This is a genomic window from Streptomyces sp. bgisy159, from assembly GCF_965341775.1.
Lineage (GTDB): Bacteria > Actinomycetota > Actinomycetes > Streptomycetales > Streptomycetaceae > Streptomyces.
In genome coordinates this window covers 1-55,407 of the sequence record NZ_CBDQZH010000037.1, presented here as the reverse complement: position 1 = coordinate 55,407, position 55,407 = coordinate 1, and the positions used below count along the sequence as shown (strand labels likewise).

Genomic DNA, 55,407 nt, shown 5'->3' with positions numbered 1-55,407 from the left:
TGTCCGATGTGCCGGATTCCCCGCGGCCGGTGTACCGGATCACCTCGCACGCCTCGAGGGTCACCAGACCTTCGGTGACGAGTTCGTCGAGCTGGGGCAGGAAGGCGCGGACCCGGTCCTCGGTGTCCACGACGACGACGGCCACCGGCAGGTCCTCGCTGAGGGAGAGCAGCCGGGAGGTGTGCACCCGCGAGGAGGCGCCGAACCCCTCGATGCCGCGGAAGACACTGGCTCCGGCCAGGCCGGCCGCGTGGGCGCGGTGCACGATCTCGGCGTACAGCGGTCTGTGGTGGACGGTGTCGTTCTCGCCGACGAACACGGTCAGGCGCAGGGCACGTCCGGTCAGTCGCGTCATCGCCGCCTCCGGATCAGGGCGCGGCGGGTCGCGGTGGCCGCCAGCCAGACCGCCGCGAGGGCCGCGAGCAGGGTCGCCGCGAGGTAGGCCGGCGCGGTGAGCGGGTGGCCCGTGTCGAACAGGTGGCGCGCGTCGACGGCGTAGGTGGAGAAGGTGGTGAACCCGCCGAGCACCCCGGTGCCGAAGAACGGCCGCAGCAGGCGGTGGGCGGAGAGCACCTCCGTGAGCAGCACCAGGAAGACGCCGATCATCGCGCACCCGGCGACGTTCACCCAGAGCGTGGTCCACGGGAAACCGCCGGCGGTGGTGGGCCACCACTGGGCCGCCGCGTATCGCGCCGTGGCACCGAGACCGCCGCCGAGGGCGACGGCGGCGACGACGGGCAGCTGCTCCCGGCGGGCGGGCCGCCGCGGGGCGGCCGTCGGCGGGCTCCCGGTTTCCTGCGCTGTCATCGGTCGTACGTCTCCTGCCCGGCCGCCCCGCCCCGCCCGTCGGCGGGTGATCACGGCCGGGCACCAGCGTAACGCCGTCTCACCGGGCTGCCGGGGTCGACGGCCGGCAGTCCGCCGTGGCCGTCGCGGACCAGGAATTCCCCGTCGGGGCACAGGTCCGGGCCGAGCGGACGCCCGCCGATCTCGGCGACGCACTCGACGCGGGCCGAGGGCGGAGCGTCCGGACCGTCGACGCGCGGGATCCGTCCGTCGGCCACCCCGGTCAGCACACGCCCTCTGGGCTCCACGACGGCGTCCTCGGGGCGGTGCCGGGGAGGGTGACGTAGCGGAGCGGCGCCGGGGGCGCGGGACGGTCCATCGGCGGGCCTTCCTGTCCGAGGCGGTCGTCGTCGCAGCCGGATGTGTCCGGTGCGGCGGTCTGCCACGACTTCGCAGGGTTTTCCGGACATGGTTCGGCACGGGTTCCCGTCCGCATCGACGGGCGGCCGGGTGGCGCTACCACCCCTCCTGGAACAGCCGGGACACCTCGGCGATGCGCGGCTCGTCGCGTCGGTAGAAGGTGCGGTGGCGGATGCGCTTGGTGCGCAGCAGGCCCAGGTCGGCGAGGAGGGCGAGATGGGAGCGCGCCACGCGGCGGTGGACACCGAGCCGGGCGGCGACGGCCCCGGCCGTGACGCCGTCGGTCGCCGGGTCGCCGTGGCGCTGCGCCGGGAAGTGCCGGTCCGGTTCCTTCAGCCATTCCAGGATGTCCAGGCGCCGCCCGCCGGCGGGAGTCCTCGCCATCGCCGCCCCCTTCGGTTCCCTCCGCCGGGGTCCTTCTTGTTCCGCGTTCTTCCCACTTTTCCGGATCCGAGGCCGGGCTGTCGCGCGCTGGGCGCACCTTCGGCCGGGAACCGAACGCCGTTGCCGGGTCCGCGGGCGCGGCGGGCCGGCCGAACGCCGTCTGGAGACGCGGCGAGGGCCCGGCCGCCCGGTGTGGTCCTGGTGTGGCGCGGCCGGGCCCCCGCGGGTCGGGTCAGCGGTGGCGGAACCACGACGTGGAGGGCAGCGCCTTGTCATCGAAGCCGAACAGGGCCTGGTTCTCCCAGCCGTTGCCGGAGGAGGCGTCGGCGGGGTCCCAGCCGTTGCCGGTGACCGCGGTCCAGGTGGCCTCCCAGTAGAAGACGCCGAGGCCGCGGCCGTTGGGGACGGCCTCCACGATGCTCGCGACGTCGTTCATCCACCTGGTCTGACCGGCGACCGTGGCCGGGTAGCCGGGGACCAGTTCACCGGTGGTGTCGATCTGGTTGACCAGCGGGTCGTCGCTGTCGAGGCGGAAGGGGTAGGCCGTCTCGGCGACGAACACGGGCTTGCCGTAGCGGGCGGCCGCGTCGTCCAGGGTGGTCTGGAAGTCGTACAGCGAGCCGTGCCAGTAGCCGTAGTACGACAGGCCGATCGCGTCGAACCGCACGCCGCTCGCGACCGCGTTGTCGAACCACCGGCGGGTGCCGGCCGGATCGCCGCCCTCGGCGAGGTGCAGGGCGACCGTGGTGGACGCGTCGACCGCCTTGACGGCGTCGTATCCGCTGTTGAGGAGTCCGGCGAGCTGGGACCAGTTGGCGGTGGAGCCCTCGTTCCACAGCATGCCGCCGTTGATCTCGTTGCCGACCTGGACCATGTCGGCGGTGGTGCCCTGCGCCTTGAGGGCGTTCAGCACGTCGTACGTGTGGGTGTACACGTCCGTCCTGAGCCGGCTGTAGGTGTGCCCGGCCCACGCGGCGGGCTTGGTCTGCTTGCCGGGGTCCGCCCAGGCGTCCGAGTAGTGGAAGTCGACCAGCAGTCTCATGCCGGCCGCCTTGACGCGTCTGGCGACGGCGAGGACGTGCGCCTTGTCGTTGTAGCCGTCGGCCGGGTCGACCCAGACCTTCAGCCGTGCGTAGTTCATGCCGGCGTTCCTCAGGATGGTGACCGCGTCGCCGCTGGTGCCGCCGGCGGTGCGGTACACGCCGCCCTCGGCCTCGCTCTTGGCGAGGGAGGAGATGTCGGCGCCGTGGATCGACGTACCCGATGTGCCGGCCGTGAAGGCCAGGTCGTCGACATTGATCCAGTTCCCCGCGCCGGCGTCACTGTTGATGCTGATGGTGCATTGGTTGTTGGTCACCCTGACCGGCACGACGACATGTATCCACCCGCTCGCCGAGACGGGCAGGTCGGTGCGCCGCTCGGTGCCCCCGCAGTTCTTCAGCGCTATGTAGGCGGCCTTCTGACCGCCGCCGGAGCGGACCCATGCGGTGAGCCGGTAGTCGCCGTTGGCCAGTCCGGACAGGTACTGCCAGGTCTCCACCTTGTAGGCGGAGGACGACCAGTGGCTGAGGCGGTAGCCGCCGCTGTGGCCGCCGGCCTCGGTGAAGGAGGCGGAGTTCTGCCCGGCCGCCGAGTACGTGGACCAGCCGGCCGGTGCGGCGGTGCCGGTGCCGTCGGACTCGAACCCGCCGTTGGTGAGGGTGGTCGCGGCCCGGGCGGTCTGCGCGGGCAGGGCGGTGAGGGCGAGCCCGGCGGTGAGGGGTACCAGCAGGGCCTTCAGGGTGCGTCTGGGATGGAACATCGTCGTCCGTCGTCCCTTCGACGTGGTGGGGATGGGATGCCCGGTGCCCCCGGGATGGCGCTGGGTGGGAGCGGGGCCCCCTCCGCCCGCGGCTCGCGGCTCCACGGGCGGAGGGGAGTCGGGTTCAGCCGTCGAGCCGGACGACCCGGACGGCGCCGGCCGGGACCGCGAGGCGGCCGGCGGCGGGCTCGCCCGTCAGCAGCTCGGTGCCGGGCGTGTCGAGCGGCACCTTGGCGTCGGCGCCGGTGTGGTTGACGGCGAAGAGGAAACGGCCGCTCTCGCCGCTGCGGACGACGACCTCGACGTCGTGCGGCAGGTCGGCGCGCGGGGCGAGGCGCGCGTCCTCGGCGGCCCGCCCGAGCAGCACGTCCAGGCCCTCGCGGCCCAGGCGGGTGGAGACGTACCAGGCGATGCCCTCGCCCAGGCGGTGGCGGGTGATCGCGGGGTGCCCGGCGGTCGGGCCGTCGGCGTACCTCCAGACCGACTCGGCGCCGCGCGGGACGACGAACTCGGTCCACACGTCGCCGCCCAGCTCGGCGCCATCGGGACCGGTGACGCGCACGTTCCGTCCCGGCAGCAGCGGGGAGAACTCCTCGACGCTCAGGCCCAGTACCTCGCGCAGCGGGCCGGGGTAGGCGCCCTCGTGGACGGCGTCGTGCTCGTCGACGATGCCGGAGAAGTACGACACGACGAGGGTGCCGCCGTTCTCGACGTACGCCCTGAGGTTGTCGCCGGCCGCCTTGGTCATCAGGTACAGGGCGGGCACCACGACCAGCGGGTACGCGCAGAGGTCCGCCTCGGGGTGGGCGAAGTCGACCGTGAGGTGGCGGTCGTAGAGCGCCTCGTGGAAGGCGTCGGCGCGCTCTCGCGGGTCGGCGTCCTCGCTGGGGCGCCAGGCGAGGTTCTGCGCCCACCAGGACTGCCAGTCCCAGAGCACCGCCACGTCGGCCTCGGTGCGCGTGCCGCGGACGGCGGACAGCGAGTCCAGGCCGGCGCCCAGCTCGACCACCTCGCGCCAGACGCGGGTGTCGGTGCCGCCGTGCGGGACCATCGCCGAGTGGAACTTCTCGGCGCCGCGCCGGGACTGGCGCCACTGGAAGAACATCGCGCCCTCGGAGCCGCGGGCGACGTGCGCCAGGGAGTTGCGGGCCATCTGGCCCGGCGCCTTGGCCGGGTTGTGCGGCTGCCAGTTGACGCCCGAGGTGGAGTGCTCCAGCAGGATCCAGGGGGCTCCCCCGGCCACCGAGCGCGTCAGGTCGGCTGCCATCGCCAGGTTGACGTGGGTGCGGCGGCCGTCGGTGATCAGGTAGTGGTCGTTGGTGACGATGTCCACCTCGCGGCCCCAGGCCCAGTAGTCGACCGAGTCGCACTGGCTGAGGGCGGTCATGAAGTTGGTGGTGACCGGCACGCCGGGTGCCAGCCGGTGCAGGATGTCCCGCTCCGCCACGAAGTTCTCGCGCATGGTCGCGTCGGCGAACCGCCGGTAGTCCAGCGCCTGGCCCGGGTTGCCGACGGTCGGCGTCAGGCGCGGCGGGTTGATCTGCCCGAAGTCGGCGTAGCGCTGGCCCCAGAAGGCGGTGCCCCAGGCGTCGTTGACGGCGTCGACCGTGCCGTACGTGGTGGCCAGCCAGCGGCGGAAGTGGGCGGCGCAGGAGTCGCAGTAGCAGGCGGAGACGGGGACTCCGTACTCGTTGTGCACGTGCCACATGGCCAGCGCCGGGTGGTCGCCGTAGCGCTCGGCGAGCTCGGTGGTGATGTTCGCCGCCGCCGCGCGGTAGTCGGCGTTGCTGTGGCAGATCGCGGCGCGGGAGCCGAACTCGTAGCGCACGCCGTCGGCGGTGACGGGCAGCGCCCCGGGGTGCTCGCGGTAGAACCAGGCGGGCGGGGCCACGGTGGGGGTCGCGAGGTCGACGCGGACGCCGTTGTCGTGCAGCAGCCCGATGATCCGGTCCAGCCAGCCGAAGTCGTACTCCCCCGGCGCGGGTTCCAGCAGCGCCCAGGAGAAGATCCCGACGCTCACCATGGTGACGCCGGCCTCCCGCATCAGCCGGACGTCCTCCTGCCAGACGCTTTCCGGCCACTGTTCGGGGTTGTAGTCCCCGCCGAAGGCGAGCCTGGTCAGGCCCCTGGGCGTGGTCTCCGGCATGGATCTCTCCCGTTGTGTTCGATCATTTGGGAACGTGCACACACATCGATGGCGGCGTAAGCCCAACATAACCGCACAGCAACAACCATTGACAAGTGTCCGGGATGTTTCTCTACTGTGAACGCTCACAGAAGCATGGCAGGTCCACGCAGCAGGCGGGGGCCCAGGTCAGGGGAGATTTCCATGCCCAACACCCAGCGCCGGAGACTCTTCGAGGTCACGGCCGCCGCCGTCGCCGTCGCACTCGGCGCCACCACCCTCGCCGCGTGCGGCTCGTCGGACGACGACGGCTCGGCGCGGTCCGGTCCCGTCTCGCTCACGTACTGGACGTGGACGCCGGGCATGGACAAGGTCGTCGACCTGTGGAACAAGGGCCCCGGCAAGGACCGGCAGATCACCGTCACGGTGAAGAAGCAGGCGTCCGGCGACACCCTGGTCACCAAGATCCTCACCGCGCACAAGGCGGGCAAGGGACCCGACCTGGTCCAGGCCGAGTACCAGGCGCTGCCGACGCTGGTCAGCAACGACGCGCTGGCGGACATCTCCGGGGAGGCGGGCGACGCCCGGAGCAAGTTCGCCGACGGCGTCTGGCAGCAGACGACGCTGGGCACGGACGCGGTGTACGCGATCCCGCAGGACATCGGACCGATGATGTTCTACTACCGCAAGGACCTGTTCCAGCAGTACGGCCTGACGGTGCCGACGACCTGGGACGCGTTCGCCGAGACCGCCCGCGCGCTGAAGAAGAAGGCGCCCGACGTCGACCTGACCACCTTCTCCGCCAACGACTCCGGGCTGTTCGCGGGGCTCGCACAGCAGGCCGGCGCCAAGTGGTGGACCACCGAGGGCGACAAGTGGAAGGTCGGCATCAACGACGCGGCGACGAAGAAGGTCGCCGACTTCTGGGGCGGCCTGGTCGAGGAGGGCGCCATCGACAACCAGCCGATGTACACCCCGGCCTGGAACAAGGCGCTGGACACCGGCAAGCAGATCGCCTGGGTCTCCGCGGTGTGGGCGCCCGGCACGCTGACCACGGCCGCGCCGTCCACCAAGGGCAAGTGGGCCATGGCCCCGCTCCCCCAGTGGTCCACGAGCGACAACGTCACCGGCAGCTGGGGCGGCTCCTCGACGGCCGTGACGACGGACTCCGGGCACAAGGCCGCCGCCGCCGAGTTCGCCGCCTGGCTGAACACCGACGGCGACGCCCTCAACGCGCTCGCCAAGGAGGGCGGCATCTACCCGGCCTCCACCTCCGCGCAGCTCAGCGGCGCCTTCACCACGCCGCCGGACTTCTTCGCCGACCAGGCGGACTTCTACACCACCGCCGCGAAGATCGCGAAGACCACGGCGCCCTCCGCCTGGGGCCCGAACGTGAACGTCGCCTACACCTCCTTCAAGGACGCGTTCGGCGCCGCCGCCAAGAACAAGTCGGACTTCGGTGCCGCCCTGGACAAGATGCAGGCGGACACGGTCGCCGACATGAAGAAGCAGGGCTTCGGGGTCTCCGAGTGAGAAGCGCACGCAGGAGGTCGTACGGGGCCGAGGGGGCCCCGTACGCCCACCCGTCTCCCGCCACCGTCCTCGAACGAGGGCGAAGCGCCCCCTACTTCTTCCTCCTCCCCGGCACGGTCCTGTTCGCCCTGTTCTTCGCGCTGCCCATCGGGTACGCGCTCTGGCTCAGCCTCCACACGGTGCGGGTCTCCGGCCTCGGCCTGGGCGCCGGCGCCCGCGAGGAGGTCTGGGCCGGCGCGGAGAACTACGCCGACGCCCTCACCGACGGCGAGCTGCTGGACGGCGCGCTGCGCGTGCTGGGCTACGGCTGCATCGTCGTCCCGGTGATGCTGGGTCTCGCCCTGGTGCTCGCGCTGATGCTGGACTCCGACAAGGTGCGGCTCACCCCCTTCACCCGGCTGGCGATCTTCCTGCCGTACGCGGTCCCCGGCGTGGTCGCCGCCCTGCTGTGGGGCTTCCTGTACCTGCCGGACGTGAGTCCCTTCTACTTCGTCCTCGACAAGCTGGGGATGCCGCAGCCGGACCTGCTGGACGGCGGCCCGCTCTACCTGGCGCTGTCGAACATCGCCGTCTGGGGCGGCACCGGCTTCAACATGATCGTCATCTACACCTCGCTGCGGGCGATCCCGGCCGAGGTGTACGAGGCGGCGAAGCTGGACGGCGCCACGCCGCTGCAGATCGCACTGCGGATCAAGGTCCCGATGGTGGCGCCCTCGCTGGTGCTGACCTTCTTCTTCTCGATCATCGCGACGCTCCAGGTGTTCAGCGAGCCGACCACGCTGAAGCCGCTCACCAACTCCGTGTCCACGACCTGGAGTCCGCTGATGAAGGTGTACCGGGACGCGTTCGGCGCCGGTGACATCCACGCGGCGGCCGCCGAGGCCGTGATCATCGCCGTCGTCACGCTGGTGCTGTCCTTCGGGTTCCTGCGGGCCGCGAACCACCGCAACAAGCAGGAGGCATCCCGGTGAGCTCCCTCGCCGTACCCCAGGCGCCCTCCACGACCGGCACCGCCGGTACCACGCGGGGCCGCCCGCCGCTGCGCCGCCGCGTCGCCCTGGTCCCGACGGTGACACTGCTGCTCGGCGCGGTCTACTGTCTGCTGCCGGTGGCGTGGGTGGTGATCGCGTCCACGAAGTCGGGCCGGGAGCTGTTCTCGACGTTCACCTTCCTCCCGGGGTCGGGCTTCGCCGACAACGTCCAGGACCTCAGCTCCTACCGAGACGGCGTCTACTGGAAGTGGATGGGCAACTCGGCGCTCTACGCCGGGCTCGGCGCCCTGCTGTCGACGTGCGTCTCCGCCTTCAGCGGCTACGCGCTCGCGACGTACCGCTTCCGGGGCCGCGAGACGATGTTCAACGTCCTGCTCGCGGGCGTGCTGATGCCGCCGATCATCCTCGCGATCCCGCAGTACCTGCTGATGGCCGAGGCGGAGCTCACCGACTCCTACTGGTCGGTGCTGCTGCCGCAGATCCTCTCCCCGTACGGCGTGTACCTGTCGCGGATCTACGCGGCCGCCGCGGTGCCGGCCGACGTGGTCGAGGCCGGCCGGATGGACGGGGCGGGCGAGTGGCGGATCTTCAGCCGGATCGCCCTGCCGATGATGGTGCCCGGGCTGGTGACCGTGTTCCTGTTCCAGTTCGTGGCGGTCTGGAACAACTTCCTGCTGCCGTTCATCATGCTCAGCGACGACGAGAAGTTCCCGATCACGCTCGGGCTGTACACGCTGCTGGAGCAGGGCTCCAGCACCCCGGCGCTGTACACCCTGGTGATCACCGGGGCGTTCCTCGCGGTGCTTCCGCTGGTCGCGCTCTTCCTGGTCATCCAGCGGTTCTGGAGCCTGGATCTGCTGTCCGGGGCCGTAAAGTCATGACCATGAGCACCTCGGGGGGTCGGCGCAGGGCGCCGACGATTCACGACGTGGCGCGGGAGGCGGGGGTCTCCCGCGGCACCGTCTCGCGCGTGCTGAACGGCGGCCACTACGTCAGCCCCGCCGCCCAGGAGGCGGTCAACGCCGCGATCCGCAGGACGGGGTACGTCGTCAACCGGCACGCCCGGTCACTGATCACCGGGCGGTCCGACTCGGTCGGCTTCCTGCTGACGGAGCCTCAGGAACGGTTCTTCGAGGACCCCAACTTCAACGTGCTGCTGCGCGGCTGCACCCAGGCGCTGGCCGCGCACGACGTGCCGCTGCTGCTGATGCTGGCGGGCACGAAGGACGAACGGCGGCGGATAACGCGGTACATCACCGCCGGGCACGTCGACGGCGTGCTGCTGGTCTCCAGCCACTCCGGGGACCCGATCGCGCAGGAGCTGCGTGAGGCGGGCGTACCGCTGGTGGCGTGCGGCAAGCCGATCGGGCTCGGCTCGAAGGTGAGCTATGTGGCCGCCGACGACCGGGACGGCGCGCGGGACATGGTGCGCCACCTGCTGTCCCTCGGGCGGCGCCGGGTGGGCGTGGTGACCGGCCCGCTGGACACGCCGGGCGGTGTGGAGCGGCTCGCCGGGTACCGGGAGGTCCTCGCCGAGGCCGGCATCGACCACGACGAGCGGCTCGTCGTCTCCGGCGACTACAGCCGGGCGAGCGGTGAGGCGGGCGGCGAGCTACTGCTGGAGCGGGCGCCGGACCTGGACGCGGTGTTCGTCGCGTCCGACCTGATGGCCCAGGGCGTCCTGGCCGCGCTGGGGCGCGCGGGCCGGCGGGTGCCGGAGGACGTCGCGGTCGGTGGCTTCGACGACTCGCCCGCGGCCACGGCGGCCACCCCGGCCCTCACCACCATCCGCCAGCCCTGGGACCGCATCAGCGCCGAGATGGTCCGGGTCCTCCTCGCCCAGATCGGCGGCGAGGAGCCGGCCGCGGTGATCCTCCCGACGGAGCTGATCGAACGCGACTCGACGTGAGCGAGCGCCGCGCACCGGCGGGCGCTGTCCCGGACCCGGGGCCCGGGCCCCGGGGCCGGCACTCGAGGCGGTGGTGGAGCAAGCGGTCAGGATCGGAGAAGCCGGCCGCGGCCGGTCCGTCCTAGCGTGGAGGGACCGCTTCGGCGTTCGGCGTCAGGCCGCGCCGGGCGGTGCGTTCCGCCGATTCCACTCGCGTGACCTCACCGGTCCGCCCCGCACAGGAGTACGTCATGGCCAACGGACTGCAGACGATCATCTACCCCGTGAAGGACCTGGACCGCGCGAAGGCCGTCTTCCGCACACTGCTGGACGTCGAGCCGTACGCGGACGAGCCCTACTACGTCGGCTTCAAGGCGGCGGGCCAGGATGTCGGCCTCGACCCCAACGGGCACGGCAAGGGCATGACCGGACCGGTCCCCTACTGGCACGTCACCGATCTGCGGGCGCGGCTCGCCGCCCTGCTGGAGGCGGGCGCGGAGCTGCTGCAGGACGCGCAGGACGTGGGTGGCGGCCGGCTGATCGCGTCGGTGAAGGACGCGGACGGCAATCTGGTGGGCCTCCTGCAGGACCCGGCCGCCTGAGGCTGCCGCGGCCGCTCCGCCCCGCCGGCCGGGTCTCCGCAGCCGGGGCCGGGGCCACGGAGCCGGAGCGGAGCCGGAGGCCCGCCGCGGAGTTCCATGCATCCGCACTAGTTGCACACTCAATGAATGGCCGGAACGGTGCTACCTTCGGAGTATGGGAGCGAAGACGGCCGGGGCGGGCCTGGAGCAGCGGTGGCGGGACATCCTGTCGGTCCACGCGCGCACGATGTGCGAGATAGACCGGGTGCTGCACCCGCACGGGCTCGGCGCCAGCGACTTCGAGGTGCTCGACATCCTGGCCGCCGAGACCCCCGGCGAGGGCGAGCAGTGCCGGGTGCAGAACCTGGCCGGGCGGGTCCATCTCAGCCAGAGCGCGCTGTCCCGGCTGATCGGCCGTCTGGAGAAGGAGGGCCTGGTCGAGCGCTCGGTGTGCGCGGAGGACCGGCGCGGTGTGTGGGTCGCCCTCACCCGTAAGGGCCGCGACCTGCACGGCGCGGTGCTGCCGCTGCAGCGCGCCGCCCTGGAGCGCATGCTGCCGCCCGGCCACGCCGGGGCGCCGGCCCCCGAGACACCGGCGCGGTGAGAGGCGAGGCGCGCCGTCAGCGCGCGAGCAGGGTGCGCACGCCCTCCGACGTGAGGGTCAGCCCGTGGTCGCCGGCCGCGTCGATGGTCAGGGACAGATCATCAGTGGGCCACTGCGCGGCGAGCGCACCGAGCGGGATCAGGCGGTAGCGGGAGATGTAGGGCAGCAGCTCCGACATCTCCAGCTCCGAGGTGAACACGGGTACCACCGGGCTGCCGCCGGGCTGCTCCAGCACGGGCAGCGCGACCGCGGTGGGGTCGGAGGCGTCCTCGTCGGACGTCTCGTCGGGCACCGGGACCAGCACCTCGCTGTGCGCGAGGGTGTCCAGCGCGTCGTTGTCCTCGGCATCCCTGGCCAGCGCGTCCAGCGCCCGCCGGGCGGGGGTGGTGGGGTCGTGGGCAGGTGTGTCCATGGGGGTTCCCTGGTGTGCGGTTGCGGCCGGAACCTGAGCGGTCCGTCCGGAGGGTCGTGGCTCGCGTACCCGGCCCCCGGCGGCTCAATCCGATCGACGGGCGGGGCCGCACGGCGCCGTGCCGGACGGCGGCCGCGGGGTGGGCGGACTCAGCCGCCGTGGCGGCGGGCCGACTCGTTCTCCTGGGCCATGCGGCGCAGCGCCATCAGGGCGGGTTCCAGGAGGACGGTCATCAGCAGGGCGCGCTCGGCGGCCTCCAGAGGGTCGTCGAGCCCGCCGAGCTGGTCGAGGTCGAGGACCGCGATCCGCTCGGCGAGACGTGCGTAGGGCAGCAGGGTCCGCCCGTCGACGGGGACGCCGAGACAGCGCAGGGAGGCCAGGGTTCCGGCGAGCACGGCGCGGGCCGGGGCGTCCTGGTGCACCTGCCAGCCCAGCTCCTCGACCAGGGCGTCGACCTCGGCGGTGTCGGCGGTCCGGTCGGCGGGGTCGTCCGCGACCCGGATCGCGCCCAGGGCCAGGCCGAGGACGCGGTGGGTGTCGTCGCCGTGCTCACCGAGGGCGTCCAGCACCTCGCGGGTGGTCGCCACCGACAGACCCCGGACACCTGTCAGGGCGCGGATCAGCCGGAGCCGGCGCAGGTGCTGGTCGTCGTAATCGGCCTGGGTGGCGGCGGTCTGACGGCCGGGCGGGAGAAGGCCCTCGCGCAGGTAGTACTTGATCGTCGTGACCGAGACGCCGCTGCGGCGGCTCAGTTCGGAGATGCGCATCGCCGACGCCTCGCCCTTCGAACCCTTGGCAACTGGATACCTTCACTGTCTAACATGGATAGCGTAAGTATCCAACTGCCGACGAAGGGGCACAGCCATGCCCACCCTCCCCTGGTCCACGGTCGACATCCCCGCCCCGGACGCCGAGGCGTTCGTCATGGCGTCCCGCTTCGAGGTGCGCTCCCCGGCCGACGTACCGCGCTTCTTCCTGAAGTCGCTGGCCGCCTGGAAGCAGGTCAAGGGCGCACCCGGCGCGTACGGAGCGTCGCTGGTCGCCCAGCCGCTCAGGCGCACCTTCTGGACCCTGTCGGCCTGGCGGGACGAGGACGCGCTGCGGGCGTACGCGCGCACGGAGCCACACAAGTCGATCATGGTCAGGCTGCGGCCGACCATGAAGGACTCGGTCTTCGTCTTCTGGCGGGTCCCGGCCTCACAGCTGCCCCTCGACTGGCCGGAGGCCCGGCGCCGGCTGGCGGAGCGGGCCGCGCGGTCCTGACGGCGCCCGCCCGGGTGAGGGACGGCCGCGCCGGGCGTCGGGTATCGGCCGTCCCCGGCGTGTGCCCCCTGCGGTCCGGCGTCCGACGGCTAGCGTGAGCGGGGCCGTACCGGAGTCCGCCCCGGCGCGCGCTCCCCGGCGCGCCTTCCGGGCGTGCGCACCGCTCGCGCGGCACCGGGACGGCCACCTTGACCGCCGCACCAGCCACCACCGCATCAGCGGCAGCCCGCGGTCGCCGTTCTCGCGGAACTCGCGGTGCGCGCCGCACCCGCCGCACAGGCAGGCCGCACTCGCGCAAGGGGTGACACCAAGCAGATGGCGCAGACCGTACGACCACGACCGCCGGGGTTCGCCCGTGCGTTCCCCTGGACCCGCGGCGACGACGTCCGCACGGCGGCGGTGGCGTGCGCGTTCGCCGCGGCGCAGCTGCTGCTGGTACCGCCCGCCATGGGGCTCGGCTGGGACGAGTCGGTGTACGTCAGCCAGGTCGGCGACCAGGCGCCGGCGGCGTTCTTCAGCGCGCCGCGCGCCCGCGGGGTGCCGGTGCTGGTGGCGCCGATCGCCTCCTGGTCGTCGTCCACGCCCCTGCTGCGGGTGTATCTCGCCGTCCTGTCGGCCGTCGCGCTGTTCCTGGCGCTGCGCGCCTGGCGCGGGCTGTTCCCGGCGCGGGTCGTCGCCGGCGGCGGCGCGCTGTTCGCCTCGCTGTGGGTGACGGTGTACTACGGCCCGCAGGCGATGCCCAACATCTGGGTGGCCCTCGGCGCGCTGGCCGCGGTGGGCTGCTTCCTGCGCTTCCAGCGCGACCCCGTCCTGCGCGGTCCCGTGTGGGGGCTGGGCGTGAGCGCGGTGCTGATGGCGCTGATGCGGCCCGGTGACGCGGCGTACGTGGGTCTGGCGCTCCTGGTGGCGCTGGTCACGGTGCGCCGGTGGCGGTCGGTCCGGCTGTCGGCCGCGCTCCTCGGCGGCCTCGCCGCCGGAGCGGCGCCCTGGCTGATCGAGGCCTACGCCGCCTACGGCGGTCCTCTGCGACGGCTGGCCGAGGCCTCCCGGATCCAGGGCGGACTGAGCTGGCATCTCGCCGTCGACGACCAGATGCGCAGCCTGTCGGGGCGTACCCTGTGCCGCCCGTGCGAGGGGCCGATGCCGGACACGCCGGTCATGCTGTGGTGGTTCGTGCTGCCGGCGCTCGCACTGCTCGCCCTGGTGATCGCCGTGCGGCGGGACCGGGCCGCGCCGACCGTGCTGTCCACGGCCTGCGCGGCGACGGTGGCCGTGCCGTACCTGTTCCTCATCGGCTACGCCGCTCCGCGCTTCCTGCTCCCGGCCTACGCGCTGCTGGCCCTGCCGGCCGCGGACGCCCTCGGGTATCTGCTGACGCGCGCGCGGGCGGCCCGGCGGCCTCTGGTGGTGACGGCCGTGGCGGTCGGGCTGGCGGGGCATCTGGCGGTGCAGTCGGCGGTGCTCTGGCGCACCGCCGAGCGCACGACCGCCGAGCACGAGCGCTGGGCGCGGGTCGCGGCGGACCTGCACCGGCACGGCGTACGACCGCCGTGCGTGCTGACCGGCCACTCCTCCCTGGCGCCGACGGTGCCGATCGCCTACTACACGGGCTGTGCCTCGGCCCACACGCGCGGGCACGACACCAACACCACCACGGCGGCCCTGGCCCGGACCGCGCGCCGCGTGCCGGTGGTGTTCCTGACCCGGGGGGCGCGGACCCCGCCCGGGTACGCGCACGACTGGGACGCGGTGCGGCTGGAGGGCGGACTGTCGGCGTACCTCACGGTGCCGGCGCCCACCGGTACGGCCCTGGCCGGCGACGGGCGCTGAGCCGGCGGACAGAACGGGCACTGAGCCGACGGACGGAACCGAGCGTGGCCCGGGCCTCCCGCGAGATCTGCTCGATGCCCGTGCCGCCGTGGCCGTGCCGTCGTGGCCGTGCGGTCGCATGAGCAGCGGGGCCGTGCGGATGACGTGCTCGCGCGGGGCGCCCCGACCGGCCCGCGAACCGGCGCCCGTCGCCGTGGGGTAGGGTTTACCTGCGTGTTCGCACGGTTCGCCGCCGGACACGACGGGACGTGGCGCAGCTTGGTAGCGCACTTGACTGGGGGTCAAGGGGTCGCAGGTTCAAATCCTGTCGTCCCGACCGAGAGAGTCGCGGCTCAGGGCCGGTTCGGAGACATCCGAACCGGCCCTCGGTCTCCCGCCGGGCGCTTCAGGTCACTCCCGCCTCGGCAGCCGAGGAGTCTCCGGCCGCCGCGGGATGCCGGAAAAGTGCGCCTGGATACGGACATGGGCCGACCGTCCGGCCGGATTTCTCCACGAGCTCGTGTTTCATCCGGCGGGAGCGGGAAAAGGGCCGGGCCGCGGCGAAAAGGAATTGGCCCGATTTCCGCCGCGGTGGCCGTGATCGGCCGCCTGACCGGATCGATGCGGCGGCTGACCTCGCGACTGTTGCTTCATTGACCAGCGAGTAACAAGCGGTCTACCTTTCAACGCGTTTCGCGCTAGCGCCTTTCCGTCAGTTTCACCTCGATTCGGAGAATCATGACGTCCGCTGTGCGTTCCGAGGATTTGATCATCGGCATCACTCCACTGGGTGAACCCGATCCGGGGCTCGCCCTGGCCGTGGGGCGCGCGGGCGGGCTGGGGGTGCTCGACCTGGGCGACGGCGACCGCGTGGCCCGTGCGGCGCTCGCGCGGCTGCGGGCCGCCGGCGAGGGGCCGTTCGGCGTCAGGGTCGGGGCGCGCTGCCGGCTCGGACCGGACGACCTGGACCCCGGCCCCCCGCGTACGGCGGTGCTGGCCCCGGACTCCGCCTGGCCGCTCGGTGACGCGCTCGCCCTGTTCCCGCGCGTACTGGTGGAGGTCACCGACCTGGCCGGCGCCCGCGCGGCGGCCGCGGCGGGGGCCCACGGGCTGATCGCGCGCGGCACCGAGAGCGGTGGACGCGTCGGGGAGTCGGGCACGTTCGTCCTGCTGCAACGACTGCTCGGCGAGCCGGAACTCGACCTCCCGGTGTGGGCGTGCGGAGGCATCGGCCCGCGCACGGCCGCCGCCGCGGTGGCCGGCGGGGCCGCGGGCGTGGTCCTCGACACCCAGCTCGCCCTGCTCGCGGAGTCGTCGCTGCCCGGGCCGGCCGCCGCCGCGTTGCGGTCCCTGGACGGCTCGGAGACGGTCGTGGTGGCCGGGCACCGGGTGCTGCGCCGCCGCGTCCCGGGTGCCGTTCGGCCACCGTCGGATCCGGCGGGCGTGGCCGTCCTGCTGGGCGCGCGGGACCCGGACACCCAACTGCTCCCGGTGGGTCAGGACGGTTTCCTCGCCGCCCGGTTCGCCGACCGGTGGGGGGACGTACGGCGCACGGTGCGGGCCGTGACCGACGCGGTGCGCGACGCCCTGCGGGACGCGGCACCGGCGCGGGCGCTCGGGCCGGACTCCCCGATGAGCCGGGCGCTCGGTACCCGGCTGCCCGTCGCCCAGGGCCCGATGACCCGGGTGAGCGACCGGCCGGCGTTCGCGGCGGCCGTGGCCGGCGACGGCGCGCTGCCGTTCCTCGCGCTGGCGCTGGCGGACGGCACGCGGACGCGGGAACTGCTGCACGACGCCCGTCAGGCGCTGGGCGACCGGCCGTGGGGGGTGGGGGTGCTCGGGTTCGCGCCGGAGGAGATCCGGGCCGCGCAACTGACCGCCGTACGGGAGATGCGGCCGACGCACGCGGTCATCGCCGGCGGGCGGCCCGCGCAGGCGGAGGCGCTGGAACGGGCCGGGGTGCGCACCTTCCTGCACGTGCCGTCGCCGGGGCTGCTGCGGCAGTTCCTGCGGGCCGGGGCCCGGCGGTTCGTGTTCGAGGGGGCGGAGTGCGGCGGTCATGTCGGTCCCCGGGCGAGCTTCCCGCTGTGGGAGGCGCAACTGGACGTGCTGGAGGAGCACTTCGGACGTGAGGGCGCCGACGGCGTAAGGGACGTGGAGGTGTTCCTCGCGGGCGGGGTGCACGACGAGCGGTCGGCGGCCATGGTCGCCGCGCTCGCCGCGCCGCTCACCGGACGGGGTGCCGCTGTCGGCGTACTGATGGGCACCGCCTACCTGTTCACCGAGGAAGCGGTCGTCCACGAGGCGATCCGGCCCCTGTTCCAGCGGCAGGTGATGGCCGCCGACCGCACCACACTGCTGGAGTCGGCGCCCGGTCACGCCACGCGGTGTCTGCCCAGTGCCTTCACCGCGGACTTCGCCGCGCTGCGGGCGCGGCTGCGCACGGAGGGCGTGCCCGAACGGCAGGTCTGGGAGGAGCTGGAACGGCTCAACGTGGGCCGGCTGCGGGTAGCCAGCAAGGGCGTGGCACGCGATCGGGCGGGCGGGCTCGCCCCGGTGGACGAGGAACGCCAGCTCACCGAGGGCATGTTCATGGCCGGGGAGGTGGCGGCGCTGCGCTCGGCGGCCACCACGATCCCCGAGCTGCACCGCTCGGTGACCACGGGGGCCGCCCACTTCCTGACCGAACGTGTCGCCGTGTTACGCCACTTGGCCGCGACCGAGCCACTGCCCGAGGCCCCGGCGCCGCTCGACATCGCCGTCGTCGGCATGGCCTGCATGTTTCCGCAGGCACCCGATCTGGCCACCTTCTGGGCGAACGTCGTCGGCGGCCGGGACGCCGTCACCGAGGTGCCGCCCGAGCGCTGGGACCCGGCCGTGCACCACGGCACCTCCACCACCTCGAAGTGGGGCGGCTTCCTGCCCCGCATCCCCTTCGACCCGCTGCGCTACGGCATCCCGCCGGCCTCGCTCGGCAGTGTGGAGCCGGTCCAGCTGCTGTCCCTGGAGGCCGCCCGGCGGGCCCTGGAGGACGCCGGGTACGGCGACGGGGGCCGGGGCTTCGACCGGTCGCGCGCCTCGGTGGTGTTCGGCGCGGAGGCCGGCAGCGACCTGTCGAACGCGGCGACGCTGCGGGCCGTACTGCCGGCCTACTACGGCCGGGTCCCCGACGGCCTGGACGGGCAGCTGCCCCGGCTCACCGAGGACTCCTTCCCCGGCATGCTCGCCAACGTGATCTCCGGGCGGATCGCCAACCGGCTCGACCTCGGCGGCGCCAACTACACCGTGGACGCCGCCTGCGCGTCGTCGCTGGCCGCCGTGGACGTCGCCTGCAAGGAACTCGCCGCGGGCACCAGCGACGTGGTGCTGTGCGGCGGCGCCGACCTGCACAACGGCATCAACGACTATGTGCTGTTCTCCTCCGTGCACGCCCTGTCCCCGACCGGCCGCTCCCGCGCCTTCGACGCGTCGGCGGACGGCATCGCGCTCGGTGAGGGCGTCGCCTGCGTCGTCCTGAAGCGGCTTGCGGACGCCGAGCGGGACGGCGACCGGGTCTACGGGGTGATCAAGGGCGTCGGCAGCTCCAGTGACGGCCGCTCCCTCGGCCTGACCGCGCCCCGTCCGCAGGGCCAGCGGGCCGCGCTGGAACGCGCGTACCGCAACGCGGGGATCTCCCCGGCCGACGTGGGTCTGGTCGAGGCGCACGGCACCGGGACGGTGGTCGGTGACCGCACCGAACTGGCCGTCCTCAGCGAGGTGTTCGACGCCGCCGGGGCGCGGCCGGGCAGCTGCGTGCTCGGCTCGGTCAAGTCGCAGATCGGGCACACCAAGTGCGCCGCCGGGCTGGCCGGCCTGATCAAGACGGTGCTCGCGCTGCACACCGGCGTCCGGCCGCCCACCCTGCACGTGGAGCGCCCCAACGCGGCCTGGGACGCGGACGGCAGCCCCTTCGTCTTCCACGACGGGGCCCGGCCGTGGGCGGTGCCCGCACGCGAACGGGTCGCGGGCGTCAGCGCGTTCGGATTCGGCGGCACCAACTTCCACGTGGTGCTGAGCGCCCACGACGGCGGTGTGCCGCCGGTGCGCGGCCTGGACGTCTGGCCGGCCGAGCTGTTCCTGTTCCGGGGCCGCGACGAGGCGGCGGCGCGCCGGGCGGCCGAGGAACTGCTGACGGCCGCCGCGGCGGAGGGCCGGCCCTGGCGGCTGCGCGACCTGGCGCTGGGCGCGGCCCGCCGGGCGGACGCGGGCACCGGGCCGGTCCGGATCGCGGTCGTCGCCACGGACGTCGACGACCTGACCGGCAAGGTGCGCCGGGCGCTGGCCGGTGAGCACGACCCGGCCCGCGGTGTCCATCTGGCCGAGGCACCCCTCGACGGGCAGGTCGCCTTCCTCTTCCCCGGACAGGGCAGCCAGCGCACCGGCATGTTCGCCGACCTGTTCGTCACCTTTCCGGAGCTGCACCACTGTCTGGAGCTCGGTCGGGACCACGTCGGCCCGCTGTATCCGCCGGCCGCCTTCGACGACGCCGCCCGGGAACGGCAGCGGGCCGCACTCACCGACACCCGGGCGGCGCAGCCCGCGCTCGGCATCGCCGGGCTCGCCGCGCACTGGCTGCTCGGCGCCGCCGGGGTGCGCCCCGACATGGCGGCCGGGCACAGTTACGGCGAACTGGTCGCCCTGTGCGCGGCCGGTGCCCTCGACCCGGCGACGCTGCTGCAGCTGAGCGCGGACCGGGCCGCGGCGATCCTCGCGGCCGCCGGGGACGAACCGGGCGGCATGGCCGCGGTACCGGCCGGTGCCGAGTCGGTCGCCGCCGCGCTCGGCACGGCCGGCGCGCCGGACACGGTGGTCGTCGCCAACCGCAACGCGCCCGACCAGACGGTGATCTCGGGCCCGTCCGACGACCTGGCCGAGGCGGTGCGGCTGCTGCGTGCGGCGGGGCTGCCGGCCCGGCCGGTCCCGGTGGCGTGCGCCTTCCACAGCCCGGTGGTCGCCGGGGCCGGGGACCGCTTCGCCGAGGTACTCGCCGAAGTGCCGGTACGCGCGCCCGAGTTCCCCGTGTGGGCGAACCGTACGGCGGCCCCGTACGCGGCCGACGCGGACGCGGTGCGGGCCGGCCTGGCCGCGCAGATCGGCGCGCCGGTGGCCTTCGTGGAGCAGATCGAGGCGATGTACGCGGCCGGGGCGCGGCTGTTCGTGGAGGCCGGACCGGGTTCGGTGCTGACCCGGCTGGTCGGGCGGATCCTCGGGGACCGCCCGCACCGCACGGTGGCCTGCGAGCCCCGGCCGGGCGACGGGCTGCGCGGCTTTCTGGACGCCCTCGCGCGGCTGGCCGTCACGGGGCAGCCGGTGCGCGCCGAGTGGCTGCTGCGCGGCCGGGACGCCGTGGACGCGCTGACCGCGCCCGCGCCGCGGCGGCCCGGCTGGACGGTGGACGGTCAGCTCGTCAGGACCGCCGCCGGAGACCTCCTGCCCGGTGCGCTCGCACCGGCCCGCCGAGTCGTGGAGAGCAGGGAGACGACTGTGACGACCAACCCCCCACCCGGCGTCCCGTCCGACCGGGACGCCCTCATCGCCGAGTTCCTCCGCACCAGCCGGGAGATGATCGCCGCCCAACGGGACGTGCTGCTCACGTACTTCGGGGCGGCGCCCGCGGCGGCCGTCCCCGGGCCGGGCACGGTGGTCCAAGCGGCCGAGCCGGTGCCGGTGGCGCAGGCGCAGCCGCTCCGGCCGGTGCCGCCAGAGCCGGTTACCGCCCATGGGGCCCCCGACACCACCCACATGACCGACACCGCCGACAGTGACAGCAACAGCGGCACCGGCACCGAGGACGTCCGGCAGGTCGTGCTGGAGATCATCAGCGAGCGCACCGGATACCCCGTCGACATGATCGAGCCGGATCTGGATCTGGAGGCCGACCTCAGCATCGACTCCATCAAGCGCGCCGAGATCGCGGGCGAGCTGGCCCGGCGGCTCGGGGTCGGCAACGGCGCTGACCTGACCGCGCTCGACGACTCCGAGGTGGAGGAGCTGGCCGGGGCACGTACCGCGGCGGCGGTGACCGACTGGCTCACGGCGCGGCTGGACGCACCGGGTCACGCCGCGTCCACGGCCCCGGTACCGGTACCTGAAGTGACCGTTGAGGCACCGGAAGTGGCCGGTGAGGCGCCGCGCCGGCAGGTGCTGCGGCCCGTGCTCCTCCAGGAGGCGGGCGGTACGCCGGACCCGGCCGCCGTGCTGGCCGGGACCCGCTGGGCCGTCCTCGGGGACGGCGGCGCGGCCGGGGCCCGCCTGACCGCGTACGGCGCCGACGTCGTCGTACGCGACGCGCGGCACGTGCTGTCGGACGCGGACGGGCCCGTGGACGGTGTGCTGTACCTCGGCGCGCTCACGGCCGACGGACCGCCGGTGCTGCCGGACGCCTTCCCCGTGCTCCGGGCGGCCGTGCTCGGCGAACCCCGGTGGCTGCTTGCCGTCGGCTCGCTCGACGGCACGGCGGCCGTGGGGCTGCCGGGGCTGTTCCGGACCCTGGCCCGGGAGTACCCGGGGACGGTCGCCCGGCTCGTCGACGGCGGGGACGCCCCGCTCGCCGACACGGTTCTCGGCGAGATCACCGCCGGCGACCGCACACCGGTGGTGCGGCGCACAGCGACGGGCCGGCACGGCTTCGAGCTGGTCGAGGCACCGCTCGGGGCGCTGGGCGACAGGGGTGCCGGGCCGGCCGGGGACGGTGCCGCGGAGGCGGCGGCGCTGGGCCTGGACCAGGACGCCGTGCTGGTGCTCGCGGGCGGGGCGCGGGGCATCGCCGCGCAGTGCGCCCTCGCGTTCGCCGCGGCGTCCCGCTGCCGTCTGGAGCTGCTGGGCAGGACGCCCGCCCCGGACGGCCCTGAGGACGCCGGCACGGCCGCCGCACGGACCCCGGCCGAGCTGCGAGCGGCGCTGGCCGCGCGGGGCGGACTGACGCCCTCGGACATCCACCGCGCGGCCGAACTGCTGCTGGCGCAGCGGGAGATCGCCGCCACGCTGGCGGAGGCGGCCGCGCTCGGCAGCCGCGTCCGCTACCGGTCGGTCGACTTCCGGGAGCCCGAGGCGGTGCTGCAGGCGGTCAAGGAGATCCACGCCGAGCACGGCCGTCTCGACGGGGTGGTGTACGCGGCGGGGGTGATCGAGGACCGGCTGATCACGGAGAAGACCCCGGAGTCCTTCCAGCGGGTCTACGGCACGAAGGCGGCCGGCGCCCGGGCCCTGCTCACGGCCTTGGAGGAACTGCCCGAGGGGCCCGCCTTCACCGTACTGTTCGGCAGCGTCGCCGCCGTGCTCGGCAACCGTGGCCAGGCCGACTACGCGGCCGCCAACGACGCCCTCGGGTCGCTGGGCGCGGCGTGGGCGGCCCGGACCGGGCACCGGGCGCTGACCGTGCACTGGGGGCCGTGGGCGCCCGCCGCCGGGCACGCCGGGATGGTGGGGCCGGAGCTGGCGCGGGAGTACGCGCGGCGCGGCGTCCGGCTGATCGACCCGCAGGAGGGCACCGCCGCGCTGCTGCGCGAGCTGGCCTGGGGCGATCCGTCCGTCACCGCCGTCGTCCACACGGTGTCGGGCTGGTGACCGGCGAGGTGACCGGCCGTCAGGTGCCGGTGGCCGTCGTGGGGATGGCGGTGCTGCTGCCCGGAGCCGACGGCCTGGAGGCCTACTGGCGCAATCTGCGCGACGGCGTCGACGCGATCGGCGAGGTGCCGGACGGGCGGTGGGACGCGGACTACCACCGGCCCGGCAGTGCCGGTGAGGCGCCGGCCGCGGACCGGGTGTACTGCCGGCGGGGCGGCTTCGTGGACGCGCTGGCCGAGGTGGAGGTCACCCGGTTCGGGATCATGCCGGCGTCGGTGCCGGGCACCGAGCCGGACCAGTTGATCGCGCTGCGGGTCGCGGCCGCCGCGCTCGCCGACGCGGGCGGCCCGGACCGGCTCCCCGACCGGCGGCGGATCGGCGTCGTCCTCGGCCGGGGCGGCTACCTCACGCCCGGTCTGGTGCGGCTGGACCAGCGGGTCCGGACCGCGGGCCAGCTGGTACGGACGCTGGGCGAGCTGCTGCCCGACCTGACGAGCGCCCAACTGGACCGGGTGAAGCGGGCGTTCACCGAACGGCTGGGTCCGGACAGCCCCGAGTCGGCGATCGGGCTGGTGCCCAACCTGGCCGCCTCCCGGGTCGCCAACCGACTCGATCTGCGTGGCCCCGCCTACACGGTGGACGCGGCCTGCGCGTCCTCGCTGGTCGCCGTGGACCAGGCGGTCGGCGCCCTCGCCGGCGGGCGCTGTGACCTGATGCTCGCCGGTGGGGTCCACCACTGCCACGACATCACCCTGTGGAGTGTCTTCTCCCAACTGCGGGCCCTCTCCCCCAGCGAGCGCAGCCGTCCCTTCCACCGTGACGCCGACGGCATCCTCATCGGCGAGGGCACCGGTGTGGTGGTGCTCAAGCGGCTGGCCGACGCGGAACGGGACGGCGACCGGGTGTACGCGGTGATCCGGGGCACGGGCGTGGCCGGCGACGGCCGGGCGGCCGGACTGGTCACCCCGGACCCCGGCGGTCAGGCGCGGGCGGTGCGCCAGGCGTGGGAGGCCGCCGGGCTCGATCCGGCCGCGGCCGGTTCGGTCGGCCTGCTGGAGGCGCACGGCACCGCGACCCCGGCGGGTGACGCCGCCGAACTCGCCACGCTCGCCGAGGTGTTCGGTGCCGGGGACGAGGACGGGGAGCGGGCGGTCATCGGCTCGGTGAAGTCGATGATCGGGCACACCATGCCCGCCGCCGGGGTGGCGGGGCTGGTCAAGGCCGTGCTCGCGCTGCACCACCGCACCCTGCTGCCGACGCTGCACTGCGACGACCCGCACCCGGCGCTGGCCCGCACCCGGTTCCGTCCGCTCGGCACGGCGGCCCCCTGGGAGACCGGTGCGGGGCGGCCGGTACGGCGGGCCGCCGTGAACGCGTTCGGGTTCGGCGGGATCAACGCGCACGTGGTGCTGGAGGAGGCGCCGGGTGCCGTCGGCGCCGCCGCCCCGCTGCGGGTGACGGAGCCCGAGCGGGTGCTGGTGCTCGCCGCCGACACCCCCGACCGGCTCGGCGCGCTGCTGGACGGCGACGACAGCACCGTACGGGCCGCGGGGCTCGACCCTTCGCGCCCTCGTCCGGCGGGGCGGGTCCGGCTCGGTGTCGTCGATCCGACGGCCGAGCGGCTGGCGCTGGCGCGGCGCGCGGTCGCCAAGGGGCGGCCCTGGCACGGGCGCGGCGACGTGTGGTTCCGGCCGGAGCCGCTGCTCGGCGGCGCGGGCGGCGGCCGGGTGGCCTTCGTCTTCCCCGGTCTGGAGGGCGACTTCGCGCCGCGCGTGAACGACGTGGCGGCCCACTTCGGGCTGGCCCTGCCCGCCCTGGGCCGGGGGCCTCGGGAAAGCGGTGGGGTTCCGGAGTCCGCGCGGCACGGGAGGCCCGGGGCCGGTAGCGGTACGGGGCAGGCGTCCGGGACGACCGGGGTGGCCGACCCCTTCGAGGGCGCCCCACCCGGCGGCGCCCCACCCGGCGGCAGGCGGCCGGACTCCGGGGCGGACGGCGGGCGGGCTGCGGCCGGGGCGGACGGCCGGTCAGGCTCCGGGACGGGCCGGGACGCCGGCGCGCGGGACGACGGCGGTGACCTGGGCCGGCACGGCTTCGGGGTCGTCGCCGTGGGCCGCCTGCTGGACGCCGCGCTGCGCCGGGCCGGGATCGTGCCGGACGCGGTGGCCGGGCACAGCGTGGGCGAGTGGACGGCGATGGTGGCCGGCGGCATGTACGACGGGGCCGAGGTCGACGCGTTCATGGCGGACTTCGACCCCGAGGCGCTGTCGGTGCCGGGGCTCGCCTTCGGCGCGCTCGGCGCGTCCGCCGAGCGGGTGGCGGCGGAGCTGCGCGACGGCGGCTGGACCGGGTCCGGCCTGGTGCTGTCGCACGACAACGCGCCCCGGCAGTCGATGGTGTGCGGCCCGGACGCGGCGGTGGCGGAGTTCGTGCGCGCCTTCCGCGCCCGGGGGGTGCTCGGCCAGGTGCTGCCGTTCCGCTCCGGTTTCCACACGCCGATGCTGGCGCCGTACCTCGGGCCCCTCCGCGAGGCCGCCGCCGGGTTCCGGCTGCGCCCGCCGACGGTGCCCGTCTGGTCCGGCACGACCGCCGCGCCCTTCCCTTCCGGTGAGGCGGACGTCCGGGCCCTGTTCCTGCGGCACCTGCTGGAGCCGGTGCGTTTCCGGGAGTTGTCGCAGGCGCTGTACGCCGCCGGCCACCGGGTCTTCGTCCAGGTCGGGCCCGGGCAGGTGGGCTCCCTCGTCGGCGACACCCTCGGCGGCCGGGACCACCTGGTCGTGGCCGCCAACTCACCCCACCGGTCCGGGCTCGCGCAGCTCCGCCGCGTGATGACCGCGCTCTGGACGGCCGGGGCCGGGGTGGCGCCCTCGCTGCCGCCGGCGGGCGGTGCGGGCACCTCCGCGGGCCGAGCGCCGGTACGCCTGAACCTCGACGGCGCGCTGGTGTCGCTGGCCCCGGAGTCCCTGGCCGAGCTCCGGCGGGAGCTGGCCGCGGCCCGGCCGGCGGCCCCGGCCGCGCCACGAGCGGACGCCGAGGGGCGGGTCGCGCCGGCCGCCGCACCGGCCGGCGGCGTTCCCGCGCGAGCGGCGGCCCCCACCTCGCCTCCCCGCGCCTCGATGCCTCCCGCCCCGCGGACGGGAACCACCACCGTGCCGGCCGGGGACCCTCTGGGGCAGGCGGTCGGCGGCCCGGCCCTGGAGGGGCTGGCCGCGCGGTTCCCGGTCGCCGCCGAGCTGGACGCGCTGCTGCGGGACACGGCGGACACGGCCGCCGCGCTGATGTCCGCGGCGCGGGACGCCACGGCCCGTGACTACGCCGCGCCGGGTACCGCGCGAGCCCCTGGCGGACCGCCCGGTGCGGCGGTACCGCCCGGCGCCCCGGCCCCCGCCCCGCCGGGCGGTACCGTGCCTTCCCCGGCCTCCCCCGCCCCCACCGGACGGTCCTCCGCCGCACCCGGGGGCGCCGTCCCGACCGGCACCGCGCCGGCCGGGACCGCCCCGCCCTTCGCCGCTCCCACCGCACCAACCATCGCCGGCCCGCCCGCCCCGGGCGCCCGCCCGTCCGGTGGGCCGGGCTCGTGGCGCGACACCGTGCGGGTCTCGCCCCAGACCATGCCCTACCTCCTGGACCACTGTTTCTTCCCGCAGCGGCCCGGCTGGCCGGACGTCGCCGACCGGTGGCCGGTGGTACCGGCGACGACGATCGTGGACCTGATGACGCGGGCCGCCGGGCGGGCGGTGCCGGGGCGGGTGGCGGTCGCGGTGCGCGGGGCGCGGTTCGAGGAGTGGCTGACGGCCACGCCGGCCGTGGACGTACCGGTGACGGTGACGCCCGAAGGCGGAGACCGGTTCGCCGTCTCCTTCGGCCCCCGGGCGCGGGCCACCGTCGAACTCGCCGACCGCCACCCGGCCCCGCCTCCCGTGCCCTGGCACACCGATCCGGCGACCGAGCGCGCGCCCGACCACACCGCGGCCCAGCTGTACACGGACCGCTGGATGTTCCACGGACCGGCGTTCCAGGGCGTCAGCGCGCTCACCGCGATCGGCGAACGGCACGTCCGCGGCGTGATCACCACGCCGTCGGCGCCCGGCGGCCTGCTGGACAACGTCGGCCAGCTCCTCGGCTACTGGATCATGGCGACCTGCACGGAGCGCACGGTGGTCTTCCCCGTCGGGATGCGGGAGATGCGCTTCCACGGACCGCATCCGGCGCCCGGCACGGACGTGGACTGCCTGGTGCGGATCACCACGCTCACCGACGCGCTGCTCGAAGCCGATGTCCAGCTCACCGTCGCGGGCCGGGTCTGGGCGGAACTGCGCGGCTGGCAGGACCGCCGGTTCGACAACGACCCGACCACCCGTCCCGTGGAACGCTTCCCGGAGCGCAACACCCTGTCCGAGGTCCGGCCGGGCGGCTGGACGCTGCTGCACGAACGGTGGCCGGACCTCGCCTCCCGGGAGCTGATCATGCGCAACTCCCTGGGCGGCGCGGAGCGTTCGGAGTACGCGGCGCATCCCCCGCGCGGCCGCCGGCAGTGGCTGCTGGGCCGGATCGCGGTCAAGGACGCCGTCCGGCGGTGGCTGTGGGACCACGGGGAGGGCCCGGTCTTCCCGGCGGAACTGCGGGTGTCCAACGACGCGGCGGGCCGGCCCCGCGTCACCGGGGTCCACGGCCGCCGGCTGCCGCCGCTGGACGTGTCGCTGGCCCACCGCGCGGAGGCCGGCGTGGCGATCGTCCGCCCCCGGGTGCCCGGCCGCCGACCCGGCATCGACATCGAGGAGGTCGTCGACCGCCCCGCGCAGACCGTCGCCACCGCGCTCGGCCCGGGCGAGATCCGGCTGCTGGACCGGCTGAGCGCCGCCGACGGCGCGTCGCGGGCGCTGTGGTTCACCCGTTTCTGGGCGGCCAAGGAGGCGGCCGCGAAGGCGGAGGGCACCGGATTCGGCGGCCGGCCGCGGGACTTCGCCGTACGGGACGCCACTCCGGACGGGGCCGTGCTGACCGTCTCGGGCCGCCGGGCCGGCGCCCACCCGGTGCGCTGCGCGCCGGCCGTCAGTCCGCCCCGGCTGCCGCCGCGCGAGTACGTCGTCGCGTGGACCACCGGCGCCGCACAGGAGGAGGAGTACGACCGATGAACCCCGTCACCGCCACCGAGGAGGCGGTCCTCGCCGACGTCACGGGCATGCTCGCGCGTCTGCTGGAGGACGAGTACGGCGTCGACGACGTCGAGATCGGGATGCGCACGACCTTCAACCGGGACCTGGAACTGGAGAGCATCGACCTGGTCACGCTCGCCGGGCTGCTGCAGGAGCGCTACGGGGACCGCGTCAACTTCGCCGAGTTCCTGGCCGGGATGGACCTCGACGAGATCATCGAGCTGACCGTGGGACGGCTCGTCGAGTACGTGGTGACCAGCCTGAAGGCGCTGGAGGCGAGCTGACCGATGACGATGGTCGACACCGGACGGCTGCGGACGCACGTGCAGCGGATCGGCCCGCGCGGCGGACCCACGGCGGTCCTGGTGCACGGGCTCCTCACCGACAGCCTCGCCAGCCACTACTTCACCCTGGGACCCACGTTCGCCGCCGCCGGCCTGGACGTGGTGATGTACGACCTGCGGGGCCACGGCCGCAGCGAGCGCACCGCCGGCGGCTACACCCTCGATGACGGCGTGGACGACCTGACGGCGCTGCTCGACCGGCTGGCGCTCACCGGCCGCCCGGTGCACCTGGTCGGCAACTCCTACGGCGGGACGATCGCGTTCGGCTACGCGACCCGGCACCCGGAACGCGTCGCGAGCCTGTCCCTCGTGGAGTCCGAGCCGGCCACCGCCGCCTGGGCGGTGAAGCTGGGCGGCATCCTGGAGCGGGTGGTGGGCGAACTGGCGCACCGGGAGTCGGACACGCTGGACTGGATCGCCGCGCACCGGGGCCACCACACCGCCCGGCTCGCCAAGGGCGCGGCCCGGCTGGCCCGGGAGACCACCCTCGGCCGGGACATCCCCGCCAGCCGCGTCCTGACGGAACGGCAGATCCGCTCCGTGCGCTGCCCGGTGCTCGCGCTGTACGGCGGTGACTCCGACCTCGCGGCGCTCGCGCCCTGGCTGGCGGGGCTGCTGCCGGACTGCCGGACGGTGGTGATCCCCGGGCACGAGCACTCGGTGCTGGTGGAGGCCGCGGAGGTGGTGGGCCGCCATGTGCTGGCGCTCATCCGTGAGTCGGACGGGTCGGCCGTCCGGTGAGCCGGTTCCTGTTCGTGGTGCCGCCGCTGGTGGGACACATCAACCCCCTGGTGGGGGTGGCCGCGCGACTGGCTGAGCGCGGGCATCGGGTGGCCTGGGCCTGCCCGGACCCGGGGCTGGTGGCCCGGCTGGCGGGCCCCGGCGCGGTCGTCCACCCGTGCGCGGGCCCCGCGCACGGCGGCGACCCGGCTCGGCGGCCGCCGGATCTGCGCGGTCCGGAGGCGCTGCGGTTCCTGTGGGAGTGGTATCTGCTGCCGCTGGCCGAGGCGATGGCGCCGGGGGTGCGGGCGGCGGTCGAGGCGTTCCGGCCGGATGTGGTGGTCGCCGACCAGCAGGCGTTCGCGGGGGCGCTGGTCGCGGAGCGGCTGGGGGTGCCGTGGGCGACCTCGGCGACCACCACCGCCGAGCTGACCGACCCGCTGGCCGGGCTGCCGAAGGTGCGGGCCTGGGTGGAGGAGCGGCTCGCGCGGCTGCGGCGCGCGGTGGGTGACCCGTCGGGGGCCGCCGACCCGCGGTTCTCGCCGAGCCTTCTGCTGGCCTTCAGCACACCGGAGCTGGCCGGTCACGTCGAGGGGCGCGCGGTCCGCTGGGTCGGCCCCTCGATCGACGCGCGCCCCGTGGCCCCCGGGTTCCCCTGGGAGTGGCTCGACCCCGGCCGGGCGACCGTGCTGGTGACGCTGGGCACCGCGAACGCGGATGTGGGCGGGCGGTTCCTCGCGCTGTGCCGGGACGTGGTGCGGGAGCGCGCCGGCCGGGCGCAGGCGGTGATCGCCGACCCGGGCGGCACGCTGGCCGCGGAGGGCTCCGGCGGCTCCGGCGGCTCCGGCGGCTCCGGCGAGGACGTGCTGGTCGTCCCGTCGGTGCCGCAACTCGCGCTGCTGGAGCGCGGGGTGGGGGCGGTGGTGTGTCACGCCGGGCACAACACCGTCTGCGAGGCGCTGTGGCACGGCGTGCCGCTGGTCGTGGCGCCCGTCCGGGACGACCAGCCCGTGGTGGCCGCGCAGGTGGTGGCGGCGGGGGCGGGGGCTCGGGTGCGGTTCGGCCGGGTGGGTGCCGCGGGACTGGGCGCGGCGCTCGACACGGTCCTGCACGACCCCGCGTACCGGGCCGCCGCCGGGCGGGTCGGCGCGGGATTCCGCGCGGCGGGCGGAGCCCCGGCCGCCGCGATCCATCTGGAGCTACTGGCCCGGGAGTCCATATGAGCGACGACGAACGGATCGGCGCCCTGCGCCCCCGCTACCGGGCCGACCTCGCGGCCGGTGTCGGGCGGTTCTTCGCACCCCGGCGCGCCGACTGCCCGTGGTGCGGCTCGGACCGGCTGGCGACCCGGCTGCGCACCACCGACCTGCTGCAGCACAAGCCGGGCCGGTTCACGCTGGACCGGTGCGGGGCGTGCGGGCACGTCTTCCAGAACCCGCGGCTGAGCGAGGCGGGACTGGAGTTCTACTACCGCGACTTCTACGACGGGCTGGGGGAGAAGAAGCTCGGGAACACGTTCGGCGGGCGGACGGCAATGTACCGCGCTCGGGCCGAGGCGCTGCTGCCGTACGATCCGGCGCCCAAGTCCTGGCTGGACGTCGGCACCGGGCACGGGCACTTCTGTGCCGCCGCGCGGGAGGTGCTGCCGGGGACCGTGTTCGACGGGCTCGACATGACCGAGGGGGCCGAACTCGCCGAGCGGGCCGGGCGGGTGGAGCGCGGGTACCGGGGCGGCTTCCCGGAGCTGGCGGGTGAGCTGGCCGGCCGGTACGACGTGGTGAGCATGTTCCACTGTCTGGAGCACAGCACCGATCCGGGACGTGAACTGCGGGCGGCGCGGGAGGTGGTGCGGCCGGGCGGGCATCTGCTGATCGAGGTACCGGATCCGCAGAGCCGGTACGCGCGGCTGCTCGGGCGGTGGTGGCTGCCGTGGCTGCAGCCGCAGCATCTGCACCTGGTGCCGGTGGGCAATCTGCGGGAGCGGCTGGCCGCGCTGGGGTTCACGGTGGTGGCCGAGCAGCACCGGCAGGCGCACGACCCGGTGGATCTGCTGGCCGCGGTGTGGCTGGCGCTGGATCACATCGCCCCGCGCGAGGACGCGCCGTGGCTGGAGCGGCGGCCGGGACACGTGCGGCGTGCGGTGCGGGCGGGGCTGCTCCTCGCGGGGGTTCCGTTCCTCGTGGCGGCGACGGTGCTCGACCGGCTCGCGGCGCGGACGGTGGTCGGGCCGCTCGGGTTGTCCAACGCCTACCGGCTGGTGGCGCGCCGGGACGGCTGAGCGCGACCGCCGTCGCCGGCGAGAGGGACCGGGGAACGCCGGGCGCGAGTCAGAGGTAGTCCTCCAGGCGGGCCACGGTGAAGCCCTGTTCCCGGATGTGCCGCAGCAGGTGGGCCGTCATCTCGGTCATCGTCGTGCCCTTGAGTTCCGAGGGCCCGCGGAAGTGCGCCAGGATGATGTCGCCGGGCCGGAGTTTCCCGCCGGGCAGCTGGTACCGCATGTTCGTGATCTGCATGGACTCGCGCCACAGCACGATCGCCTCGACGCCGCAGGACGCGGCGGCGGCCCGGGTGTCCTCGTTCCAGTTGCCGTAGGGCGGCCGGAACAGCCTCGGCACGGTGCCGTAGTGGTCCTTGAGCTCGCTCTGCTGGCCGCAGATCTCCCGCTTCTGGGCGGCGGCGTCCAGGGTCCGCAGGTTCGGATGGGTCAGCGTGTGGTTCTGGACGCCGTTGCCGAGGGTCTGGAGCCGCTTGAAGTAGCCGTAGTCGGAGCGGATGGCGGCGTCCGTGAGGAACATCGTGAAGGGAATGTCCAGTTCGCGCATCATCGTCACGAAGCGGGGGTCCTTCTCCGCCCCGTCGTCGAAGGTGAGGAAGACGATCTTCTCCTCGGTGGGTATCTCGCTGATCACCGGTACCCGGCTGCCGTCGGCCCCGGGGCGCACCGGCTTGGTGGCGGGCGGGGCGGGCGGGACGGCCAGCGGTTCGATGCCCCACTTGCGGTAGGCGGCCTCGACGGCCGCGCGGTCGGCCGCGGCGCCGTCTGCGGGGTCCGGGGGCACCACGGGCCGGTTCGGCGCGCTGGGCCCGGGAGCGGCGGACGGCTCGGCCGTGCAGCCGGTCGCCGATGCCGCCGCCACCAGTGCGCAGGCCAGTATCGCCCGCCTGATCCGCCAGTTCATGGTGGTGCCCCCATGCCGTGCCCGCTCGACGCCCTGTCCCCCTGCTTGATGCCGAACGGGCGTACGGGGTTCCATCACCCTTGCGGACCCCGGCGGGCGGGTCCGCTGACCCGCCGCGCGGCCAGGGACCGTCGGCGTCCGGGCGCGGACGGTCTCCCCGGTCGGCCTCACCGCGGGCCGCGGTCGCGGCCCGCCCGGCGGGTGCCGGGGTACGCCGCGACGTTGTGTCGGCTCGGTGCCCGGTATCCCCCACACTGTGTCCACGCCCGCGCCCGGCCCGTTCGCCCTAGGGTCGCCGCATGACGCACAGCTTCGCCCTGCACATCGCCGACGCCGACCTGGAACCGGAGCCGCTGGATCCCGCCCAGATCGTCTCCGGGTCACCGGAGGTGAGCGGCAAGGTGGTGTGGGAGTCGCCGGACGGCGGTCAGCTGCGCGGCATCTGGCAGATCACGCCCGGGGTGGTCACCGACACCGAGGCCGACGAACTGTTCGTGGTGATCAGCGGCTCGGCGACGATCGAGGTGGCGGACGGGCCCACCCTCACCGTCGGGCCCGGCGACATGGCGGTCCTGCGCGCCGGCGACCGCACGACGTGGACGGTGCACGAGACGCTGCGCAAGGCCTACGCGATCACCCTCTGAGGGGACGCCGGACGCCCCCCGGACCGCACGCCGCCGGGTCCGCCCGCCTCTCGCGGACCGCACGCCGCCGGCTCCGCCCGCCTCTCGCGGGCCACCGGGCGCCGGCTCACCCGCCCACCGGCGCCGTCGTCCCGCGGATCTCCAGGGTCGGCGCGGCCAGGTGGAGGCGCCCCTCTCCCCCAGGCCGTTCCAGCCGGTCCAGCAGGCAGCGGGCGGCGTGGCGGCCGACCTCGTGGCCGGCCGGGTCGACGGTGGTCAGCCACAGGTGGCGCAGCCGGGAGATGCTGGTGTTGTCGTAGCCGACCACCGACAGGTCGTGCGGCACCCTGAGGCCCAGGTCCTCCGCCGCCGACAGCACGCCGACGCAGGCCATGTCGTTGACGGCGAACACCGCGGTGGGCCGGTCGGGGCGGCCGAGCAGCCGGACGGCGGCGCGGTGACCGCCCTCCTCGGTCATGTCGCAGGCTTCGGTCACCACCCGCCGGCCCGGTCCGTGCGCCCGCATCGCCGCCTCGAAACCGCGCCGCCGCAGCGCGCCGACCGCGCCGTGTCCCGCGAGGTGGGCGATCCGGCGGTGGCCCAGCCCGAGCAGGTGCTCGGTGGCCAGCCGCGCCCCCTGTTCGTCGTCGTCGGCGACCACGTCCACGCCGGCCGGCACGGCCTCGCGCGCGCCCGCGACGACCACCGGCATCCGCGCCGCGACCGTGTCCAGGGCCGTCAGGTCGGGCAGGGTGCCGACCACCACCAGGCCGTCGGCCTGGACGTCGAGGAACGGCCCGGCGAGATCGTGGCCGACCCGGCGGGCGAGGCGGGCGTCGGCGAGCAGCATGTGCAGTCCGCTCGCGTGCAGCAGCGAGTTGAGGCCGTCCAGCAGATCGACGTACCAGGGGTTGCGCAGGTCGTCGAGGAGCACGCCGACGGTGCGGGTGCGCTGCTCGCTCAGGCTGCGGGCGGCGGCGTTGGGCCGGTAGCCCAGCTCGCGCACGGCCTCCAGCACGGCCTGCCGCTTCTCCGGGCGCACCTGCTCGGAGCCGCGCAGCACGAGGGAGACCAGGGACTTGGACACTCCGGCCCGGTCGGCCACGTCGCGGATGGTCGGCGGTCTCATGGTTGTGGACCGTTCCATGGCCGCGACGCGTTGTCAAAGGGCGGTGGAAGCCTTGACATGCTGGCGAAAGTGCCCGCAGGGTGACCCGGACAGGTAGTGGACCGGTCCAAAGAGGGGCTGTCATGGTGGATGAGCTGGGTGTCGCCGTCGTCGGGTTCGGCTGGATGGGCCGGGTGCACACCCAGGCGTACGCCCGCGTGCCGCATCACTTCCCGCTGCCGGCCCTGCGTCCGCGGCTGGTGGCCGTCGCCGAGGAGGTGCCGGGGCGCGCCGAGGAGGCCGCCGAGCGGTACGGCTTCGCGTCGGCCACCCGGGACTGGCGGGAGGTGGCCGCCGATCCGCGGGTCCAGGCGGTCAGTGTCACCGCGCCGAACTTCCTGCACCGCGAGATCGGCGTGGCGATGGCCGCGGCGGGCAAGCACCTGTGGATCGAGAAGCCCGTGGGTCTGACCGCCGGCGACGCCCGCGCCGTGGCGGACGCGGTCGCCGCGGCGGGCGTGTGCGGCGCGGTCGGCTTCAACTACCGCAACGCGCCCGCCGTGGAGCGGGCCCGCGATCTGATCGCCGCGGGCGAGCTGGGCCGCGTCACCCATGTCCGCATCCGCCTGTTCAGCGACTACGCCGCCCACCCGGACGGTGCGCTGACCTGGCGCTACGAGCGGGAGCGCGGCGGCAGCGGGGTCCTCGGGGACCTCGCTTCGCACGGCGCCGACCTGGCCCGCTTCCTGCTCGGTGACATCGCCGCGCTGACCGCCGACACCGCCGTCTTCCTGCCGGAGCGGGCCCGCCCGGCCGGCGCCACCGCGGGCCACACCCTCGCCTCGGGCGGCGAGCGGGGGCCGGTGGAGAACGAGGACTACGTCAGCTGCCTGCTGCGCTTCGCGTCCGGTGCGCGCGGCGTGCTGGAGGCGTGCCGGGTGTCGGTCGGCGAGCAGAACAACTACGGCTTCGAGGTGCACGGCACGAAGGGCGCGGTGTTCTGGGACTTCCGCCGCATGAACGAATTCGGCGTCAGCCTCGGCACCACCTACCAGGACCAGCCGGTCAGCACCGTGTACGTGGGCCCCGGCGACGGCGAGTACGGCGCCTTCCAGCCGGGCGCGGCCAACGCCATGGGCTACGACGACCTCAAGGTGATCGAGGCGTACCGTTTCCTGCGCTCGATCGCCGAGGGCGTCCCGCACGGGGCGACGCTCGCGGACGCCGTGCACAGTGCCGCCGTACTGGACGCGATGGCGCGGTCCGCCGAGACGGGCGGCTGGGTCACCCCTCAGGCATAGCGGGCAGGTTGTAGGGCGTGACCACCTGGATGGCCGACGGCAGGGTGGGCCCGGCGGGCGGCAGCGCGCCGTGGGCGCGCATCACCAGGTGGCAGGCCTCGCGCATGTCCTGGCGCAGGTCGTGGTGGAGGACGGCGGACAGCCGGTGCTCGCGCAGCAGGCGGGTGTTGTCGTGGTCGAGGTCGTGGGCGACGAACACGGCGCACGTACGCCCCAGGTCGGCGAAGGCGCGCAGGGTGGCGATGTTGCCGCCGCCGATGGAGTAGACGGCGCCGATGTCCGGGTCGCGTTCGAGGGCGGCGCGCACCAGGTCGTACTGGGTGGTGTCCAGGCCCTGGCCCTCGGTGATCTCGACGAGCCGGCGCTCGGGGTGGCGGGCCCGCATGACGCCGCGGAATCCCATCTCGCGCTCCTCCTCGTTGCGGAAGAAGCCGCTGCTGAGGCTGGTGAGCACATGGCCGGGCCGGTCGCCGAGCCACTGGCCCATGAGGTACGCGGCGGTGGCGCCGGCGGCCCGGTTGTCGCTGCCGACGTAGCCGACGCGGGCGCTGGCGGGCAGGTCGGTGACCAGGGTGACCACGGGGATCCCCGCCGCGGCCAGCCGGCCCACGGCCGCGCCGATCTCGGGCACGTCGGGCGCCTTGAGGATCACACCCTGGGAGCCGCGCCGCGCGATCCGGTCCAGGGTCCTGACCTGCTCGGCGGCCGGCCCGGTCTCGCGGAAGTGGAAGCGGGAGCGCACCACCGCCGGGTGCAGCGACGGCAGCTCGGCCTCCAGCGCGGTGCGCACGGCGGTGGTGAACCGCTCGGGCGCCTGCATGACGATGTCGACCATGAAGGTACGGCCCACCAGGCGGACCTGGGTGCGCTGCCGGTCCAGGTCGGCGATGGCGCGGTACACCTCCCGCGCGGTGGACTCGCGCACCCCGCCCCGCCCGTTGAGCACACGGTCGACGGTGGCCTCGCTCAGACCCGCCTGACGTGCGATCTCACGGATCGGGAAGGGATGGCCCACGGCTGACTCCTGGCTGATCGCTTGAGGGGTTTTTGATGGCTTGCTGCCGGTTGTTCGAGGTGTTTGTCATGACAAGAATGGCAGAGCCCCACCGCACCTCGTGACCCCGAAGGGACGCCGATGTCCTTCACGTTCGCCGCGTCCGCCGGTCGGCCGGCCGAGCAGGACTGCCGCCTGGACGACCTGCGCGCCCTGGTCGAGCGGTCCACCGGCCTCGCCGGCTATCCGCACGCGTCGTCGGTGGCGGAGGGGGTGCTGGTGTACGACGCCGAGCGGCTGCGGGCGGCGCCCGGGCACGCGGTGCGCACCGAGCTGGTGCGGGCGCTGGCGGACGGGCCCGGCGTGGTGGTGCTGCGGGGCGCGTTCCCCGAGCCGACGGTGGTGGACCGGATGACGGCGGTCTTCGAGGCGCTGATCGCCGAACAGCGCGCCTCGGGCACGGCGGCCGGCGACCACTTCGCCCGGCCCGGCGCCAACGACCGGGTGTGGAACGCACTGGAGAAGGCCGCGCTGTACGACCCGGAGGCGTTCGCCGACTACTACGCCAACGACATGGTGGCGCTGGTGTCGACGGCCTGGCTGGGCCCCGGCTACCAGATCACCTCGCAGGTCAACGTGGTGAATCCGGGCGGTGCCGCCCAGACCGCGCACCGCGACTACCACCTGGGCTTCCTGTCCCGGGCGACGGCGGCGGCCTACCCGGCGCACGTGCACCGCCTCTCCCCCGTGCTGACCCTGCAGGGCGCCGTGGCGCACGGCGACATGCCGCTGGAGTCCGGGCCGACCCTGTACCTGCCGTACTCGCAGCGCTACGAGCCGGGCTATCTGGCCTGGCGGCTGCCCGAGTTCCAGGAGTACTTCGGCACGCGCCGGGTGCAGCTGCCGCTGGCGAAGGGCGACGCGGTGTTCTTCAACCCGGCGGTGTTCCACGCGGCCGGCGCCAACCGAACGGCCGACGTACGGCGCACGGCGAACCTGTTGCAGGTGTCGTCGGCGTTCGGGCGGGCGATGGAGACGGTGGACCGCGAGGCGGTGGTGAACGCCGTCTATCCGGTGCTGCTGCGGCGCGCCGCGCAGGGCGCGGAGCCGTCCTGGGCGGAGCGGGTCATCGCCGCGAGCGCCGACGGCTATCCCTTCCCCACCAACCTGGACAGCGACCCGCCGGTGGACGGCCTGGCACCGCCCACGCAGGCGGACACCCTGCGGCGGGCGCTGCGCGAGCGGTGGACACCGGACACCCTGCGCGAGGAGCTGCGGGCGGGCGCGGAACGACGGGAGAGCTGACGTGAGAGACGAGGGCACGCCCATGGGACTCCTCGACGGCAAGGTCGTCCTGGTCAACGGCGGCAGCCAGGGGGTGGGCGCGGCGGTCGTGCGGGCCGCGGTCCGGGAGGGCGCGCGCGTGGCGTTCTCCGGGCGGCGCCGGGAGCCCGGCGAGGAGCTGGTGGCGGAGCTGGCGGCGGCCGGCGCCCGGGCGATGTTCGTGGCGGCCGACCTGGCCGACGCCGAGCGGGCCCGCGCGGTCGTCGCGGAGGTGGTCGACGCCTTCGGCCGGGTCGACTGCCTGGTCAACTCGGCGGGGCTGACCACGCGCGGCACCCTGCTGGACACCACGCCGGAACTGTTCGACCGGCACATCGCGATCAACCTCAGGGCGCCGTTCTTCGCGATGCAGGCGGCGGTCGCCGACATGCTGGCGCGCGAGGCGCCGGGGACGATCGTCAACATCATCACGTCGTCGGAGCACGGCGGGCAGCCCTTCCTCGCCCCGTACGTCGCCGCCAAGGCGGGCCTGGCCGGGCTGACCCGCAACGCCGCGCACGCCCACCGCTGGGACCGCGTCCGGATCAACGGCCTGAACATCGGCTGGACGGCGACCGAGGGCGAGGACGCCACCCAGCGGGCCTTCCACGGCGCCGGCGACGACTGGCGCGAGCAGGCGGCCGCGCGGCTGCCGATGGGCCGGCTCGGCCGACCGGACGAGATCGCCGACTTCGTCGTCCTGCTGCTGTCCGACCGGTCCGGCGTGGTCACCGGTTCGGTGATCGACTGGGACCAGAACGTCCTCGGCGCCCTCGACTGACCGCACCCCTTCCCCTGAGGAGCAACACCCCATGCGCATCGGAATCCTCGGCCTCGGCCGCATCGGCGCCTTCCACGCCGAGACCCTCTCCCGGCTCCCGGCCGTCGAGTCGCTGGTCGTCACCGACCCCTTCGCGGACGCCGCCAAGGCCGCGGCCGAGCGGTTCGGCGCCGAGGTCGCCGACTCGCCGGAGGCCCTGCTCGCCGCCGGCGTGGACGGCATCGTCGTCGCGGCGGCGACCGATGCCCATCCGGCGCTGATCCTCGCCGGGGTCGAGGCGGGCGTCCCCGTCTTCTGTGAGAAGCCGGTGGCGAGGACCATGCGCGAGGGCGTCGAGGTGGCGCGGGCCGTCCAGGGTCGGGGGGTGCCGATCCAGATCGGCTACAACCGCCGCTTCGACGCCGGTTTCGTCGCCGCCCGCGAGGCCGTGCGCGCCGGTGAGCTGGGCAGGCTGCACACCGTGCGGTCCACGACGCTGGACCCGGCGCCGCCGCCCGCCGCGTACGTCGCCGCCTCCGGGGGCATCTTCCGGGACTGCTCCGTCCACGACTTCGACATCATCCGGTGGGTGACGGGGCGTGAGGTGACCGAGGTGTACGCGGTGGGCGGCAACCGGGGCGCCGACTACATCGCGGCGGCGGGCGACGCCGACACCACGGGCGCGGTGCTGACCCTCGACGACGGCACGATCGCGGTCGTCTCCAACAGCCGCCACAACGGCCGGGGTTACGACGTCCGTCTGGAGCTGCACGGCTTCGACGACTCCCTCGCGGTCGGCCTCGACGACAAGCTGCCGCTGCGCTCGGCCGAGCCCGGCGTCACCTTCCCCGCGGGCACCCCGCACGACTTCTTCATGGACCGCTTCACCGAGGCGTACCGGGCCGAGCTGACCGTCTTCACCGAGGTGGTCGCCGGCGACCGCCCCTCCCCCTGCACCGTCGAGGACGCCCTGGAGGCCGGCTGGATCGCGGAGGCCTGCACGCTGTCCCTGCGCGAACACCGGCCGGTGACGATCACGGAGGTACGGGCGCGGGACTGACAGGTCCGCGCCGCGGCCGTCCTGCCCGCCCGGCGGTCCCGAAACGGGGCGGCGGCCCGAAGGCCCGCGCGTGAGCGCGGGCCTTCGGGCGTGTACCGGGGCTTTCACCGGGGCGGACCACGGCGGCGCGAGGGCGGCCGTGGGGCTGTTCACCCACGGGCCGTCGCTCTCCTCACGTGCAGGTGGCCGTCCGACGGGAAGTCGGGGGGTACGGCGGGCAGCGACCTCTCGTAGGGGTAGCCGCTCTTGTGGGCGACCCGGCAGGACGCCGTGTTGTCGGCCTGGTGGAGGAGTTCCAGGCGGGTCAGCCAGGGGTGGGCGGTGAACGCCCAGTCGGTCAGGGCGCGCAGGGCTCTGGGGGCGACGCCCCGGCCGCGGGCGTGGGCGGCGGTCCAGTAGCCGACCTCGGCGCTCTCGGACCGCGGGGTCAGGCCCTTGAGGACGGCCTGTCCGGCCAAGACGTCCTCCCCGCCGTCCGACGGGGTCTCCAGGACGGCGAACGCGAGCCGCTCTCCCCGCTGCCATGCCTGTGCTTCCCGCCGCAGCCACCGGTGCGCGTCGGCCTCGTCGGCCACGCGGTGGCTGGTCCAGCGGCGCAGCGCCGGGTCCCGGCACGCGGCGAGCAGGGCGGGGGCGTCGTCGTCCCGCCAGGGGCGCAGCAGCAGCGCGGGGGCCGACGCGGTGGCGTCGGCCCCCAGGCGGGTGTCCGGTCGTACGGCGGCCTCGTCCATGCACCGAGCCTAAGGCTGGTGTTCAGGCGCCGCAGGACCTCAGGAAGCGGCGGGTGCGGGTCGCGATCGGCAGGGGCCGGTCCGGCTCGCACGGGTACATGTCCTGCTCGACGATCGCGAACAGCTCCACGCCCAGCTTCTGCGCCGCCGCGAGAACGGGCTCCAACTCCGGTATTCCGGAGGGTGGTTCGCACATCACTCCCTGGGCGACGGCCGGCCCGAAGGGGGTGCCCTTCGCCCGTACGTCGGCGAGGACGCCGGGATCGACCTGCTTGAGGTGCAGGTAGCCGATGCGCTCGCCGTACGTCTCGATCAGGCGGACGCTGTCGCCGCCGCAGTAGGCGTAGTGACCGGTGTCCAGGCAGAGGTTGACGAGTTCGCCGTCGGTGGAGTCGAGGAACCGTTCGACGTGGGCCTCGGTGTCGATGTGGGTGTCGGCGTGCGGGTGGACGACGATGTCCAGGCCGTACGTCTCGCGCACCTCGTGTCCGAGGCGTTCCATGCCCTTGGTGAGGTGGGCCCACTGCTGTGCGGTCAGCTCGGGCGGTTCCAGGATCTCGGCGGTCTTGTCGTCGCGCCAGAAGGACGGGATGACGACGAGGTGCCGGGCTCCCACGGCCCGGGTGAGCGCGGCGACCCGGCTGACGTGCGCCCAGGTGGACTCCCAGACGGAGGGTCCGCGGTGCAGGCCGGTGAAGACGGTGCCCGCGGACACCCGCAGGCCGCGCCGGCCGATCTCGTCGGTGAGGCGGGCGGGGTCGGTCGGCAGATAGCCGTACGGGCCGAGTTCGATCCAGGAGTAGCCGGCCTCGGCGACCTCGTCCAGGAACCGCTCCCAGGGCACCTGCCGCGGGTCGTCGGGGAACCAGACGCCCCAGGAGTCGGGGGCCGAGCCGACGCGGATGCGGTCGAGGGGGTCGGGCATGTCAGCGCGTCCCTTCGGGGGCGTCGGCGGCGGGCGCGGCGAGGCCGTTCGCCTCGGGCAGTTCCTCCAGGTGGGTGCCGTGGACCTGGGCCAGTTCGTGCTTGAGGGCGGCGAGTTCGGCGCCGCCGGCCATGTGGTTGGTGAGCTCTTCCAGGGTGACCTCGCTGCGGTCGGCGGAGAGTTCGAGGGTGCCCAGGCGGAGCACGCTGAAGTGGTCGCCGACCATGTAGGCGTGGTGGGGGTTGTGGGTGATGAAGATGACGCCGAGGCCGCGGTCGCGGGCGGCGGCGATGTACTTCAGGACCACGCCGGACTGCTTGACGCCGAGGGCGGCGGTGGGCTCGTCGAGGATGAGGACGCGGGCGCCGAAGTAGACGGCGCGGGCGATGGCCACGCACTGGCGCTGGCCCCCGGAGAGTGTGCCGATGGGCTGTTCGAGGTCGTCGAGGACGATGCCCATCTCGCGCAGTTCGTGGTCGGCGGTGCGCTTCATCCTGTCGATGTCCAGGCGCCGGACCGGCCAGGGGCCGCGGGTCATCTCGGAGCCGAGGAAGAAGTTGCGCCACACCGGCATCAGCGGGACGGTGGCGAGGTCCTGGTAGACGGTGGCGATGCCCCGGTCCAGGGCCTCGCGCGGGGTGCTGAAGCGCACCGGGGCGCCGTCGACGAGGAACTCGCCCTCGGTGTGCTGGTGCAGCCCCGAGACGATCTTGATGAGGGTGGACTTGCCCGCGCCGTTGTCGCCGAGGACGCAGGTCACCTTGCCCGCGTGGACCGTGAGGTCGACGCCGTGCAGGGCGCGGACGTTGCCGTAGGACTTGCCCGCGGCGCGCAGTTCGACGAGGGGGCCGTCCGTGGGGACGGGGCCGGTCAGGACGGCGCCGTGGGTTCCGGGTCGCTGGGTCATGCGGGTCACCTCCTGGTCGCCGTGCGCTGGACCCACAGGTTGATGAGGACGGCGCCGAGCAGCATGACGCCGAGGAACGCCTTGAACCAGTCGGGGTTCCAGCCGGCGTAGACGATGCCCTGGTTCACCATGCCGAACATGAAGGCGCCGAAGACCGGGCCGATCGCGCTGCCGTAGCCGCCGGTGAGCAGACAGCCGCCGATGACGGCCGCGGCGATGTAGATCAGCTCCTGCCCGACACCCTCTCCGGACTGCACGGTGTTGAACGAGAACAGGTTGTGCATGCCCATGAACCAGGCGCCGAAGGCGACGGTCATGAACAGGGTGATCTTGGTGAAGTTCACCGGGACGCCGACGGCCCGGGCGGACTCCTTGTTGCCGCCGACGGCGAAGATCCAGTTGCCGAACCTGGTGCGCAGCAGCACCCAGGTGGCGAGGGCGGCGAAGACCAGCCACCACACCACGGTGATCTTCACCTCGATCCCGCCCACGTCGAAGGAGGAGGCGAAGACCGCCTTGGCCTGGTCGAAGCCGTCCATGTCGCTGATGTCGTCGGTGGCGACGTTGCCGGTGACCAGCTTGGTCACCGCGAGGTTGACGCCCTGGAGGATCAGGAAGGTACCGAGGGTGACCAGGAAGCTGGGCAGCCCGGTCCGGACCACCATCCAGCCGTTGAACCAGCCGATCGCCAGGGACAGCGCCAGGGCGAGGAGCACACCCGTCCACACGTTGACGCTCAGCTGGAAGCTGAGCATGCTCGCGGTCAGCGCCGAGGTGATCACGGCGACGCCGGACGACAGGTCGAACTCGCCGCCGATCATCAGCAGCGCCACGGGCAGCGCCATGATCCCGATGGTCGACGACTGGTAGAGCACGGTGGCCATCGAGCCGCCCTGGCGGACGGTGGGCGCGGCGATCAGGAAGAACACCAGGACCGCGACGGCGCCGAGGAACACGCCGACCTCGGGCCGGGCCAGCAGACGCAGGGCAAGCGGGCGTTCGGCCGTCCGGCCGTCCTTCTGGGGCGGGCCGGAGGCCGGCGGTGCGGGCACCGCCGGCGCAGCCTTCTGGGTCATGCTCATCACCGGGTGCCCTTCGCGGCGAACTCCGCCACCGCGTCGACGTTGTCCTTGTCCACGATCGCCGGGCCGGTCAGCACCGGCTGCTCGCCGCCGCCCATGTAGTTGCCGTTGGACTTGTAGAGCCACAGCGAGTCGACGGCCAGGTAGCCCTGGAGGTAGGGCTGCTGGTCGACGGCGAACTCGATGGAGCCGTCCTTGATGGCGCCGGTCAGCTCCTTGTTCAGGTCGAAGGTGGCGACCTTCGCCTTGCCGCCCGACTCGGCGACCGACTTGGTGGCGGCCAGCGCGATGGGGGCGCCGAGCGTGATCACGTGGTCGATGGCGGGGTCCTGCTTCAGCTTCGCGGTGATCGTCGACTGCACCGAGGGCCGGTCGGCGCCGTTGACGTAGAGGTTCTCGACCGAGCCGGAGAAGGACTTCTTCACGCCGTCGCAGCGCTGGGTCAGGCCGATGTTGCCCTGTTCCTGGATGACGCAGACGGCCTTCTTGGCGCCGAGTTCGTTGAGCCGGTTGCCGAGGCCCTGGCCGGCCACGGTCTCGTCCTGGCCGAAGAACTCCAGCAGGCCGAGCTTCTTCCACTCGCTGACACCGGAGTTGAGGCCGACGACCGGGATGCCGGCGGCGTCGGCCTTGGCGATGACGTCCTTCAGCGCGTCCGGCTTGGCGAGGGTGACGGCGATCCCGTCGACCTTCTGGTCGATGGCGTTCTGCACCAGCGTGGCCTGCTTGCCGGCGTTCGGGTCGGCGGAGTAGACCAGCTCGATGTTGTCCTTCGCGGCGGCGGCCTCGGCGCCCTTGCGGACGATGTCCCAGAAGGTGTCGCCGGGCGACTGGTGGGTCACCAGCGCCACGGTCATCCGGGGCGTGGAGGCCTTGCCCGCGGCCGCGCCGCTCTCCCCCTCCTCGGCCTTCTTGCCGCCGGAGCTGCTGGAGCAGCCTGCCACGGTCAGTGCCACCGCCGCGGCCATGGCCACGACCGGGGCGAATCTGCGGGAGCGGGAGGAAGTAGAGCGGTCCATCTGCCTGCACCTCACTGTGCTGCGGGGGAGACGACGAGATATCCGGAAAAAGATCGTTCCTGATCGTCAGCGACGGTCAGGTCCCGGAAGCGCCTGGTGCGCCGTTGGGACGCGATCCAATCCCCCGGGAGCGCCCACTGTCAATACTTTGTAAGGACATCATTTCAGGAACAGGTCCGAATGTAAGTACAAAGCATTGACACGGGTGTCCGCGCGCCCTACACCTGAGGGGACGATCTCTACCCCGTGCACCCGCGCGTCACCCACCGACCCAGGAGATGCCGATGGCGAGGACCTCCGCACTCGACGCGCTGCACTTCGCCCTGGACCGCACCAGCCCGGTCCCGCTCTACTACCAGCTCGCCCAGCAGTTGGAGGCGGCGATCGAGCACGGGGCGCTGGCCCCGGGCAACCTGCTCGGCAACGAGATGGACCTGTCGACCCGGCTCGGCCTGTCCCGCCCCACCGTCCGCCAGGCCATCCAGTCACTGGTGGACAAGGGGCTGCTGGTGCGCCGGCGCGGCGTCGGCACCCAGGTCGTGCACAGCCAGGTCAGGAGACCGCTGGAACTGAGCAGCCTCTACGACGATCTGGAGGCGGCCGGGCAGGGCCCGACCACGCAGACCCTGCGCAACGAACGGATCCCGGCGGCCGCCGATGTCGCGGCCGCGCTGGGCGTCCCGCAGCACAGCGAGATCGTCGTACTGGAACGGCTGCGCCGCACCCACGGCCAGCCGGTGGCGTGCCTGTGCAACTACCTGCCGCCGGACCTGCTCGACCTCGACACGACCCGGCTGGAGTCCACCGGCCTCTACCGCATGATGCGGGCGGCGGGCATCACCCTGCACAGCGCCCGGCAGACCATCGGCGCCCGCTCGGCCACGGCCGGGGAGGCCGAGCGGCTGGACGAGGAGGCGGGGGCGGCCCTGCTGACCATGCAGCGCACCGCGTACGACGACACCGGCCGCCCGGTGGAGTACGGGACCCACATCTACCGCGCCTCCCGCTACGCGTTCGACTTCCGGCTGCTGGTCCGGACCTGAGGAGGGGGCTCCGGGCGGATCGCGTCCGGTGCCGAATTGACCCATGATTTCAGTGCCGGAATGACACAGGCGCCGGGTCACTGCGGACCATAGGGTCGTGATCATGACTGAGAAGACACCTGCCGAGCCCACCACCCCGTCCTTCCAGGCGTTGCTGACCCGCGGCGCGGACGCCGAGACCTGCGCCGATCCGAGCAGTGTGATGACCCTGCTGGGCGAGTCGGACGGCACCCCCGGCGGCTTCACGAGCTACCGGTCCCGCTTCGCCGAGGGCGCGGTGGGCGCGCCCGCCCACTTCCACACCAGGGCGACGGAGCTGTTCTTCGTCCTCGACGGCTCCCTGCGGGTGCTGGTCGGCGACGAGGTGACCGTCCTGGACGAGGGGGACTTCCTGGCGGTGCCGCCCCGCACGCCGCACGCCTTCGCCGCGGCGCCCGGCCGCGAGGCGGACGTCCTGTTCGTGTTCACCCCGGGCATGGGCCGCTTCGACTACCTGCGCCTGCTCGGCCGGGTGATGCGCGGTGAGGCCGACCCGAAGGAGATCGCCGAGTCCGCGGACAGGTTCGACAACCACTACGTGGACAGCCCGCTGTGGCGGGCGACCCTGGAGGGCTCCGTGTGACCGGCTTGGCAGGAACCCTCGGACGGACGGGCCGCCCGGCGAACGGCTACCTGGGCGCCATCCGCAGCGCCCCGTCCATCCGGACGGTCTCCCCGTTCAGATAGTCGTGGTCGACGATGGCCAGCGCCAGCTTCGCGTACTCCTCCGGCTGCGCGAACCGGTGCGGGAACGGCACCCCCGCCGCCAGCGACGTCCGGAACTCCTCCGACACCGTGGCCATCATCGGCGTGTCCACGATCCCGGGCGCGATCGTGCACACCCGAATCCCGTACTGCGCGAGATCACGGGCGGCCGGCAGCGTCAGCCCGACCACACCGCCCTTGGACGAGGCGTACGCCGCCTGCCCGATCTGCCCGTCGTACGCGGCGATGGACGCCGTGTTGACGATGACGCCGCGCTGACCGTGCTCGTCGACGGCCTCGGTCCCGGCGATGGCCTCGGAGGCGAGCGCGAGCACGTTGAACGTGCCGACCAGGTTGATTTGGATCACCTTGGCGTACAGGGCGAGGTCGTGCACGCCCCTCTTGCCGAGGATCCGCGTCGACGGGCCGATGCCGGCGCAGTTGACGACCGTGCGCAGCGGCACGCCGGACCCGGCGGCGGTGGCGACGGCCGCCCGCACCTGCTCGGGGTCGGTGACATCGGCGGGCACGTAGCTCACGCCGGGCACCTCGGGCGCCTTGTCGACCGCGTCCTTCAGGTCCAGTGCGAAGACCCTGGCGCCCCGCTCGGCGAGTGCCTTCGCGGTGGCCGCGCCCAGGCCGGACGCACCGCCGGTGACGAGGGCGGCGGTGTTGTCGAGCTGCATCATCACTCCTTGCCGAGGACGGTGAGCACACCGCCCTCGTTCCGGTCCAGCGCCCGGGAGATGACCAGGCGCTGGATCTGGTTGGTCCCTTCGAAGATCTGCATGACCTTGGCCTCGCGCATGTAGCGCTCGACGGGGAAGTCACGGGTGTAGCCGTACCCGCCGAGCACCTGCACCGCGTCCGTGGTCACCTTCATGGCATTGTCCGTGGCCACGAGTTTGGCGACCGACGCCTCCCGGGTGAAGGGCAGCCCCTGGTCCTTCAGCCGGGCGGCGGCCAGCGCGGTGGCCCGCGCCGACTCGATGGCGGCGCCCATGTCGGCGAGGACGAAGGCCAGCCCCTGGTGCTCGATGATCGGCTTGCCGAAGGTCTCGCGCTCACGGGCGTAGCGCACGGCGTGGTCGAGGGCGCCCTGGGCGAGCCCGGCGGCGACGGCGGAGATACCGAGCCGGCCGCAGTCCAGCGAGGCGAGGGCGATCTTGAGCCCCTGGCCCTCCTCGCCGATCCGGCGCTCCAGGGGCACGCGGACGCCGTCCAGCCGCATGGTGGCGGTGGCGGACCCGGTGAGCCCCATCTTCCGCTCGGGCGGGTCGGCGCTCAGGCCGGGCGCGTCGGCGGGGACCAGGAAGCAGGAGATGCCGTGGGTGCGGTCCTCGGAGGTGCGGGCCATCACCGTGTAGAAGTCGGCGTAGCCACCGTGCGTGGTCCAGGCCTTGGCGCCGTCGAGGACGTAGTGGTCGCCGTCGCGCACCGCGCGGGTGCGCATGGCGGCCGGGTCGGAACCGGCGTGCGGCTCGGACAGGCAGTAGGCGCCGAGGAGTTCGCCCCCGAGCATGTCGGGCAGCCACTTCGCCCGCTGTTCCTCGGTGCCGAAGGCGGCCAGCGGGAAGCAGGCCAGGGCGTGCACCGAGACGCCCACGGCGACGCTGGACCAGACGGCGGCGATCTCCTCCAGGACCTGGAGGTAGACCTCGTACGGCTGGCCGGCCCCGCCGTGCTCCTCCGCGAACGGCAGACCGAGCAGTCCGCTGCGGCCGAGCGTGCGGAAGACATCGCGCGGGAACACCCCGTCCGCCTCCGCGTCGGCGACCCGTGGTGCGAGTTCCTTGGCGGCGAGGGTGCGCGTCAGCTGGATGAGCTGTACGGCTTCCTCGGTCGGCAGGGCGCGAGTGGCAGGCATGGTGACCTCCACGGAAAGTGATACTGGATTGAGTACGAACGTATCATTCCCAGTACGGCAGCCGAGCGCAACGCGTGCCGGTGCACAGTCCGGTAACGGTCGGAGCGCGGCCTCCGCCGAGCCGGGCCTCAGGAGGCCACGGCGTGCACGATCAGCGACGCGAGCTGCTCGTACGCCTCCGCGTCGGAGAGCCCGGTGCGCGCCTGGAGTTCGCCCTGCTGGATCTGGCGCATGGTCGCGGCGGCCACCTCGCCCACGAACGCGGCGTGCACGTCCCGGAAGGCCCCGTCGGCGACGCCCTCGGCGATCAGCTGCCGCACCCGCTCGGCCGCCATCCGGGTGTTCGCCTCGTAGACCTCGCGGGCGGGCGGGAAGTCGGCCACGTCGTCGAGGAAGCGGCGGGAGAGCGGGCGGAGCTGCTCGGCCACGGCGGTCAGGTAGGCGCGCACACGGTCGGAGGGCACGGCGGTCTGCGCGACCCGCTTCTCCACCGCCTCCGTGGCCCCCCGGAAGTAGTGCTTGACGACCTCCACCACCAGCCCCTGCTTGCTGCGGGCGAGCTGGTAGAGCGTGGTCTTGGAGCAGCGCAGCCGTTCGGCGAGGTCGTCGAGGGTGAGGTCCGAGAACCCCTCCGCCGTGAGCAGCGCGACGAGTCGTTCCAGCAGGTCGGCCTGGCGGGCGGTACGGCGGGTGCGCGGCATGATCCCAGCGTAACGGCGCCGCTCCGGCCGCCGGCCGGGCAGGGGCTTGAAGCGCGCTTCAAGTCAAGCCCCCTTGCGGCGGAACCGACCGTTCCCTGTACCCGGTCGGTAACAGAGCTGTGGGACAGGTGTGCGAGGGCGGTCCCCGGCGCAGGTTCTGCTCGCACGCGGCAGTCGAGAGCCGCTGTGCCCGACCCGACCGACCACGGGGGAACACCATGAACACCGGAAGGACCACCGGAAAGACCACCGGAAAGACGGCGAAGATCGGCTGGAACAGCTGGAACACCGGGAACACCGCTGTCCGCGAGAACGGGGCACGTCCCACTGGCTGGAGGCCCGGCGTGCTGGGAGCCGCGGTGGTCGCGGCGCTCCTGGCGTCCACGGCGTGCGCGTCGGGCGCGTCCGGCGCGACCCAGGCGTCGGTCGGCGCCGAGTCCCCGGCACGGCCGGTAGCGACGAGCCCCACCCGGCCGGACGCGACGCCGTCGGGGCGGCCGGGCGGCGGCACCGCCGCCGTCCCCGCCTGCACCCAGGAGTCCCTCGGAGTCTCCGCCGTCCGGGAACCCGCGGACGCCGAGGACGCCCGGCACCTCCTCATCACCGTGCAGAACAGCGGTGACGAGAAGTGCGCGCTCTACCGCTACCCGCACGTCCGGCTCGGGGCCGACGCCCGGACGACGGTGCCGGTGATCGAGGAGAGCGACCCGGATCCGGGTGTGCCCGTCGTCATCGCTCCGGGCCGGGAGGCCTACGCCGCTCTGCTCGTGAGCGGCGGCGCCAGGGACGAGTACGAGGCGAGGAGCATCACCCTCACCCTCCAGGGGCGCGCCGACGGCTCCCATGCGGGGGCGCCGATCGACGTCCCCATGCCGGTCGACACCCTCTACGCGGACGACGGCCAGCTCGTCACGTACTGGACCACCGCTTCCGGCTTCGCCCTGGACTTCATCATGTCGAAGTGACCACCGTGCGGCGAGTCGTCAGTCCCGGGGCGCCGTGAGGGCGTCGAGGATCACGTCCACGGCCTCGTCGACCGTGCGTCCCGGGGGCAGGGCGGGCGGGGCCCCGCCCACGGCGCGTTCCGCGAACCCGGACGCCACGTGGGGCAACCGGACGTCCAGGACGGCGACGCCGGCGCGCCGCCGTTCCCGCCGCAGCGACGCCAGCCAGGCCGCCAGCGCGGCCTTCGCCGCGGCGTAGTCGGCCATGCCGACGGGCGCGGCGTCCACGACGGCTCCGGTCACCGCGGCGAGGGCGCCGCCTGGCGGCACTTCGCTGAGGGCGGCGCGCAGGACGGCCATCGGGGCGAGCGCGTTGACGGTGAGCAGGTGCTCCGCGACGACGTCGCCGACCTTCTCGGCCGGGCCGAACCCGGCGACTCCGACGCAGACCGTCACCGCGTCCAGACCGCCGAGTTCGGCGACGGCCCAGGGGACCGCGCGGGCACAGCCGTCCAGGTCGTAGGCGTCGAAGCGGCGGGCCGGGGCGTCGCCGCAGGCGGCCGACACCCGCGCCAGCCGGGCCGGGTCGCGGCCCGCCACGGCGACCCGCGCCCCCTCGTGGTGCAGCCGCTCGGCCAGGGCACCGCCGATGGCACCGGTGGCACCGGGCACCAGGACGCGGGCGCCGGTCAGCTCCATGGTCCGTCTCCTGTCCCGTCGACGGTGACGCGATGTGTCGCGGTGAGTCGATGCGGCGTGGTGAAGCGGCGCGGCGCCGTGAAGGGACCCGGCGCCGTGAAGGGACCCTGCTGGGTGAAGCGGCCCTGCTGTGTGAGGCGGCCTTGCTTGGTGAGGCGGCCTTGCTTGGTGAGGCGGCCCCGCTTGGCGAGGCGGCCCCGCTTGGCGAGGCGGCCCCGCTTGGTGAGGCGGCGCGGGAGCACCGTCAGTCCTCTGCGGATGTCATCGCGGGGGCGGACGCACCGCCCCGTGCGGCGCCCAGGGCGCTCTGGCGGGCCCGGCGCCGCGCCGCCACCGACTCGTGGGCGGCCTCGCGCGGGTGCCGGCGCCGCCAGTAGGGGTTGTCGTGCGGCAGCCTGCCCGACACCCGGCCGTACATGCCGAAGCAGGCGATGATCAGGCCCATCACGAAGCTGAACATCACGTTCGTCATGCCGAAGTCCAGGACGTTGGCGGAGCGGTCCAGGACGAAGACGTGGAAGAAGCCGCTCAGCAGGAACAGTGAGCCGACGGTCATGTTGAGGGTGGAAGCGAAGTTGCCTCCCACCACGGCGCCCGCGATCAGCGCGAGTCCCACGAGGACCGAGATCAGGCTGAGCAGTCCGTTGGTCGGCATTCCCGCGATCCGGGTCCCGTCGGTGTCGAAGGGGCTGAGCCGGTCCGCGAACCCCAGGCAGCCGAACACCAGCAGGATCACCCCGCACAGGCCGGCGCCGTACCGGTACACCCGGGCCAGCCGGTGGTCCACGGGAAGTTCGTCGCGAAGCCGCATGGCGTCTCCTCTGTCGTGCCGCCGAGCGCCCTCCCACGACGGAACCGGTGTCCCGTCCGCTCTTGCCGGCTCTTCCCCGGGACCGCGGTGAACGGTTGCAGCTCCGTTCGGGTGAGTGCCGGCCGGCCTCGGGAACGTCACCCCGCGCGCAGGTCGTGCAGCACCTCGCGCGCGGCGCGCGCCCCCGAGGCCAGCGCGCCCTGTACGGAGCCGGTGGCGCGGTGGTCGCCGCACACGTACCGGCCCGCGGCGACCCGCGTGGTCCGTGACAGGGGCTGCGGGGGTGGCATGGCGGGCAGCGCCTGGTCCACGGTGCGGACGGTGAGCAGGTCCCAGCCGTCCGTGCCGGTGCCGTACGCCTCCCCCACCGCCGTCCGGACCTCCCGCTCCCTGCCCTCCGCGTCGCGGCCCAGCACCGAGGTGGCGACGAGGGTGTGGCCGGGCGGGGCGTGACCGGGCACCACCTCGCTGAGGACGCAGGTGTTGAGGAAGCGGAGCCGGGTGTCCACCAGCAGCGTCGGCTCGTCGAGCGGGGACCGGGGCGCCACGTGGTAGTACGTCGTCACGGTCCGGTAGGCGGGCACGGCGACCCCGGGCATCAGGGCCGTGACGGGGCCGGGGCCGGTGGCGACCACCACCGCGCGCGCGGGCAGTTCCCGGCCCCCGGCCGTCAGGGCGCCGTCGTCGGTGAGCCGTTCCACGGGTGTCTCCCGCAGGACGGTTCCCCGGGGCAGGGCGTCCGCCAGGGCCCGGGGTACGGCTTCGATGCCGTCGGCGGGCAGGCACAGGGTGCCGCGCAGCATGCTCCGCCACACGAGGTGGAAGAAGCGTCCGGAGGTCTCCAGCCGGTCCTCCAGGAAGACGCCGGACAGGAACGGGCGGAAGAACGTCTCGACGAACGCGTCGGAGACGCCGGCCTCCGCCAGCGCGGTGCGGGTGGTGGTGTCGGCGAGCCGTTTGAGCAGGCGGGGCGGAGCCAGCATGTCCCGGGCGCAGAGCACGCCGAGGGCGGCCAGGTCGCGGGGTCCGGCGAGCCGCCCGGGCAGCAGGTCGGGCAGCGTGCGCGGGCGGCGGGTGGGGTCGGTGAAGCGCAGCCGGCCGCGCGGGCTGTGGATGAGGACGCCGGGGGTGAAGGGCCTCAGACGCAGGACGCGCAGCGGCAGCCGGCGCCGGACCTGCGGGTAGGAGGTGTTGAACACCTGGAACCCGCGGTCCACGACGAAGCCCTCGACCCGGTCGGAGCGCATCCGTCCACCCACCTGGTCACTCGCCTCCACGACCCGCACGTCGACGCCGGCCGTCAGCAGGTCCCGGGCACAGGCCAGACCGGCCACACCGGCCCCGACCACCAGCACATCCGTCGTGTCGCGCACCGCAGGCACGTGACCACCTCTCCCGTTCGTCGGCCTCAGGTCCTCTCCGCGTGTTCGGCGGGTACCGCGTCCCCGGATGCGACACCCTTCCCGGCGGGTTCCTCCTTGCTGAGCGAGCCGGGCCACCAGGCGGTGCGGTCCAGGTCGCGCACGAGCGCGGGCACCAGCAGCGAGCGCACCACGAGTGTGTCGAGCAGGACCCCGAAGGCCACGATGAAGGCGATCTGCACCAGGAACGCGAGCGGGATGACGCCCAGCGCCGCGAAGGTGGCGGCGAGGACGACGCCGGCCGAGGTGATGACGCCGCCGGTCGCCACCAGTCCGCGGCGTACGCCCTCCCTCGTGCCGTGGCGCAGCGATTCCTCGCGGACCCGGGACATGAGGAAGATGTTGTAGTCCACGCCCAGGGCCACCAGGAAGACGAACCCGTACAGGGGGACCGAGGAGTCGGTACCGCTGAAGCCGAAGACGTGGTCGAAGACCAGCGCGGACACCCCCAGGGTGGCCAGGAAGTTGAGCGCGACGGTGGCGACCAGGAGCAGCGGCAGCAGCAGCGCGCGCAGCAGGCCGACGAGGATCACCAGGATGATCGCGAGCACCACGGGCACGATGAGGGTCCGGTCGCGTTCCGCGGTGCGCTGGGTGTCGTACTGCTGGGCGGTGTAGCCGCCGACCAGGGCGTCCGCCTCGGGCAGTGCGTGCAGGGCCGTCCGCAGCCGGGCGACGGTGGCCTTGGCGGCGTCCGTGTCGGCGCCGTCGGCCAGGGTGGCGTCGATCATGACCCGTCCGTCGACGACCCGGGGCTCACCGGCGCCGGGGCGCCCGGACACCGTGACGACGTCGGCGGAGTCGACTCCCTTCACGCCCGCCGCGGCGGACCGCACCTCGGCGGCCGACCCGGCGTCGGCGATCACGACGGCCGGGTTCCCGGCGCCGCCGGGGAAGTGCTCGGCGAGGGTGGCCTGGGCGGCGACGGAGGGGGCGTCGTTCACGAAGATCTCGTCGAGCGGAACGCCCTTCGACTCCAGGGTGGGCCAGAACGCGGCACAGGCCAGCAGCGCGGCGAGGGTGCCCGCCCACACCCTGCGGGGGGCGCGGTCGACCAGCGCGGCGACCCGGCGCCAGACCGAGTGCTCCTCGGCGCGAGCGGTGTGGGGTTTCGCGGGCCAGTAGGCGGCACGGCCGAGCAGGACGAGCACGGCGGGCAGAAACGTCAGGGCGCTCAGCACGGCGCAGGCGATGCCGATCGCGCCCACCGGCCCGAGGGCCCGGTTGTTGGTCAGGTCGCTGAGCAGCAGGGCCAGCAGTCCGAGGGCCACCGTGGCGGCACTGGCCGTGACCGGTCCGACGGACTGGCGCAGCGCGGCGCGCATGGCGGGGACGCGCTCGCCGTCGCGGGCAGCGAGTTCCTCGCGGTAGCGGGCGGTGAGCAGCAGGGCGTAGTCGGTGGCGGCGCCGATGACCAGGATCGACAGGATGCCCTGCACCTGGCCGTCGACGCGGACGACGTCGTGGTCGGCGAGCACGTAGACCACCGCGCAGGCGAGGCCGAGGGAGAACACCGCGCCGATGATGATCAGCAGGGGCAGCAGCACGCTGCGGTAGACCAGCAGCAGGATGACCAGGACGGTGGCGAGGGCGACGCCCAGCAGGAGCCCGTCGATGCCGGCGAAGGCGTCGGACAGGTCGGCCTGAGTGGCGGCGGGGCCGGTGATCCACACGGTGGTTCCCGGCACCGAGGAGGCGGCCTTCTCCACGGCCGCCAGCGCGGTGGGCAGTTCCTCCCCGAGATCGGGACGGAGCTGCACGACCGCGCGGAGCGCCTCCTGGTCGGTGGACGCCAGCGCCGGAGAGGGAGCGCCGAGGACGCCGGGCCGGCCCTCCAGGCCGGCCACCGCCCGGGTGGCCTCCGCCCGGACGTCCGGCGCGAGGCGCCCGCCGTCGGTGGCGGTCCAGACGACCACCGCGGGCAGCGACTCCTCCTGGCGGAACGCCTTCTGCGCCTCGATGACGCGAGTCGACTCGGCGCTGCGGGGCAGGAAGGCGGCCTGATCGTTGGTCGCCACCTCGCCGAGCCGGCCCGCGAAGGGGCCTAGGGCGCCGCCGACGGCGAGCCAGACGACGACCAGGAGCAGCGGCAGCGACCGGAGGACCCAGCGCGGCATTCGGGACATGACACTCCAAGCGGACACGGATAACTCGATCAGCAATCATCTTGAGCAGTAACAATCTCAATGATTGAGAGAGATTGAAGCATGGCACACTTCCTTCGCCCTCAGACGGTCCGGTGGATGCGGTGTCGGCGGCCCGATTCCCGACGCTCCGGCTCCGACGCCGAAAGCCGGGACCGGGAGTGGGGCTGGGACCGGGGCCGGGGCCGGTCCGCGGTCAGCGGCGCGGCACGCGCAGCCGGCCCAGCTCGGTGTTGAGCGCGGTCAGATAGCGCAGCACCACGGCGAGCTCGCCCTCGTCGAACTGACGGCGGGTCTGCTCCTCGGCCCGTGCGAGCGGCATGAAGTAGGTGCGGGCGGCGGCCCGCGCCCCCTCGACGTAGTGCACGTGGACGATCCGGCGGTCGGCGCTCTCCCGGATGCGCCGGACGTGCCCGGCACGTTCCAGCCGGTCGAGACACGCCGTCACGGCGCCCGACGTCAGCCCGAGGTGCTCACGCAGCTGCCCAGGGGTCGGCGGGTCGGGGCTGTCCAGCACGAAGGACAGTGCCTGGACGTCGGTGGGGTGCAGTCCCTGAGCCTGAGCGAACCCGTGCACGAGCCGGTTGACCTCGCCGATCGTCCGCCGCAGGGCGACGGCGAAACTCTGCGCGTCCCCGGGCGCCCCGGCGGCGGGTCCACCACCGGTCTCGTCCTGTTCTCCCCTGGCCACGCGGCCAGCGTATCCAAGGCGGCCCCGACGACGGCCGCCAGGGGACGGCCGCCCGGGGACCGGGGTCCGACGCGGAGGCGGCCGACGCCCGTGACGGGGGCCGCGCGCTTCCGCCGGGGGGCCGCGGTGCCGTGCAGCCGGCCGGAGCCGGCTTGCCTTTGCGGGCGGAGGCGGGGTCGATAAGGTCGATGATCGAGCACATTTCGGCGGCGACGACCGGAGGGGACCGAATGAGCCGGTATGCACAGTTGGCATTCACCGAGAGCGTCCGGGGTGTTCAGGAGGAGCGCGGCAGCGCCTTGGCCATGGCGCGGCTGCTCGCGCTCGACTCCGCGGAGCCCGACCGGCTGGGCCCCGCCGAAGCGGCCTTCATCTCGGCCCGCGACGGGTTCTACCTCGCCAGCACCGGTGAGGCCGGCTGGCCCTACGTTCAGTTTCGCGGCGGGCCGCCCGGATTCGTGCACGTGCTGGACGCCGGGACACTCGCCTGGGTCGAGGTACGCGGCAACCGGCAGTACATCACGACGGGCAACCTGCGCTCCGACGACCGGGTGTCGCTGTTCTTCATGGACTACGCGCAGCCCACCCGGCTGAAGATCTTCGGCCGCGCCGAGACCCTGGATCCGGCGCGGCACCCGGAACTCCACGAGGCGCTCGCCGACGTCCGCACGGACGGCCCGCTCGAACAGCTCATGGTGATCCGGGTCGAGGGAATCTTCTGGAACTGCCCCAAGCACATCACCCCGCGCTACTCGGAAGCCGAACTCGCCCAGGCGCTGCAACCGGTGCGGGAGCGGCTGCGGATGCTGACGGAGGAGAACCGGGCCCTCAAGGAGCAGCTCGGCACCCGGGACTGACCGGTGCCCCGCCGACGGCAGCGGGGGGGGGGGGGGGGGGGGGGGGGGGGGGG

Annotated in this window: 48 protein-coding genes and 1 tRNA gene (1 of these 49 only partly in view); 24 read left to right on the top strand and 25 right to left on the bottom strand. The window is 74.0% G+C overall.

Annotation, left to right across the window (positions count from 1 at the left end; genetic code table 11):
• The 6 genes from ACSLTV_RS27910 to ACSLTV_RS27885 form a co-directional block, all read right to left on the bottom strand.
• Positions 1 to 355, bottom strand: the 5' portion of a protein-coding gene (locus ACSLTV_RS27910; RefSeq protein ID WP_432133406.1) for a DUF190 domain-containing protein. It extends 23 nt beyond the left edge of the window; 355 of the gene's 378 nt are visible here — the first part of the coding sequence; the start codon lies at positions 353 to 355; the stop codon falls past the left edge of the window.
• Complete coding sequence (locus tag ACSLTV_RS27905) at positions 352 to 807, bottom strand: fluoride efflux transporter FluC (RefSeq protein WP_432156734.1); 456 nt, start codon at positions 805 to 807, stop codon at positions 352 to 354. Before ACSLTV_RS27905 ends, ACSLTV_RS27910 begins: the two co-directional genes overlap by 4 nt.
• A gap of 50 nt (positions 808 to 857) precedes the next feature.
• Positions 858 to 1,094, bottom strand: coding sequence for a hypothetical protein (locus tag ACSLTV_RS27900; protein ID WP_432156735.1), 237 nt, complete (start codon positions 1,092 to 1,094; stop codon positions 858 to 860).
• Between the two features lie 208 nt (positions 1,095 to 1,302).
• Positions 1,303 to 1,590, bottom strand: a complete 288-nt coding sequence (locus ACSLTV_RS27895) for an ArsR family transcriptional regulator (protein WP_432156736.1) — start codon at positions 1,588 to 1,590, stop codon at positions 1,303 to 1,305.
• Between the two features lie 232 nt (positions 1,591 to 1,822).
• Complete coding sequence (locus ACSLTV_RS27890) at positions 1,823 to 3,391, bottom strand: glycoside hydrolase family 53 protein (RefSeq protein ID WP_432133410.1); 1,569 nt, start codon at positions 3,389 to 3,391, stop codon at positions 1,823 to 1,825.
• A gap of 124 nt (positions 3,392 to 3,515) precedes the next feature.
• Positions 3,516 to 5,537 (bottom strand): beta-galactosidase, encoded by a 2,022-nt coding sequence (locus tag ACSLTV_RS27885; protein ID WP_435613082.1) that lies wholly within the window; start codon positions 5,535 to 5,537, stop codon positions 3,516 to 3,518.
• Between the two features lie 183 nt (positions 5,538 to 5,720).
• Here ACSLTV_RS27885 and ACSLTV_RS27880 point away from each other — a divergent pair, with 183 nt between their 5' ends.
• From ACSLTV_RS27880 to ACSLTV_RS27855, 6 genes are all read left to right on the top strand, one after another.
• The gene (locus tag ACSLTV_RS27880) at positions 5,721 to 7,049 is read left to right on the top strand and encodes an ABC transporter substrate-binding protein (RefSeq protein WP_432133412.1); all 1,329 of its coding nucleotides are present in this window, start codon (positions 5,721 to 5,723) and stop codon (positions 7,047 to 7,049) included.
• A complete protein-coding gene (locus ACSLTV_RS27875; RefSeq protein ID WP_432133413.1) occupies positions 7,046 to 8,020 on the top strand; it encodes a carbohydrate ABC transporter permease in 975 nt (324 codons plus the stop codon). The genes ACSLTV_RS27880 and ACSLTV_RS27875 overlap by 4 nt, the downstream gene beginning before the upstream one ends.
• Positions 8,017 to 8,922 (top strand): carbohydrate ABC transporter permease, encoded by a 906-nt coding sequence (locus tag ACSLTV_RS27870; RefSeq protein ID WP_432133414.1) that lies wholly within the window; start codon positions 8,017 to 8,019, stop codon positions 8,920 to 8,922. Before ACSLTV_RS27875 ends, ACSLTV_RS27870 begins: the two co-directional genes overlap by 4 nt.
• Positions 8,919 to 9,950: a LacI family DNA-binding transcriptional regulator gene (locus tag ACSLTV_RS27865; protein ID WP_432133415.1), complete on the top strand. Its 1,032-nt coding sequence runs from the start codon at positions 8,919 to 8,921 to the stop codon at positions 9,948 to 9,950. Before ACSLTV_RS27870 ends, ACSLTV_RS27865 begins: the two co-directional genes overlap by 4 nt.
• 230 nt (positions 9,951 to 10,180) lie before the next feature.
• Positions 10,181 to 10,531: a VOC family protein gene (locus ACSLTV_RS27860; RefSeq protein ID WP_432133416.1), complete on the top strand. Its 351-nt coding sequence runs from the start codon at positions 10,181 to 10,183 to the stop codon at positions 10,529 to 10,531.
• Positions 10,532 to 10,685: 154 nt separating this feature from the next.
• Positions 10,686 to 11,114, top strand: a complete 429-nt coding sequence (locus tag ACSLTV_RS27855; RefSeq protein WP_432133417.1) for a MarR family winged helix-turn-helix transcriptional regulator — start codon at positions 10,686 to 10,688, stop codon at positions 11,112 to 11,114.
• Positions 11,115 to 11,130: 16 nt separating this feature from the next.
• On the opposite strand, the gene ACSLTV_RS27850 is transcribed toward ACSLTV_RS27855, so the two are convergent.
• Positions 11,131 to 11,526 carry an SseB family protein gene (locus ACSLTV_RS27850; RefSeq protein ID WP_432133418.1) on the bottom strand — a complete coding sequence of 132 codons (396 nt, stop codon included), beginning with the start codon at positions 11,524 to 11,526 and terminating at the stop codon, positions 11,131 to 11,133.
• 149 nt (positions 11,527 to 11,675) lie between these two features.
• Positions 11,676 to 12,293 carry a MerR family transcriptional regulator gene (locus ACSLTV_RS27845; RefSeq protein ID WP_435613081.1) on the bottom strand — a complete coding sequence of 206 codons (618 nt, stop codon included), beginning with the start codon at positions 12,291 to 12,293 and terminating at the stop codon, positions 11,676 to 11,678.
• Positions 12,294 to 12,390: 97 nt separating this feature from the next.
• Here ACSLTV_RS27845 and ACSLTV_RS27840 point away from each other — a divergent pair, with 97 nt between their 5' ends.
• From ACSLTV_RS27840 to ACSLTV_RS27800, 9 genes are all read left to right on the top strand, one after another.
• Positions 12,391 to 12,789 (top strand): DUF3291 domain-containing protein, encoded by a 399-nt coding sequence (locus ACSLTV_RS27840; protein ID WP_435613080.1) that lies wholly within the window; start codon positions 12,391 to 12,393, stop codon positions 12,787 to 12,789.
• Between the two features lie 315 nt (positions 12,790 to 13,104).
• Positions 13,105 to 14,619 (top strand): hypothetical protein, encoded by a 1,515-nt coding sequence (locus tag ACSLTV_RS27835; RefSeq protein WP_432133421.1) that lies wholly within the window; start codon positions 13,105 to 13,107, stop codon positions 14,617 to 14,619.
• A gap of 242 nt (positions 14,620 to 14,861) precedes the next feature.
• Positions 14,862 to 14,935 (top strand) — tRNA-Pro (locus ACSLTV_RS27830).
• 401 nt (positions 14,936 to 15,336) lie between these two features.
• Positions 15,337 to 22,203 (top strand): SDR family oxidoreductase, encoded by a 6,867-nt coding sequence (locus tag ACSLTV_RS27825; protein ID WP_435613079.1) that lies wholly within the window; start codon positions 15,337 to 15,339, stop codon positions 22,201 to 22,203.
• Complete coding sequence (locus tag ACSLTV_RS27820) at positions 22,200 to 27,335, top strand: beta-ketoacyl synthase N-terminal-like domain-containing protein (RefSeq protein ID WP_435613078.1); 5,136 nt, start codon at positions 22,200 to 22,202, stop codon at positions 27,333 to 27,335. Before ACSLTV_RS27825 ends, ACSLTV_RS27820 begins: the two co-directional genes overlap by 4 nt.
• Positions 27,332 to 27,640 carry an acyl carrier protein gene (locus tag ACSLTV_RS27815; protein ID WP_432156746.1) on the top strand — a complete coding sequence of 103 codons (309 nt, stop codon included), beginning with the start codon at positions 27,332 to 27,334 and terminating at the stop codon, positions 27,638 to 27,640. Before ACSLTV_RS27820 ends, ACSLTV_RS27815 begins: the two co-directional genes overlap by 4 nt.
• Positions 27,641 to 27,643: 3 nt before the next feature.
• Entirely contained in the window at positions 27,644 to 28,441 is a 798-nt protein-coding gene (locus ACSLTV_RS27810) for an alpha/beta fold hydrolase (RefSeq protein ID WP_435613077.1), read from the top strand.
• On the top strand, positions 28,438 to 29,643 hold the full coding sequence (locus tag ACSLTV_RS27805; protein ID WP_435613076.1) for a glycosyltransferase: 1,206 nt from the start codon (positions 28,438 to 28,440) through the stop codon (positions 29,641 to 29,643). The genes ACSLTV_RS27810 and ACSLTV_RS27805 overlap by 4 nt, the downstream gene beginning before the upstream one ends.
• Complete coding sequence (locus ACSLTV_RS27800; protein WP_435613075.1) at positions 29,640 to 30,698, top strand: class I SAM-dependent methyltransferase; 1,059 nt, start codon at positions 29,640 to 29,642, stop codon at positions 30,696 to 30,698. The genes ACSLTV_RS27805 and ACSLTV_RS27800 overlap by 4 nt, the downstream gene beginning before the upstream one ends.
• 49 nt (positions 30,699 to 30,747) lie before the next feature.
• Here ACSLTV_RS27800 and ACSLTV_RS27795 read toward each other — a convergent pair whose 3' ends face one another.
• Positions 30,748 to 31,599: a polysaccharide deacetylase family protein gene (locus ACSLTV_RS27795; protein ID WP_432156750.1), complete on the bottom strand. Its 852-nt coding sequence runs from the start codon at positions 31,597 to 31,599 to the stop codon at positions 30,748 to 30,750.
• Between the two features lie 299 nt (positions 31,600 to 31,898).
• Here ACSLTV_RS27795 and ACSLTV_RS27790 point away from each other — a divergent pair, with 299 nt between their 5' ends.
• On the top strand, positions 31,899 to 32,243 hold the full coding sequence (locus ACSLTV_RS27790) for a cupin domain-containing protein (protein WP_432133429.1): 345 nt from the start codon (positions 31,899 to 31,901) through the stop codon (positions 32,241 to 32,243).
• 106 nt (positions 32,244 to 32,349) lie between these two features.
• Here the strand turns inward: ACSLTV_RS27790 and ACSLTV_RS27785 are convergent, their stop codons facing one another.
• Positions 32,350 to 33,351 (bottom strand): LacI family DNA-binding transcriptional regulator, encoded by a 1,002-nt coding sequence (locus ACSLTV_RS27785; protein ID WP_432133430.1) that lies wholly within the window; start codon positions 33,349 to 33,351, stop codon positions 32,350 to 32,352.
• A gap of 122 nt (positions 33,352 to 33,473) precedes the next feature.
• Between ACSLTV_RS27785 and ACSLTV_RS27780 the strand changes: the two genes are divergently transcribed.
• A complete protein-coding gene (locus ACSLTV_RS27780; RefSeq protein ID WP_435613074.1) occupies positions 33,474 to 34,631 on the top strand; it encodes a Gfo/Idh/MocA family protein in 1,158 nt (385 codons plus the stop codon).
• On the opposite strand, the gene ACSLTV_RS27775 is transcribed toward ACSLTV_RS27780, so the two are convergent.
• On the bottom strand, positions 34,615 to 35,646 hold the full coding sequence (locus ACSLTV_RS27775) for a LacI family DNA-binding transcriptional regulator (RefSeq protein ID WP_432156752.1): 1,032 nt from the start codon (positions 35,644 to 35,646) through the stop codon (positions 34,615 to 34,617). The genes ACSLTV_RS27780 and ACSLTV_RS27775 overlap by 17 nt on opposite strands.
• A gap of 120 nt (positions 35,647 to 35,766) precedes the next feature.
• Here ACSLTV_RS27775 and ACSLTV_RS27770 point away from each other — a divergent pair, with 120 nt between their 5' ends.
• The 3 genes from ACSLTV_RS27770 to ACSLTV_RS27760 are packed head-to-tail and all read left to right on the top strand — an operon-like array spanning position 35,767 to position 38,768.
• The gene (locus ACSLTV_RS27770) at positions 35,767 to 36,930 is read left to right on the top strand and encodes a phytanoyl-CoA dioxygenase family protein (protein WP_432133433.1); all 1,164 of its coding nucleotides are present in this window, start codon (positions 35,767 to 35,769) and stop codon (positions 36,928 to 36,930) included.
• A 22-nt stretch (positions 36,931 to 36,952) separates the two neighbouring features.
• Positions 36,953 to 37,729, top strand: a complete 777-nt coding sequence (locus ACSLTV_RS27765) for an SDR family oxidoreductase (protein ID WP_432156758.1) — start codon at positions 36,953 to 36,955, stop codon at positions 37,727 to 37,729.
• A gap of 31 nt (positions 37,730 to 37,760) precedes the next feature.
• Entirely contained in the window at positions 37,761 to 38,768 is a 1,008-nt protein-coding gene (locus ACSLTV_RS27760) for a Gfo/Idh/MocA family protein (RefSeq protein WP_435613073.1), read from the top strand.
• Between the two features lie 149 nt (positions 38,769 to 38,917).
• Here ACSLTV_RS27760 and ACSLTV_RS27755 read toward each other — a convergent pair whose 3' ends face one another.
• From ACSLTV_RS27755 to ACSLTV_RS27735, 5 genes are read right to left on the bottom strand one after another with little or no spacing between them, the layout of a single operon-like run.
• Positions 38,918 to 39,499, bottom strand: a complete 582-nt coding sequence (locus ACSLTV_RS27755; protein WP_435613072.1) for a GNAT family N-acetyltransferase — start codon at positions 39,497 to 39,499, stop codon at positions 38,918 to 38,920.
• Positions 39,500 to 39,521: 22 nt separating this feature from the next.
• Positions 39,522 to 40,424: a sugar phosphate isomerase/epimerase family protein gene (locus tag ACSLTV_RS27750; RefSeq protein ID WP_432133435.1), complete on the bottom strand. Its 903-nt coding sequence runs from the start codon at positions 40,422 to 40,424 to the stop codon at positions 39,522 to 39,524.
• A 1-nt stretch (position 40,425) separates the two neighbouring features.
• Complete coding sequence (locus ACSLTV_RS27745) at positions 40,426 to 41,331, bottom strand: ATP-binding cassette domain-containing protein (RefSeq protein WP_432133436.1); 906 nt, start codon at positions 41,329 to 41,331, stop codon at positions 40,426 to 40,428.
• 5 nt (positions 41,332 to 41,336) lie between these two features.
• The gene (locus ACSLTV_RS27740) at positions 41,337 to 42,413 is read right to left on the bottom strand and encodes an ABC transporter permease (RefSeq protein ID WP_432133437.1); all 1,077 of its coding nucleotides are present in this window, start codon (positions 42,411 to 42,413) and stop codon (positions 41,337 to 41,339) included.
• Entirely contained in the window at positions 42,413 to 43,432 is a 1,020-nt protein-coding gene (locus tag ACSLTV_RS27735; protein WP_432133438.1) for a sugar ABC transporter substrate-binding protein, read from the bottom strand. The genes ACSLTV_RS27740 and ACSLTV_RS27735 overlap by 1 nt, the downstream gene beginning before the upstream one ends.
• A gap of 284 nt (positions 43,433 to 43,716) precedes the next feature.
• Here ACSLTV_RS27735 and ACSLTV_RS27730 point away from each other — a divergent pair, with 284 nt between their 5' ends.
• Positions 43,717 to 44,475, top strand: a complete 759-nt coding sequence (locus ACSLTV_RS27730; protein ID WP_435613071.1) for a GntR family transcriptional regulator — start codon at positions 43,717 to 43,719, stop codon at positions 44,473 to 44,475.
• 103 nt (positions 44,476 to 44,578) lie between these two features.
• Positions 44,579 to 45,097, top strand: a complete 519-nt coding sequence (locus ACSLTV_RS27725) for a cupin domain-containing protein (RefSeq protein WP_432133440.1) — start codon at positions 44,579 to 44,581, stop codon at positions 45,095 to 45,097.
• 46 nt (positions 45,098 to 45,143) lie between these two features.
• Here the strand turns inward: ACSLTV_RS27725 and ACSLTV_RS27720 are convergent, their stop codons facing one another.
• The 3 genes from ACSLTV_RS27720 to ACSLTV_RS27710 all read right to left on the bottom strand — a co-directional run bounded on the left by ACSLTV_RS27720 (position 45,144) and on the right by ACSLTV_RS27710 (position 47,787).
• A complete protein-coding gene (locus ACSLTV_RS27720; RefSeq protein ID WP_432133724.1) occupies positions 45,144 to 45,905 on the bottom strand; it encodes an SDR family NAD(P)-dependent oxidoreductase in 762 nt (253 codons plus the stop codon).
• Positions 45,906 to 45,907: 2 nt separating this feature from the next.
• Entirely contained in the window at positions 45,908 to 47,086 is a 1,179-nt protein-coding gene (locus tag ACSLTV_RS27715; RefSeq protein WP_432133441.1) for an acyl-CoA dehydrogenase family protein, read from the bottom strand.
• A gap of 128 nt (positions 47,087 to 47,214) precedes the next feature.
• A complete protein-coding gene (locus tag ACSLTV_RS27710) occupies positions 47,215 to 47,787 on the bottom strand; it encodes a TetR/AcrR family transcriptional regulator (protein WP_432133442.1) in 573 nt (190 codons plus the stop codon).
• A gap of 218 nt (positions 47,788 to 48,005) precedes the next feature.
• Between ACSLTV_RS27710 and ACSLTV_RS27705 the strand changes: the two genes are divergently transcribed.
• On the top strand, positions 48,006 to 48,752 hold the full coding sequence (locus tag ACSLTV_RS27705; protein WP_435613070.1) for a DUF4232 domain-containing protein: 747 nt from the start codon (positions 48,006 to 48,008) through the stop codon (positions 48,750 to 48,752).
• An 18-nt stretch (positions 48,753 to 48,770) separates the two neighbouring features.
• Here ACSLTV_RS27705 and ACSLTV_RS27700 read toward each other — a convergent pair whose 3' ends face one another.
• The 6 genes from ACSLTV_RS27700 to ACSLTV_RS27675 form a co-directional block, all read right to left on the bottom strand.
• On the bottom strand, positions 48,771 to 49,430 hold the full coding sequence (locus tag ACSLTV_RS27700; protein WP_435613069.1) for an SDR family NAD(P)-dependent oxidoreductase: 660 nt from the start codon (positions 49,428 to 49,430) through the stop codon (positions 48,771 to 48,773).
• Positions 49,421 to 49,672: a hypothetical protein gene (locus ACSLTV_RS27695; protein ID WP_435613068.1), complete on the bottom strand. Its 252-nt coding sequence runs from the start codon at positions 49,670 to 49,672 to the stop codon at positions 49,421 to 49,423. The genes ACSLTV_RS27700 and ACSLTV_RS27695 overlap by 10 nt, the downstream gene beginning before the upstream one ends.
• A gap of 2 nt (positions 49,673 to 49,674) precedes the next feature.
• Positions 49,675 to 50,241 carry a DUF4383 domain-containing protein gene (locus tag ACSLTV_RS27690; protein ID WP_432133446.1) on the bottom strand — a complete coding sequence of 189 codons (567 nt, stop codon included), beginning with the start codon at positions 50,239 to 50,241 and terminating at the stop codon, positions 49,675 to 49,677.
• A gap of 137 nt (positions 50,242 to 50,378) precedes the next feature.
• A complete protein-coding gene (locus tag ACSLTV_RS27685) occupies positions 50,379 to 51,623 on the bottom strand; it encodes an NAD(P)/FAD-dependent oxidoreductase (protein WP_432133447.1) in 1,245 nt (414 codons plus the stop codon).
• A 26-nt stretch (positions 51,624 to 51,649) separates the two neighbouring features.
• Complete coding sequence (locus ACSLTV_RS27680) at positions 51,650 to 53,788, bottom strand: MMPL family transporter (RefSeq protein WP_435613067.1); 2,139 nt, start codon at positions 53,786 to 53,788, stop codon at positions 51,650 to 51,652.
• A gap of 214 nt (positions 53,789 to 54,002) precedes the next feature.
• Positions 54,003 to 54,497 carry a MarR family winged helix-turn-helix transcriptional regulator gene (locus tag ACSLTV_RS27675; RefSeq protein ID WP_435613066.1) on the bottom strand — a complete coding sequence of 165 codons (495 nt, stop codon included), beginning with the start codon at positions 54,495 to 54,497 and terminating at the stop codon, positions 54,003 to 54,005.
• Positions 54,498 to 54,727: 230 nt separating this feature from the next.
• Here ACSLTV_RS27675 and ACSLTV_RS27670 point away from each other — a divergent pair, with 230 nt between their 5' ends.
• Positions 54,728 to 55,354, top strand: a complete 627-nt coding sequence (locus ACSLTV_RS27670) for a pyridoxamine 5'-phosphate oxidase family protein (protein WP_432133450.1) — start codon at positions 54,728 to 54,730, stop codon at positions 55,352 to 55,354.
• The last annotated feature ends 53 nt before the right edge of the window (positions 55,355 to 55,407 follow it).

Excerpts from the sequence above, each read along its gene's own strand:
- ACSLTV_RS27905 (WP_432156734.1), bottom strand. The coding sequence starts at position 807 with ATGACAGCGCAGGAAACCGGGAGCCCGCCGACGGCCGCCCCGCGGCGG.
- ACSLTV_RS27895 (WP_432156736.1), bottom strand. The coding sequence starts at position 1,590 with ATGGCGAGGACTCCCGCCGGCGGGCGGCGCCTGGACATCCTGGAATGG.
- ACSLTV_RS27890 (WP_432133410.1), bottom strand. The coding sequence starts at position 3,391 with ATGTTCCATCCCAGACGCACCCTGAAGGCCCTGCTGGTACCCCTCACC.
- ACSLTV_RS27885 (WP_435613082.1), bottom strand. The coding sequence starts at position 5,537 with ATGCCGGAGACCACGCCCAGGGGCCTGACCAGGCTCGCCTTCGGCGGG.
- ACSLTV_RS27880 (WP_432133412.1), top strand. The coding sequence starts at position 5,721 with ATGCCCAACACCCAGCGCCGGAGACTCTTCGAGGTCACGGCCGCCGCC.
- ACSLTV_RS27865 (WP_432133415.1), top strand. The coding sequence starts at position 8,919 with ATGACCATGAGCACCTCGGGGGGTCGGCGCAGGGCGCCGACGATTCAC.
- ACSLTV_RS27860 (WP_432133416.1), top strand. The coding sequence starts at position 10,181 with ATGGCCAACGGACTGCAGACGATCATCTACCCCGTGAAGGACCTGGAC.
- ACSLTV_RS27855 (WP_432133417.1), top strand. The coding sequence starts at position 10,686 with ATGGGAGCGAAGACGGCCGGGGCGGGCCTGGAGCAGCGGTGGCGGGAC.
- ACSLTV_RS27850 (WP_432133418.1), bottom strand. The coding sequence starts at position 11,526 with ATGGACACACCTGCCCACGACCCCACCACCCCCGCCCGGCGGGCGCTG.
- ACSLTV_RS27845 (WP_435613081.1), bottom strand. The coding sequence starts at position 12,293 with ATGCGCATCTCCGAACTGAGCCGCCGCAGCGGCGTCTCGGTCACGACG.
- ACSLTV_RS27840 (WP_435613080.1), top strand. The coding sequence starts at position 12,391 with ATGCCCACCCTCCCCTGGTCCACGGTCGACATCCCCGCCCCGGACGCC.
- ACSLTV_RS27835 (WP_432133421.1), top strand. The coding sequence starts at position 13,105 with ATGGCGCAGACCGTACGACCACGACCGCCGGGGTTCGCCCGTGCGTTC.
- ACSLTV_RS27825 (WP_435613079.1), top strand. The coding sequence starts at position 15,337 with ATGACGTCCGCTGTGCGTTCCGAGGATTTGATCATCGGCATCACTCCA.
- ACSLTV_RS27815 (WP_432156746.1), top strand. The coding sequence starts at position 27,332 with ATGAACCCCGTCACCGCCACCGAGGAGGCGGTCCTCGCCGACGTCACG.
- ACSLTV_RS27810 (WP_435613077.1), top strand. The coding sequence starts at position 27,644 with ATGACGATGGTCGACACCGGACGGCTGCGGACGCACGTGCAGCGGATC.
- ACSLTV_RS27800 (WP_435613075.1), top strand. The coding sequence starts at position 29,640 with ATGAGCGACGACGAACGGATCGGCGCCCTGCGCCCCCGCTACCGGGCC.
- ACSLTV_RS27795 (WP_432156750.1), bottom strand. The coding sequence starts at position 31,599 with ATGAACTGGCGGATCAGGCGGGCGATACTGGCCTGCGCACTGGTGGCG.
- ACSLTV_RS27790 (WP_432133429.1), top strand. The coding sequence starts at position 31,899 with ATGACGCACAGCTTCGCCCTGCACATCGCCGACGCCGACCTGGAACCG.
- ACSLTV_RS27785 (WP_432133430.1), bottom strand. The coding sequence starts at position 33,351 with ATGAGACCGCCGACCATCCGCGACGTGGCCGACCGGGCCGGAGTGTCC.
- ACSLTV_RS27780 (WP_435613074.1), top strand. The coding sequence starts at position 33,474 with ATGGTGGATGAGCTGGGTGTCGCCGTCGTCGGGTTCGGCTGGATGGGC.
- ACSLTV_RS27770 (WP_432133433.1), top strand. The coding sequence starts at position 35,767 with ATGTCCTTCACGTTCGCCGCGTCCGCCGGTCGGCCGGCCGAGCAGGAC.
- ACSLTV_RS27765 (WP_432156758.1), top strand. The coding sequence starts at position 36,953 with ATGGGACTCCTCGACGGCAAGGTCGTCCTGGTCAACGGCGGCAGCCAG.
- ACSLTV_RS27760 (WP_435613073.1), top strand. The coding sequence starts at position 37,761 with ATGCGCATCGGAATCCTCGGCCTCGGCCGCATCGGCGCCTTCCACGCC.
- ACSLTV_RS27755 (WP_435613072.1), bottom strand. The coding sequence starts at position 39,499 with ATGGACGAGGCCGCCGTACGACCGGACACCCGCCTGGGGGCCGACGCC.
- ACSLTV_RS27750 (WP_432133435.1), bottom strand. The coding sequence starts at position 40,424 with ATGCCCGACCCCCTCGACCGCATCCGCGTCGGCTCGGCCCCCGACTCC.
- ACSLTV_RS27745 (WP_432133436.1), bottom strand. The coding sequence starts at position 41,331 with ATGACCCAGCGACCCGGAACCCACGGCGCCGTCCTGACCGGCCCCGTC.
- ACSLTV_RS27740 (WP_432133437.1), bottom strand. The coding sequence starts at position 42,413 with ATGAGCATGACCCAGAAGGCTGCGCCGGCGGTGCCCGCACCGCCGGCC.
- ACSLTV_RS27735 (WP_432133438.1), bottom strand. The coding sequence starts at position 43,432 with ATGGACCGCTCTACTTCCTCCCGCTCCCGCAGATTCGCCCCGGTCGTG.
- ACSLTV_RS27730 (WP_435613071.1), top strand. The coding sequence starts at position 43,717 with ATGGCGAGGACCTCCGCACTCGACGCGCTGCACTTCGCCCTGGACCGC.
- ACSLTV_RS27725 (WP_432133440.1), top strand. The coding sequence starts at position 44,579 with ATGACTGAGAAGACACCTGCCGAGCCCACCACCCCGTCCTTCCAGGCG.
- ACSLTV_RS27720 (WP_432133724.1), bottom strand. The coding sequence starts at position 45,905 with ATGCAGCTCGACAACACCGCCGCCCTCGTCACCGGCGGTGCGTCCGGC.
- ACSLTV_RS27715 (WP_432133441.1), bottom strand. The coding sequence starts at position 47,086 with ATGCCTGCCACTCGCGCCCTGCCGACCGAGGAAGCCGTACAGCTCATC.
- ACSLTV_RS27710 (WP_432133442.1), bottom strand. The coding sequence starts at position 47,787 with ATGCCGCGCACCCGCCGTACCGCCCGCCAGGCCGACCTGCTGGAACGA.
- ACSLTV_RS27705 (WP_435613070.1), top strand. The coding sequence starts at position 48,006 with ATGAACACCGGAAGGACCACCGGAAAGACCACCGGAAAGACGGCGAAG.
- ACSLTV_RS27700 (WP_435613069.1), bottom strand. The coding sequence starts at position 49,430 with ATGGAGCTGACCGGCGCCCGCGTCCTGGTGCCCGGTGCCACCGGTGCC.
- ACSLTV_RS27690 (WP_432133446.1), bottom strand. The coding sequence starts at position 50,241 with ATGCGGCTTCGCGACGAACTTCCCGTGGACCACCGGCTGGCCCGGGTG.
- ACSLTV_RS27680 (WP_435613067.1), bottom strand. The coding sequence starts at position 53,788 with ATGTCCCGAATGCCGCGCTGGGTCCTCCGGTCGCTGCCGCTGCTCCTG.
- ACSLTV_RS27670 (WP_432133450.1), top strand. The coding sequence starts at position 54,728 with ATGAGCCGGTATGCACAGTTGGCATTCACCGAGAGCGTCCGGGGTGTT.